Annotated in this window: 52 protein-coding genes and 1 pseudogene (1 of these 53 cut by a window edge); 36 read left to right on the forward strand and 17 right to left on the reverse strand. The window is 71.9% G+C overall.

Annotation, left to right across the window (positions count from 1 at the left end; genetic code table 11):
* The coding region (locus tag ABZX22_RS40485) for a hypothetical protein (protein WP_354920967.1) at positions 1–181 on the forward strand (181 nt) is incomplete at its 5' end.
* On the opposite strand, the gene ABZX22_RS40490 is transcribed toward ABZX22_RS40485, so the two are convergent.
* Complete coding sequence (locus tag ABZX22_RS40490) at positions 148–717, reverse strand: TIGR03086 family metal-binding protein (protein WP_354920970.1); 570 nt, start codon at positions 715–717, stop codon at positions 148–150. The genes ABZX22_RS40485 and ABZX22_RS40490 overlap by 34 nt on opposite strands.
* A gap of 70 nt (positions 718–787) precedes the next feature.
* On the opposite strand from ABZX22_RS40490, the gene ABZX22_RS40495 reads away from it, so the two are divergent.
* Positions 788–2,074 (forward strand): TIGR04013 family B12-binding domain/radical SAM domain-containing protein, encoded by a 1,287-nt coding sequence (locus ABZX22_RS40495; protein ID WP_354920973.1) that lies wholly within the window; start codon positions 788–790, stop codon positions 2,072–2,074.
* Positions 2,075–2,216: 142 nt separating this feature from the next.
* Here ABZX22_RS40495 and ABZX22_RS40500 read toward each other — a convergent pair whose 3' ends face one another.
* Complete coding sequence (locus tag ABZX22_RS40500; protein WP_354920976.1) at positions 2,217–3,125, reverse strand: TIGR03619 family F420-dependent LLM class oxidoreductase; 909 nt, start codon at positions 3,123–3,125, stop codon at positions 2,217–2,219.
* A 77-nt stretch (positions 3,126–3,202) separates the two neighbouring features.
* On the reverse strand, positions 3,203–5,791 hold the full coding sequence (locus ABZX22_RS40505) for a BTAD domain-containing putative transcriptional regulator (protein WP_354920979.1): 2,589 nt from the start codon (positions 5,789–5,791) through the stop codon (positions 3,203–3,205).
* Positions 5,792–5,892: 101 nt separating this feature from the next.
* Here ABZX22_RS40505 and ABZX22_RS40510 point away from each other — a divergent pair, with 101 nt between their 5' ends.
* From ABZX22_RS40510 to ABZX22_RS40520, 3 genes are read left to right on the forward strand one after another with little or no spacing between them, the layout of a single operon-like run.
* Complete coding sequence (locus ABZX22_RS40510; RefSeq protein WP_354920982.1) at positions 5,893–8,550, forward strand: AAA family ATPase; 2,658 nt, start codon at positions 5,893–5,895, stop codon at positions 8,548–8,550.
* Positions 8,551–8,552: 2 nt separating this feature from the next.
* Positions 8,553–9,440 carry an alpha/beta fold hydrolase gene (locus ABZX22_RS40515; RefSeq protein WP_354920985.1) on the forward strand — a complete coding sequence of 296 codons (888 nt, stop codon included), beginning with the start codon at positions 8,553–8,555 and terminating at the stop codon, positions 9,438–9,440.
* Positions 9,437–10,846 (forward strand): MFS transporter, encoded by a 1,410-nt coding sequence (locus ABZX22_RS40520; RefSeq protein ID WP_354920987.1) that lies wholly within the window; start codon positions 9,437–9,439, stop codon positions 10,844–10,846. Before ABZX22_RS40515 ends, ABZX22_RS40520 begins: the two co-directional genes overlap by 4 nt.
* Before the next feature lie 161 nt (positions 10,847–11,007).
* Here the strand turns inward: ABZX22_RS40520 and ABZX22_RS40525 are convergent, their stop codons facing one another.
* The gene (locus ABZX22_RS40525; RefSeq protein WP_354920990.1) at positions 11,008–11,178 is read right to left on the reverse strand and encodes a DUF3073 domain-containing protein; all 171 of its coding nucleotides are present in this window, start codon (positions 11,176–11,178) and stop codon (positions 11,008–11,010) included.
* Between the two features lie 76 nt (positions 11,179–11,254).
* Here ABZX22_RS40525 and ABZX22_RS40530 point away from each other — a divergent pair, with 76 nt between their 5' ends.
* Positions 11,255–11,596, forward strand: coding sequence for a metalloregulator ArsR/SmtB family transcription factor (locus tag ABZX22_RS40530; protein WP_354920993.1), 342 nt, complete (start codon positions 11,255–11,257; stop codon positions 11,594–11,596).
* On the opposite strand, the gene ABZX22_RS40535 is transcribed toward ABZX22_RS40530, so the two are convergent.
* Together ABZX22_RS40535 and ABZX22_RS40540 are read right to left on the reverse strand one after the other, a co-directional pair.
* Complete coding sequence (locus tag ABZX22_RS40535; protein ID WP_354920996.1) at positions 11,593–12,885, reverse strand: carotenoid oxygenase family protein; 1,293 nt, start codon at positions 12,883–12,885, stop codon at positions 11,593–11,595. The two genes, ABZX22_RS40530 and ABZX22_RS40535, sit on opposite strands and share 4 nt — an antisense overlap.
* Entirely contained in the window at positions 12,882–13,433 is a 552-nt protein-coding gene (locus ABZX22_RS40540; RefSeq protein ID WP_354920998.1) for a hypothetical protein, read from the reverse strand. Before ABZX22_RS40540 ends, ABZX22_RS40535 begins: the two co-directional genes overlap by 4 nt.
* A 67-nt stretch (positions 13,434–13,500) precedes the next feature.
* Between ABZX22_RS40540 and ABZX22_RS40545 the strand changes: the two genes are divergently transcribed.
* Together ABZX22_RS40545 and ABZX22_RS40550 are read left to right on the forward strand one after the other, a co-directional pair.
* Positions 13,501–14,013, forward strand: coding sequence for a PadR family transcriptional regulator (locus ABZX22_RS40545; protein ID WP_354921001.1), 513 nt, complete (start codon positions 13,501–13,503; stop codon positions 14,011–14,013).
* Between the two features lie 11 nt (positions 14,014–14,024).
* A complete protein-coding gene (locus tag ABZX22_RS40550; protein ID WP_354921004.1) occupies positions 14,025–14,903 on the forward strand; it encodes a 1,4-dihydroxy-2-naphthoyl-CoA synthase in 879 nt (292 codons plus the stop codon).
* Positions 14,904–15,112: 209 nt separating this feature from the next.
* Here the strand turns inward: ABZX22_RS40550 and ABZX22_RS40555 are convergent, their stop codons facing one another.
* Together ABZX22_RS40555 and ABZX22_RS40560 are read right to left on the reverse strand one after the other, a co-directional pair.
* Positions 15,113–15,583, reverse strand: a complete 471-nt coding sequence (locus ABZX22_RS40555; RefSeq protein ID WP_354921007.1) for a rhodanese-like domain-containing protein — start codon at positions 15,581–15,583, stop codon at positions 15,113–15,115.
* Positions 15,584–15,688: 105 nt separating this feature from the next.
* On the reverse strand, positions 15,689–16,594 hold the full coding sequence (locus tag ABZX22_RS40560) for an NADP-dependent oxidoreductase (RefSeq protein ID WP_354921010.1): 906 nt from the start codon (positions 16,592–16,594) through the stop codon (positions 15,689–15,691).
* 210 nt (positions 16,595–16,804) lie between these two features.
* On the opposite strand from ABZX22_RS40560, the gene ABZX22_RS40565 reads away from it, so the two are divergent.
* The 5 genes from ABZX22_RS40565 (at position 16,805) to ABZX22_RS40585 (ending at position 26,153) form a co-directional block, all read left to right on the forward strand.
* Positions 16,805–17,983, forward strand: coding sequence for a histidine kinase (locus ABZX22_RS40565; RefSeq protein WP_354921013.1), 1,179 nt, complete (start codon positions 16,805–16,807; stop codon positions 17,981–17,983).
* Positions 17,980–18,630, forward strand: coding sequence for a response regulator transcription factor (locus ABZX22_RS40570; RefSeq protein WP_354921016.1), 651 nt, complete (start codon positions 17,980–17,982; stop codon positions 18,628–18,630). The genes ABZX22_RS40565 and ABZX22_RS40570 overlap by 4 nt, the downstream gene beginning before the upstream one ends.
* A gap of 74 nt (positions 18,631–18,704) precedes the next feature.
* A complete protein-coding gene (locus ABZX22_RS40575; protein WP_354921018.1) occupies positions 18,705–19,250 on the forward strand; it encodes a hypothetical protein in 546 nt (181 codons plus the stop codon).
* Complete coding sequence (locus tag ABZX22_RS40580; protein WP_354921020.1) at positions 19,247–21,331, forward strand: SPFH domain-containing protein; 2,085 nt, start codon at positions 19,247–19,249, stop codon at positions 21,329–21,331. Before ABZX22_RS40575 ends, ABZX22_RS40580 begins: the two co-directional genes overlap by 4 nt.
* A gap of 1 nt (position 21,332) precedes the next feature.
* Positions 21,333–26,153, forward strand: a complete 4,821-nt coding sequence (locus tag ABZX22_RS40585) for a DNA repair ATPase (protein WP_354921024.1) — start codon at positions 21,333–21,335, stop codon at positions 26,151–26,153.
* Positions 26,154–26,257: 104 nt separating this feature from the next.
* On the opposite strand, the gene ABZX22_RS40590 is transcribed toward ABZX22_RS40585, so the two are convergent.
* Entirely contained in the window at positions 26,258–26,668 is a 411-nt protein-coding gene (locus ABZX22_RS40590) for a helix-turn-helix domain-containing protein (RefSeq protein ID WP_354921027.1), read from the reverse strand.
* 78 nt (positions 26,669–26,746) lie between these two features.
* On the opposite strand from ABZX22_RS40590, the gene ABZX22_RS40595 reads away from it, so the two are divergent.
* Positions 26,747–27,553, forward strand: coding sequence for an NAD(P)H-binding protein (locus ABZX22_RS40595; RefSeq protein WP_354921030.1), 807 nt, complete (start codon positions 26,747–26,749; stop codon positions 27,551–27,553).
* A 28-nt stretch (positions 27,554–27,581) separates the two neighbouring features.
* Here the strand turns inward: ABZX22_RS40595 and ABZX22_RS40600 are convergent, their stop codons facing one another.
* Together ABZX22_RS40600 and ABZX22_RS40605 are read right to left on the reverse strand one after the other, a co-directional pair.
* Entirely contained in the window at positions 27,582–28,025 is a 444-nt protein-coding gene (locus tag ABZX22_RS40600; RefSeq protein ID WP_354921033.1) for a MarR family transcriptional regulator, read from the reverse strand.
* On the reverse strand, positions 28,022–28,831 hold the full coding sequence (locus ABZX22_RS40605; protein ID WP_354921036.1) for a dihydrodipicolinate synthase family protein: 810 nt from the start codon (positions 28,829–28,831) through the stop codon (positions 28,022–28,024). Before ABZX22_RS40605 ends, ABZX22_RS40600 begins: the two co-directional genes overlap by 4 nt.
* A 72-nt stretch (positions 28,832–28,903) precedes the next feature.
* Here ABZX22_RS40605 and ABZX22_RS40610 point away from each other — a divergent pair, with 72 nt between their 5' ends.
* The 17 genes from ABZX22_RS40610 (at position 28,904) to ABZX22_RS40690 (ending at position 44,557) form a co-directional block, all read left to right on the forward strand.
* The gene (locus ABZX22_RS40610) at positions 28,904–29,788 is read left to right on the forward strand and encodes a LysR family transcriptional regulator (RefSeq protein ID WP_354921039.1); all 885 of its coding nucleotides are present in this window, start codon (positions 28,904–28,906) and stop codon (positions 29,786–29,788) included.
* A complete protein-coding gene (locus ABZX22_RS40615) occupies positions 29,781–30,743 on the forward strand; it encodes a polyprenyl synthetase family protein (protein ID WP_354921042.1) in 963 nt (320 codons plus the stop codon). Before ABZX22_RS40610 ends, ABZX22_RS40615 begins: the two co-directional genes overlap by 8 nt.
* A gap of 68 nt (positions 30,744–30,811) precedes the next feature.
* On the forward strand, positions 30,812–31,465 hold the full coding sequence (locus tag ABZX22_RS40620) for a hypothetical protein (protein WP_354921045.1): 654 nt from the start codon (positions 30,812–30,814) through the stop codon (positions 31,463–31,465).
* Positions 31,466–31,515: 50 nt separating this feature from the next.
* A complete protein-coding gene (locus ABZX22_RS40625; RefSeq protein ID WP_354921048.1) occupies positions 31,516–32,067 on the forward strand; it encodes a hypothetical protein in 552 nt (183 codons plus the stop codon).
* A 79-nt stretch (positions 32,068–32,146) separates the two neighbouring features.
* The gene (locus tag ABZX22_RS40630; protein WP_354921051.1) at positions 32,147–33,103 is read left to right on the forward strand and encodes a ketoacyl-ACP synthase III; all 957 of its coding nucleotides are present in this window, start codon (positions 32,147–32,149) and stop codon (positions 33,101–33,103) included.
* Positions 33,103–33,834 carry a glycosyltransferase gene (locus ABZX22_RS40635; RefSeq protein ID WP_354921053.1) on the forward strand — a complete coding sequence of 244 codons (732 nt, stop codon included), beginning with the start codon at positions 33,103–33,105 and terminating at the stop codon, positions 33,832–33,834. Before ABZX22_RS40630 ends, ABZX22_RS40635 begins: the two co-directional genes overlap by 1 nt.
* Entirely contained in the window at positions 33,831–34,973 is a 1,143-nt protein-coding gene (locus ABZX22_RS40640; protein ID WP_354921056.1) for a cytochrome P450, read from the forward strand. The genes ABZX22_RS40635 and ABZX22_RS40640 overlap by 4 nt, the downstream gene beginning before the upstream one ends.
* Entirely contained in the window at positions 34,970–36,481 is a 1,512-nt protein-coding gene (locus ABZX22_RS40645; RefSeq protein WP_354921058.1) for a class I adenylate-forming enzyme family protein, read from the forward strand. The genes ABZX22_RS40640 and ABZX22_RS40645 overlap by 4 nt, the downstream gene beginning before the upstream one ends.
* Positions 36,482–36,662: 181 nt before the next feature.
* Positions 36,663–37,562: an NAD-dependent epimerase/dehydratase family protein gene (locus ABZX22_RS40650; RefSeq protein WP_354921061.1), complete on the forward strand. Its 900-nt coding sequence runs from the start codon at positions 36,663–36,665 to the stop codon at positions 37,560–37,562.
* Between the two features lie 132 nt (positions 37,563–37,694).
* Positions 37,695–39,026: an LCP family protein gene (locus tag ABZX22_RS40655; RefSeq protein WP_354921064.1), complete on the forward strand. Its 1,332-nt coding sequence runs from the start codon at positions 37,695–37,697 to the stop codon at positions 39,024–39,026.
* 680 nt (positions 39,027–39,706) lie between these two features.
* A complete protein-coding gene (locus tag ABZX22_RS40660) occupies positions 39,707–39,934 on the forward strand; it encodes a hypothetical protein (protein ID WP_354921067.1) in 228 nt (75 codons plus the stop codon).
* A 93-nt stretch (positions 39,935–40,027) separates the two neighbouring features.
* Positions 40,028–41,059, forward strand: coding sequence for an ABC transporter substrate-binding protein (locus ABZX22_RS40665; protein ID WP_354921070.1), 1,032 nt, complete (start codon positions 40,028–40,030; stop codon positions 41,057–41,059).
* A 1-nt stretch (position 41,060) separates the two neighbouring features.
* Positions 41,061–41,861 carry an ABC transporter ATP-binding protein gene (locus ABZX22_RS40670; protein ID WP_354921074.1) on the forward strand — a complete coding sequence of 267 codons (801 nt, stop codon included), beginning with the start codon at positions 41,061–41,063 and terminating at the stop codon, positions 41,859–41,861.
* On the forward strand, positions 41,858–42,718 hold the full coding sequence (locus ABZX22_RS40675) for an ABC transporter permease (protein ID WP_354921077.1): 861 nt from the start codon (positions 41,858–41,860) through the stop codon (positions 42,716–42,718). The genes ABZX22_RS40670 and ABZX22_RS40675 overlap by 4 nt, the downstream gene beginning before the upstream one ends.
* Entirely contained in the window at positions 42,702–43,076 is a 375-nt protein-coding gene (locus ABZX22_RS40680) for an Rrf2 family transcriptional regulator (protein WP_354921079.1), read from the forward strand. Before ABZX22_RS40675 ends, ABZX22_RS40680 begins: the two co-directional genes overlap by 17 nt.
* An 88-nt stretch (positions 43,077–43,164) precedes the next feature.
* Positions 43,165–44,115 (forward strand): ATP-binding protein, encoded by a 951-nt coding sequence (locus tag ABZX22_RS40685; protein ID WP_354921082.1) that lies wholly within the window; start codon positions 43,165–43,167, stop codon positions 44,113–44,115.
* A 55-nt stretch (positions 44,116–44,170) separates the two neighbouring features.
* The gene (locus ABZX22_RS40690; protein ID WP_354921085.1) at positions 44,171–44,557 is read left to right on the forward strand and encodes an SCO5389 family protein; all 387 of its coding nucleotides are present in this window, start codon (positions 44,171–44,173) and stop codon (positions 44,555–44,557) included.
* Here ABZX22_RS40690 and ABZX22_RS40695 read toward each other — a convergent pair.
* The 3 genes from ABZX22_RS40695 to ABZX22_RS40705 are packed head-to-tail and all read right to left on the reverse strand — an operon-like array spanning position 44,526 to position 47,168.
* Positions 44,526–45,527, reverse strand: a complete 1,002-nt coding sequence (locus ABZX22_RS40695) for an LLM class flavin-dependent oxidoreductase (protein ID WP_354921088.1) — start codon at positions 45,525–45,527, stop codon at positions 44,526–44,528. The two genes, ABZX22_RS40690 and ABZX22_RS40695, sit on opposite strands and share 32 nt — an antisense overlap.
* Before the next feature lie 25 nt (positions 45,528–45,552).
* The gene (locus ABZX22_RS40700; RefSeq protein WP_354921091.1) at positions 45,553–46,221 is read right to left on the reverse strand and encodes a ribonuclease HII; all 669 of its coding nucleotides are present in this window, start codon (positions 46,219–46,221) and stop codon (positions 45,553–45,555) included.
* Positions 46,222–46,232: 11 nt separating this feature from the next.
* The gene (locus ABZX22_RS40705; protein WP_354921094.1) at positions 46,233–47,168 is read right to left on the reverse strand and encodes a LysR family transcriptional regulator; all 936 of its coding nucleotides are present in this window, start codon (positions 47,166–47,168) and stop codon (positions 46,233–46,235) included.
* Positions 47,169–47,247: 79 nt separating this feature from the next.
* Between ABZX22_RS40705 and ABZX22_RS40710 the strand changes: the two genes are divergently transcribed.
* The 4 genes and pseudogenes from ABZX22_RS40710 to ABZX22_RS40725 all read left to right on the forward strand — a co-directional run.
* Positions 47,248–48,534, forward strand: a complete 1,287-nt coding sequence (locus tag ABZX22_RS40710; RefSeq protein ID WP_354921097.1) for a pyridoxal phosphate-dependent aminotransferase — start codon at positions 47,248–47,250, stop codon at positions 48,532–48,534.
* A 152-nt stretch (positions 48,535–48,686) separates the two neighbouring features.
* A complete protein-coding gene (locus ABZX22_RS40715) occupies positions 48,687–49,331 on the forward strand; it encodes a GNAT family protein (protein ID WP_354921100.1) in 645 nt (214 codons plus the stop codon).
* A gap of 236 nt (positions 49,332–49,567) precedes the next feature.
* Positions 49,568–52,552, forward strand: coding sequence for a BTAD domain-containing putative transcriptional regulator (locus ABZX22_RS40720; protein WP_354921102.1), 2,985 nt, complete (start codon positions 49,568–49,570; stop codon positions 52,550–52,552).
* Between the two features lie 359 nt (positions 52,553–52,911).
* A pseudogene (locus ABZX22_RS40725) lies at positions 52,912–53,130 on the forward strand (sigma factor); the annotation flags it as partial.
* Between the two features lie 152 nt (positions 53,131–53,282).
* Here the strand turns inward: ABZX22_RS40725 and ABZX22_RS40730 are convergent.
* The gene (locus ABZX22_RS40730) at positions 53,283–54,680 is read right to left on the reverse strand and encodes a methyltransferase (protein ID WP_354921105.1); all 1,398 of its coding nucleotides are present in this window, start codon (positions 54,678–54,680) and stop codon (positions 53,283–53,285) included.
* A 93-nt stretch (positions 54,681–54,773) separates the two neighbouring features.
* Between ABZX22_RS40730 and ABZX22_RS40735 the strand changes: the two genes are divergently transcribed.
* A complete protein-coding gene (locus ABZX22_RS40735) occupies positions 54,774–55,061 on the forward strand; it encodes a hypothetical protein (RefSeq protein WP_354921108.1) in 288 nt (95 codons plus the stop codon).
* Here the strand turns inward: ABZX22_RS40735 and ABZX22_RS40740 are convergent.
* Both ABZX22_RS40740 and ABZX22_RS40745 read right to left on the reverse strand, forming a co-directional pair.
* Positions 55,051–56,022: an NAD(P)-dependent oxidoreductase gene (locus ABZX22_RS40740; protein ID WP_354921111.1), complete on the reverse strand. Its 972-nt coding sequence runs from the start codon at positions 56,020–56,022 to the stop codon at positions 55,051–55,053. The two genes, ABZX22_RS40735 and ABZX22_RS40740, sit on opposite strands and share 11 nt — an antisense overlap.
* 34 nt (positions 56,023–56,056) lie before the next feature.
* On the reverse strand, positions 56,057–56,296 hold the 3' portion of the coding sequence (locus ABZX22_RS40745) for a TetR/AcrR family transcriptional regulator (protein WP_354921113.1). 363 nt of this gene lie beyond the right edge of the window; the window shows 240 of its 603 coding nt (coding positions 364–603); its start codon lies beyond the right edge, outside the window — the gene reads right to left on this strand; its stop codon occupies positions 56,057–56,059.

Consider the following 56,296-nt stretch of genomic DNA (forward strand, 5'->3'; position numbering starts at 1 on the left):
GGCCTGGCGGTACGGCGACGCCGACACCCCGGACATCCCGGTGATCTCGCAGACGACGGGTGGCCAGGCCGCCCTGGTGCCGCAGGGGGCCCGGCTCCAACCGGTGCCCGGCGCGGGCCGGGGGGTGCCGGGGGCGCCTGGGGAAGGTCAGGCCGACCAGTGCGGGTCGCGGCCGAGGTAGCGCAGCAGGACGGCCACGTCGTCGTCGCCGTCCTCGGGCGAGAGGGCGGCGGCGTAGAAGCCGTACTGCCTGGGCGGCTCGACGTGCTGCTGGGCGATCGGCAGCAGCTCGCGCGCCATGGCCGGGGTGAGCGGCGAGGGCTGTCCCGTCGCCGTCGCGATGTCCCAGGCGTGCACGGCGGCGTCGAGCGCGCACGCCCCGATGCCGAGCGTGTAGGTCATGGTGTTCGGCGGCACGGGGACCGGCACCTCCTGGGCGTCGGGTGACACCGTCGCCCAGGCGTCGGCCGAGGCCTTCATGGCCTGCTCGGCCACCTCTTCGGCGGAGCCGGCGAGCCTGCCGGAGGGGGCGAAGGGGTTCTCCTCGGGCAGCGGACCGCCGGTGATGAACGCCGCGTAGCCGAGCTGGTCGCCGGCGGCGTGCTGGAGCACCTGGGTGACGTTCCACTCGGCGCAGGGGGTGGGCAGCTCCCAGCCGTCGGCGGGGACGTTACGGATGACGGTGCGGAGGGCTTCGTGCGCCTCGGTGAGGATCATGTCTCTACTATAGCAGAACGGAATAGTCCATTCCAATACGTGGCGAGCCCCGATTCGCTACTGTGACGCCGTGGGACTGGATGTCTGCGTGGTGGTCCGTTACCGCAAGGCGGTGACGTACGGCATGCACGCCCTGCTCGGCGCGCTGCAGGCGGCGCAGGTCGACTGCGAGGTGCGCTACGGCACCACGCCGGAGGAGACAGCCGCGCTGATCTCAGCCTCCGCGGCTGACCGGGTGCTGGTGCTGTGGTCGTTCTACTCCCCCGACGCCGAGGCGATGGCCGCTGAGCTGGCGGCCGTCCGCGCGGCCGGCGGCGGCGACGCCCTGCACATCGCCGGCGGGGTCCACGCCACCGCCGAGCCGCAGCACGTCCTCGACTCCGGCTGGGACCTGGCCGCGATCGGCGAGGGCGAGTCCACGATCGTCGCCCTCGTCACGGCGCTGCGCGAGGGCACACCGCTGACCCAGGTGCCCGGCCTGGCTCTCAAGGACGACGACGGCATCGCGCTGCGCACCAGGCCCGCGCCCCAGCTGCCCCTCGACGCCTTCCCTTCCTTCCCCGCCGAGCGCGGCCGGTTCGGCCCCATCGAGATCACCAGGGGTTGCCGCTACACCTGTCGGTTCTGCCAGACGCCGTTCATGTTCGGCGGGCAGTTCCGCCACCGGTCGGTGGGCAGCGTGCGCGCCCACGTCAGGGAGATGGTCGCCCACGGCCTGCGCGACGTCCGGTTCATCACCCCCACCTCCCTGTCGTACGGCTCGCCGGGCCCCGACCCCGACCTCGACGCGGTGGAGGAGCTGCTGGCCGGGGTGAAGGAGGAACTCCCTCCCCATGGCCGGGTGTTCTTCGGCAGCTTCCCCTCTGAGGTGCGCCCCGAGCACGTGACACCGGAGGCGATGCGCCTGCTCAAGCGGTACGTCGCCAACGACAACATCATCATCGGCGCGCAGTCCGGCTCCGACCGCGTCCTGGCCGCCTCCGGGCGCGGCCACGGCGCCGGCCCGGTGCGCGACGCCGTCAGGATCGCCGTCGAGCACGGCTTCCGGCCGAACGTCGACTTCATCTTCGGCATGCCCGGCGAGGACGGCACCGACCAGGCGGCCTCGCTGACGCTCGCGGCGGAGCTGGCGTCCCTGGGCGCGCGCATCCACACCCACACGTTCATGCCGCTGCCGGGCACCCCGTGGCGCGACGCCGAGCCCGCCTTCATCCCGCTCGAGACGATGCGCGAGCTGGACCGGCTGGCCCAGCGCGGCGACGCCTACGGCCACTGGCGCAAGCAGGCCGAGCACTCGGCGCGGCTGGCCGAGACCGCCAAGGCCTACCCGCGCAGGACCCGCAGGCGCCGGGCCTGACCCGCTCCCCAGACCCGCGACCCCGCGCTGACCGGCCGCGGCGAGGGGATCGCCGCCATCGCCACCGCGCTCGTCGTCGCGGACGTCGCCCGAAAGATGTCGGCGGCCGCCCGGGGGAATCCCGATCGCGGGCGCCCCGACCTCAGGTGTGGATGAGCTTGCGGAAGTCGCCGGCCACGGCGAGGTAGTCGGCGGGGTTCTCGGTCGAGTAGTGCAGGTCGATCAGCGGTTCGGCGTCCAGGGTGGTGACCGCCTCCGTGAGGTAGCCGGCGATCTGCTCGGGGGTGCCGCGACTTGGGACCTGCTCGTCCGGCACCGGTTCCGGCGTGATCCTGGGATTGACGCGCACGATCAGCCGCAGCTTCGCCGGGTCGCGGCCGATGGACTCCGCGTGCCGCTGGATGCCGCGCCAGGCGCGCGTCAGCATCGGCAGGGGCAGCGCGGCGGCCAGCCAGCCGTCCCCCCTTCGCCCGATCCGCTCCAGCGCCGCCGGCGAGAACCCGCCGAGCAGCACCGCGGGCCGCTGGACCGGCTTGGAGCCGATCACCGACTCGGGGATGGTCCAGAGCCTTCCTTCGTGGCGGATGACGTCGGACTCGCCCCACACCAGGTCGAGGATGTCGAGTGTCTCCTCCAGGCGCTCCCCTCGTCCGCGCCAGGGGATTCCGGTGGCCGCGTACTCGTCCGCCGACCAGCCGATTCCCAGCCCCACGTCCAGCCGTCCTTCGCTGAGCAGGCCGATCGTGGTCAGCGATCTGGCCAGGACGACGGGCGGCGTCCAGAAGGCGTTGAGGGTGCTGGTGCCCAGCCGTACCCGGGACGTGGCCGTGGCCACGGCGGTGAGGACCGTCAGCGGATCGAGGCACCTGCGGTGCTGCGGGGGGATGGTGCCGTCGCCGCCCGGATAGGGCGTCGTGGGCCGGGTGGGGTTCAGCAGCCGGTCACCCACCCACAAGCTGTCGTAGCCCATCTCCTCGGCGGCCTTCGCCACCTCGATCGACAGCCGGGGATCGGCGAGGACACCGAGTTGGGGTACGGCGAGGCCCAGCATTGCGTGATTCCCTTCACCAGCGCGTCATGGAAGGTCACATCATCTGGGGTGGCGATAAACGCCACGTTATCAACAGGTCATTCCATGAGCTGGTAGGGCAGAAGGACGGTGGCCGCCTCCGTGCGGCAGCGCCGCGCCTGCCGGGTGTCGCCGAGTTCCTCCCATGCCTGGCCCAGCCTTGCCAGGAGCATCCCGGCCAGCAGGGGGTCGTGCATCGCCTCGGCCATGGGGACCGCCTCCTCGCCGACGGCCACGGCGTCCTGCGGCCGTCCGGCGGCCAGGTGGACGAGCATCAGGCGGTTGGCGGGCCAGGCCGCTCTCAGCGGCAGGCCGCCCCTGCGGTAGGTCTCGGCGCTTGCCAGCAGATGCTCGGCGGCCTGGTCCAGCTCGCCCGCGCACAAGCACACGACTCCCTGCGCCATCTGGTTGACCCCGATACTGTGCGGGTCGCCCGCCAGCCTGCCGAGCTCCAGACCCCGCTCGGCGTGGCGCCGGGCGTCCGGGATCGAGCCGTCGTCGGCCAGCGCCATGGCGAGCATGGCGTGGATCATCGCGCTCAGCTTGGGATGGGCCTGGGCGTCGACCGGCGCGAGCGCCTCGGACAGCAGGTTGACCGCCTCGTCCGTCGCCGCCATGCGCTGCGCGCCCAAGCCCATCGCGAGCATGACGGAGGGCAGGAAGATGGCGTCGTCGACGTCGGCGAACCCGGTCACGTGGGCGAGCAGGGGCACCTCGCGCATGAGACCTTCGCGGCCGGAGCCCGCGATCGTGGCGGCCACGTTGGCCTGCTCGGCCCGCATCCAGGCGCGGGCGGCCGGTACCCCGGAGAAGCTCAGCTCGGGACGGCCGGTCCCGGCCGGGTGCACGAAGCCCGGCAGCGCGACGCGGCACACGCCACGGATGCCGGACAGGTAGTGCTCGAAGAGCCGCCGCGTCGCGGCCGTACGCTCCTCGTCGCCGACCAGGCCCCTGCCGTACAGCCGCAGCAGGTCGTGATAGCGGTAGCGGCCCGGGGCGGTGGACTCCAGGAGGCTCGCGTCGACCAGGGCCTCGCACAGGTCGTCGGCCTCGAAGGGGCCGACGCCGAGCATCGCGGCCACCGCCTCGACCGGCAGGTCCGGTCCCTCGGCCAGCGCCGGCAGCCGGAACGCCCTGGCCTGCTCCGGGGGCAGCTGCTCGTAGCCGAGCGCGAAGCAGGACGCCACCGTCTCCTGCCCGGCCTTGAGCTCGTTGATGCGGCGCTGGGCGTCGGCCAGCCGTACCGCCAGGGCCTCCAGCCGCAGGCCGGGCCGCGCGGCCAGTCTGGAGGCCACGATCCGCACCGCCAGCGGCAGCCGCCCGCACGCCTCGACCAGCTCGGCGGCGGCCCGCGGCTCGGCCGTCACCCGGGCCTGCCCGGCGACGCCTCCGAGCAGCTCCAGCCCCTCGTCGGCGGACAGCAGCCCGAGGGCCGTCAGCTGGGCACCGGGAATGCCGACCTGCCGGACGCGGCTGGTGACGATCACGGCGCAGGTCGCCGAGCCCGGCAGCAGCGGCTCGACCTGGCCGGAGCCGGCGACGTCGTCGAGCACGACCAGCACCCGCCGACCGGCGAGCATGGACCGCAACAGCGCCGCCCGCTCCGGCAGGGTGGGCGGAATCCGGCGGTCGGCGCAGCCCAGCGCCCTCAGGAAGCCGGCCAGCACGTCCTCGGGAGCCTGGTTTCCGCTGCGGAGGTTGGCGTACAGCTGACCGTCGGGAAAGCTCTCCCGTACGGCATGCGCCACGTGCAGCGCCAGCGTGCTCTTCCCGATCCCGCCCGGACCTGACACCCCCACGACGGGCATCGTGCTCGTACCCGCCGACTTCAGCCGTTCGACCAGGTCCCGCACGACGTCACGCCTGCCGGTGAAGTCGTGCACGCCCGCCGGCAGCTGTGCCGGCGCCGGCCGGACCCCGCCGGCTCTCACGGCGACGACCGGCTGGTCGGTGGCGATGATCTGCTGGTAGACGGCCGCCAGCTCGGCCGACGGGTCCACACCGAACTCCTCGGCCAGGAGCAGGCGGGTGTCGGTGTAGACGCCGATGGCCTCGGCCTGCCGTCCGGCGCGTTTGAGGGCCAGCATGAGCTGGCCGGACAGCCGCTCGCGGGTCGGGTGCTCGGCGTGCAGCGCGGTCAGCTCGCCGATCACCTCGGCGTGCCGCCCCAGCGCCAGGTCGGCGTCGATCCTGGACTCCAGGGCGACCAGGCGTGTCTCGGCCAGCCGGGCGCGCCGCGCCTGCGCCCAGGCGCCGGGCAGCCCGGCCAGCGGCTCGCCCCGCCAGCACTCCAGCGCCTGGTTCAGCAGCGTATGCGCCTGGTCCGCCGGGGCCTGCGCGGCCTTGCTCAGCAACCGGTGGAAGTCCGCCACGTCGGTGGCGGCGGCGCACCTGTATCCGCCCGCCACCGACTGGATCACCTCGGCGCCCACCGCCGCCCGCAGCCGCGACAGGTACTGCCGTACGACGTTCGCCGCAGTCCTGGGCGGCGCGTCGGCCCACAGGATGTCGATCAGCTGGTCCTGGCCGACCACGCGGCCCTCGGCCAGGAGCAGGGCGGCGAGGGTCAGCCGCTGCTGAGGGGAGCCCAGGTCGAGTTCCTGCTCGCCCCGCAGGCAACGTACCGGTCCCAGCAGCTCGAAACGCATTGGGGGATGATGCCACGCCCGGGCCCTCGCCGCCCTTCGAACCTCGTGCCTGACCCGCCCCCGCGGCACGCGGCCCCGCGCCTGCTCGTAGGCTCGGGCGGGTGCGCGAGACAGACAAGCGGATCCGCCAGACGGACACCCTGTACGGCAGAGCCGCCGAGCAGGCCGCCATCACCGCTCTGCTGGACGCGGCGGGCAAGGGCCAGGGCCAGGCGCTCGTCGTCCGCGGCGACGCCGGCATCGGCAAGTCGGCCCTCGTCGAGCACGCGGAACGCCAGGCGGGCCCGCTGAGGGTCCTCAAGGCCACCGGCACCGAGAGCGAGAGCGGGCTCGCCTTCGCCGCGCTCCACCAGCTCCTCCACCCCGTCACGGGCGATCTGGACGCCCTGCCCGAGCCGCAGCGCGACGCGGTGGCCGGGGCGCTCGGCCTGTCCGCCGCCGGCAGCGACGACCGGTTCCTCGTGGCGGCGGGCGTCGTGTCGCTGCTGATCGAGGCGGCGGTGCCCGACGGCCTGCTGGTCGTGGTCGACGACTTCCAGTGGATCGACCAGGCCTCGGCGGCGGCGCTGCTGTTCGCCGGCAGGCGGCTGGGCAGCGAGCGCATCGCGATGCTGCTGGCCGTACGAGGGGAGACGCGCACTCCTGGCGTGCCCGAGCTGCCGCTGGGCGGGCTCGACCAGGACAGCGCCGGCACGCTCCTCGCCGCGCGGGCCCGGCCGGCGAGGGAGGTGGTGGCGCGCCTGGTCGAGCTGACCGGCGGCAACCCGCTGGCCCTGCGCGAGACGGTCGAGCTGCTGACACCCGCGCAGCTGGCCGGCACCGCCCCGCTGCCCGAGCCGCTGCCGGTGGGCGCGGGCATCTTCGGGGAGCAGGTGCGGCGGCTGCCCGAGGACACCAGGCGGCTGCTCCTGTTCGCGGCGCTGGAAGGCAGGGGCGACCTCCAGGTGGTGCTGAAGGCCGCGGGCAGCGGGGAGCCGGCGCTGCGGGCCGCCGAGACCGCGGGGCTCGTCAGCGTCGACACGGCCATCAGGTTCAGGCATCCGCTGGTCAGATCGGCCGTCCACGCCGACGCCGATGCCGCGCTCCGGCGCGAGGTCCACCGGGCGCTTGCCGTACAGGTGGGTGATCCTGACCGGCGGGCCTGGCACCGGGCGGCGGCGACGGTCGGCCAGGACGAGGCGGTCGCCGCCGAGCTGGCCGCCGCGGCCGAGCGGGCGAGGGCTCGCGGCGGCTACGCCGACGCCGCCACGACGCTCGTGCGAGCCGCGGAGCTGACCCCCGATCCGGAACGGCGCGCCGTACGGCTGGCCGCCGCGGCCACCTCGGCCTGGCTCGGCGGCCGGCCAGGGCAGGCGGAAAGCTGCCTGGCCGAGGCCCGATCACTCGCCGACCGGCCAGAGTTCGCCCAGCTCAGGGGCCGGTTCGAGCTCAACTCCGGCAACGCGGCCGAGGCGCTTCGCATCCTGTCCGGCGGCGAGACCCTGGAGATGCTCGCCGACGCCTCCGAGGCCGCCTCCTACGTGGGCGACGTCGAGGCGATCGTCGCGCTCGGCCGCCGGGCCGAGTCCTTCCCCGAGGGTTTCGTGCGCGACGCGGTGGCAGGGATCGGCGCGACGCTCGCCGGCGACCGGGCCGCCGGGACGCTGATGCTGCGCAGGGCGCTGAGCCGAAGCGATGAGCTCGACGATGCCGCCCAGCTGCTGTGGGCCGCCGCCGCGGCCAGCTACCTGGGCGAGGCCGACGTCTCGACCGAGCTGGCCACCAGGGCGGGGCGCACCGCACGCGTGTCGGGCATGGTGGGTCAGCTGCCCGTGGTACTGGAGTTCGTGGCGACGGCCGAGCGCATCGAGGGCCGGTTCGCGCTGAGCGCGGCGATCGCCGAGGAGGGCCTGGAGCTGGCCCGCGAGGCGGGATACACCAACTCGGTCGCCGCCCACCTGGCCAACCTCGCGGCGGTCGCCGCCGTCCAGGGGCGGGAGGACGACTGCGCCCGCCTGGCCCACGAGGCGCTGGCGATCGCGATCCCGCACCGCCTGGGCATGCGGGCCAGCATCGCCCGCTACGCGCTCGGCCTGCTCGACCTGGGCCTGGGACGCCATGCGGCGGCCCACGACCGGTTCACCGGGCTGGTCGCGACCGGGCATCCCACGGCGGTGTGGCGTTCGACGCCCGACAGGGTCGAGGCCGCGGTCGGCTGCGGCGAGCTGGAGGCGGCCCGCGCGGCCTTCAGCGCCTACGAGCGCTGGGCGGCCGAGGCGCGCACGCCCTCGGCCAGGGCGCTGCTGGCCAGGTGCAGGGCGCTGCTCGGCGACGACGCCGCCTTCGACGAGGCCATGGGCCTGCACCCCGAGGGCTTCGAGCGGGCCAGGACCGCCCTGCTGTACGGCGAGCGGCTGCGCAGGCTGCAGCGCCCCGGAGAGGCGCGGGCCCACCTGCGCTACGCGATGGAGACGTTCGAGCGGGCCGGAGCCGACCCGTGGACGCGCAGGGCGGGCGACGAGCTGCGCGCGGCGGGCGAGACCCGGACCAGATCCGAGCCCGCGGCGCTCGCCGCGCTGACCCCGCAGGAGCTGCGCATCGCCAAGCTGGTGGCGGCGGGAGCCTCCAGCAAGGAGGTCGCCGCGCAGCTGTTCCTCAGCCCGCGCACCGTGGAGTACCACCTCTACAAGATCTATCCGAAGCTCGGTGTCAGCTCACGTACCGAACTGGCACTAGTAGTCCTACGGATGGCAGGCGAGTCGCCGGACGAGAAGCTTTAGCCATGCAAAACACGATCTGGACCGAAGAGTTCGGCGACACCGCCCACCCGCCCGTCCTGCTCATCGCGGGCTCCATGTCCCAGGGCCCGCAGAGCTGGCCCGACGCGTTCGTCGGCCGTCTGGCCGCCGGTGGCCGCAGGGTGATCCGCTACGACCACCGCGACACCGGCCGGTCGAGGACCGTCGACTTCGCGAGCGACCCCTACACCTGGCGTGACATCAAGGACGACGCGCTCGCCGTCCTCGACACGCACGGGATCGAGTCGGCGCACATCGTCGGGCACTCGGCGGGCGGCCTGCTCGCCCAGTGGATCGCCGTCGAGCACCCCGAGCGGGTGACCACGCTGACCGTGATCGGCTCCTCGCCGCTCGGACGGCAGGAGGGCATGACCATCATGCGCGCCCTCATGGGCGAGGAGCAGCCGGAGGGCAGCCTGCCGCCGCCCGCCCCCGCCTTCGTCGAGTTCTACCGGCAGATGATCACCACCGCGCCGCCCGCGACCAGGGCCGAGCAGATCGACTTCCAGATCGCCGAGGCCAGGGTCCTGTCGGGCGGCGGGCTGCCCTTCGACGAGGACGAGGAGCGCCGCCAGGCCGAGCGGCTCCACGACCGGGCGCTCGACCTGTCCGCCCTGGCCAATCACCGGCTCGCGGCGGCGGCGGACATGACCTTCGAACCGGCGGGTGTCCTGCACACGGTGAAGGCGCCCACGCTGGTCATCGAGGGCACCCACGAGCCGGCCAAGCCGGGCCACGGCGCGCTCATCGCCGCGGAGATCCCCGGTGCGGAGCTGCTGATGGTGGAGGGCATGGGGCACATGCTCGCCCCGCCGGTGCAAGGGACCCTGGCCGACGCGATCCTGGCGCACACGGTTACTGTGCGAAGGTGAGCTATCACCGCCGGATGCTGGTGCTGGCGATCTGCTGCATGAGCCTGCTGATCGTCAGCCTCGACAACACGGCGTTGAACGTGGCGCTGCCGTCCATGAGGCAGGAGTTCGACGCCTCGGTCTCCGACCTGCAGTGGACGGTCGACGCCTACACCCTGGTGCTGGCCTCGTTGCTCATGCTGTCGGGTTCCACCGCCGACAGGGTGGGCCGGCGCCGGGTGTTCCAGGCGGGACTGCTGCTGTTCACGCTCGGCTCGCTGCTGTGCAGCCTGGCGCCCGGCATGGGATGGCTGGTCGTCTTCAGGATGGTCCAGGCCACGGGCGGGTCGATGCTGAACCCGGTGGCGATGTCGATCATCACGAACGTCTTCACCGATCCGCGCGAGCGGGCCAGGGCCATCGGCGTCTGGGGTGGCGTGGCGGGCATCAGCATGGCGGCCGGGCCGCTGGCCGGCGGGTTGTTGACGGAGACGCTGGGCTGGCGCTCGATCTTCTGGCTCAACCTGCCGCTGGGCGTCGCGGCGATGATCCTGACCGCCCTGTTCGTGGCCGAGTCCAAGGCGCCGCGGGCGCGCAGGTTCGACCCGGTGGGGCAGCTGCTGGTGATCGTGCTGCTGGGCTCGCTCACGTTCGGGATCATCGAGGCCCCCGCGGAGGGCTGGACATCGCCGCTCATCCTCGGCTGCCTCGCGCTCGCCGCGCTCTCGCTGGCCGGGCTGGTGGCCTACGAGCGGCGCCGGGTGGAGCCGCTGATCGACCTGCGTTTCTTCCGCAGCGCGCCGTTCAGCGGGGCGACCGTCCTGGCGGTCAGCGCGTTCGCGGCCCTGGGCGGGTTCCTGTTCCTCAACACGCTGTACCTGCAGGAGGTCCGCGGCCTGGACGCCCTGCACGCGGGTCTCTACATGGTTCCCATGGCGTCGATGACGCTGGTGTCCGCGCCGCTGTCGGGTCGGATCGTGGCCGCCCGCGGCCCCCGGCTGCCGACGTTGCTGGCGGGCCTGACCATGGCATGCAGCGGCGTGCTGTTCGCCGGGTTCGGCGCCGCGCAGAGCGTCGCGCTGATGTTCACCGCGTTCGTCCTGTTCGGCATCGGCTTCGGCCTGGTCAACGCGCCCATCACGAACACCGCCGTGTCCGGCATGCCGCGCGAGCAGGCGGGCGTCGCCGCCGGCATCACCTCGACCAGCCGCCAGATCGGCATGTCACTGGGTGTCGCGGTCATCGGGTCGGTCATCGCCACGACGGGACCGGCCGACAACGACGTGGCCTGGTGGATCATCGCCGGCTGCGGCGCCGCCGTCCTGCTGGTCGGCTGCCTCACGACGGGCACGTGGGCCGCTGCCAGCGCCGACCGTACGGCGAAGCGCATCGCGGCCGAGGACCGGGTGCACGCCACACGCGCGTAGCGCGACCGGCCCCCGTGACCAGGACGGCGAGCGTCAGCGCGCCCGCCACCTGTGGTGATGCCCGTGTGCGGGCGACCACGCCTGATCGCCCGTCATCCGCCCGTCGCGGCGGTCGCACCTGGCCGATGCCCGGCCGACCGCCCGTTCTGCCGTGCCGAGACTCAGCCGGAGGAAGCCGCGGAGTCGTGCGACTGCTCCGTGGTCGCCGCGTCATCCCGCGGCGACTCGGCGCCGAGCTCTTCGCGCAGGCGCTCGTAGTCGATGTGGTGGTTGGTGTACTTCAGCTCGCGAGCGACCTTCGTCTGCTTCGCCTTGGCTCTGCCTCGCCCCATGGCTCCACTCCCTCGATGCCCGCCATCATCCTATCAAGTTGAAGAATTGTGCAACTCGCTATATTACGATAGTTGCATGCCCGTTCCGCTGTACCAGGCCAAGGCAGATTTCTTCCGCACGCTCGGGCATCCCGTGCGCATCCAGGTGCTAGAACTCCTCAGGCAGGGTCCCAGACCGGTCCGCGATCTGCTCACCGAGATCGAAGTCGAGGCATCGAGCCTCTCACAGCAGTTGGCAGTCCTCCGCAGAGCCGGGATCGTGAGCGCCACCCGTGACGGAGCGACCGTCGTCTACGCACTGTCCAGTCCAGACGTGGCCCATCTGCTCATCGACGCGCGGCGCATCCTCACCGACATGCTCGCCGACCAGGGGGAGCTGCTGGCGGAGCTGAGGGCGGAAGGCCGCGCGGTGGGCTAGGGCGAAGGCCGCGCGGCGGGCTGGTCGGCGATCCAGCTGCCGTGGAAGCCGGCGGGGACACGGCGCGGCAGCCGTACGGCGGCGACCTCGTGCAGGTCGGTCGCCTCGTGCACGAGGAGCCTGTCGTCCACGATGGACATCAGCCAGCCGTCGTCCTCGGCCCGGGCGTCCGCCCTCGGCACGAAGACCGCCTCGCCGGCGTGTCCGCCCACCGGGGTCACCGTGCCGGTGCCGCGCTCGAGGTCGTACTTGACCAGCTCACCGTCGGTGACCGCGTAGAGGTAGCGGCTGGCGCGGCCGAGCCGGTCCTCGTTGAAGGTGGGGAACTCCACGCTGCGGTCGTCCAGCTGCTCCTCCTTGACCGCGCCGGTGGCCGGGTCGAGCGTCCAGCGGTGCAGGAGCGCGACGCCGGCCCGCGGCGTGGGGTCGTCCTGGCCGCCGATGATCGTCCACGTCTTGGCGAAGCCCTCGCGGGAGTAGCGGACGCCGTCGAGGACGACCCTGCCCTGGGCGTCCTCGCGGGCGTTGCCGACGTGGAAGACGTAGCAGGGGTCCACCTCGAACCACCGGGTGCCGCCCGCCCTGTCCATCACGCCGAGGCGGGCGCCGTAGGCGTCGCTCCAGCTGAACGGCATGCCCCTGCCGAGCCGTTCCATGTCGAAGACGACGGGCAGGTCCAGCCAGACCACGTAGTGCTCGGTCACCGCGAAGTCGTGCATCATCGTCGGGCCCGGCACCTCGACGACCCTGCTCTCCACCAGCTCGCCCGCGCTGTCGAGGCGGTGGTAGGTGAGGTAGGGCGGCACGACGCCGTAGCCGAAGAAGTGCAGCTCGCCGTCCAGTTCCTTGGGGTGCGCGGTCATGCCGGTGGTCAGCCGGCCACCGAAGTCGCACGGCCCGACCGTGTCCAGCTCGCCGCTCATCTCGTACGGGAAGCCCGCCTCGACCAGCGCGAGGATCTTGCCGGCGTGGTGGATGACGTGGGTGTTGGCCTGGACCGCCGCCCGGTCGGGACCGCGCTCGGTGACGTAGGGCGCGTCGTGCGTGAACCTGCTGGTGCGGACCCAGCGGTTGCGGTACCACTCGGCGCGGCCGTCGCGCAGCCGTACCCCGTGGATCATGCCGTCGCCGGTGAACCAGCTGCCGGGGTCGACGCCCGGCTTCGGGTTGGGGCCGTTGCGGAAGTAGCGGCCGGCCAGCTCCTCGGGCAGCACGCCGGTGACCGGCAGGTCCGCGGCGTCGATCTCGTCGGGAACGGGAGCGAGGTGGCCTTCGAGGTAGGTGGTCATGAGTGGCGCGCCTCCACGATCTTCGGGTAGCGGACGGTGAACAGGGTCGGCAGGACGAAGGTCAGCGCCTTGATCGCGATGACCATGGCGGTGGCGTGCGGGTCGAGCGCCAGCACGACGGTCAACGCCACGGCCGCGATCGTGAAGAAGGCCGCCCACACCGCGGTGATGACGGCGTTGACCCGGTAGAAGACCGGCAGCGCGTGGACCTCGGGCGGCGCCATCGTCTTGGCGATGCCGAGCGTGAACGGCCTGCCGATGGCCAGCGAGCCCCAGGCGGTGCCCGCGAGCCACACGTTGACCAGGGCCGGGCCGTACTTCACCAGCTCGGTGTGCGGCCAGATGAACGAGATCGCGGTGATGAGCGCGAAGAAGACGGCCGCGCTGGTCTCGATCACGATCTCGTCCCACGCCCGTCCCGAGCGCCGGTCCCACAGCACCAGGACGACGGCGATCGCCAGCCCCGTGATGGCGCCGTAGCGCCACTGGTCGCCGGTGGCGATGACCGCGTAGACGATCCAGGGCAGGAATCCGATCAGGGCACGCATGTTTTGACCTTCCTATGTAGACAGGTCGAAGCTAGAACTTCCTCTCCCGATATGTCAACATAGGAATATGAGTTTGCGACACGCGGTGCTCGGGCTCCTGGCAGAGGGACCCGCGAGCGGATACGACCTGATGAAGCTGTTCGACATCTCCCTGGCCAACGTCTGGCCCGCCACGCAGAGCCAGCTGTACGGCGAGCTCGGCAAGCTGGCCGACACCGGCCTCATCACGGTCACCGCCGAAGGACCGCGCGGGCGCAAGGAGTACGCCATCACCGAGGAGGGCACGGCCGAGCTGCGCCATTGGATGACGGAGGTCCAGCCGACCCACGGCGGGCGCAGCGACCTGCTGCTGCGCGTCTTCTTCCTGGGACAGCTCTCCCCGGAGGAGGCCCGCGCCTTCGTCCGGGAGCAGGCCGCCGTCGCCGCCGCGCGGCAGGCGTCCCTCCAGGAGATCAGGGCGATGGTCGAGGCAGGCGACGACAACCTGTCGGTCTACGGCAGGATCGTGCTGGAGTGGGGCCTGCGGTTCACCGAGACCCAGCGCGAGTGGGCCGAGTGGGCCGAGCAGCAGATCCGTTAGGCTCTTGAGCCATGGTCTCCGAGCTGTTCGACCCCAAGGCCTGGCAGGTCGTCGAGGGTTTCGACTTCACCGACATCACCTACCATCGGGCCGTCGACCAGGGCACTGTCCGGATCGCCTTCAACCGGCCCGAGGTGCGCAACGCGTTCCGGCCGCAGACCGTCGACGAGCTCTACCGCGCCTTCGACCACGCCAGGCAGACCACCGACGTCGGCTGCGTGCTGCTCACCGGCAACGGCCCCTCGCCCAAGGACGGCGGCTGGGCGTTCTGCTCGGGCGGCGACCAGCGCATCAGGGGCAAGGACGGCTACCAGTACGCCGACGGCACCCCCTCGACGGGCCGCCTCCACATCCTCGAGGTGCAGCGGCTCATCCGCTTCATGCCGAAGATCGTTATCTGCGTGGTCCCCGGATGGGCGGCCGGCGGCGGCCACAGCCTCCACGTGGTGTCCGACCTCACGCTCGCCAGCGCCGAGCACGCGCGCTTCAAGCAGACCGACGCCGACGTGGCCAGCTTCGACGGCGGCTTCGGCTCGGCCTACCTGGCCCGCCAGGTAGGCCAGAAGTTCGCCCGCGAGATCTTCTTCCTCGGCGACACCTACTCCGCCGCCGACGCCCACCGGATGGGCATGGTCAACGCGGTCGTGCCGCACGCCGAGCTGGAGTCCACCGCGCTCGAATGGGCCCGCAAGATCAACGGCAAGTCGCCCACCGCGCAGCGCATGCTGAAGTACGCCTTCAACCTCATCGACGACGGCCTGGTCGGCCAGCAGGTCTTCGCGGGAGAGGCCACCCGCCTCGCGTACATGACCGACGAGGCCGCCGAGGGCCGCGACTCCTTCCTGCAGAAGCGCGAGCCCGACTGGTCACCGTTCCCCTGGCACTTCTGACGGCCCCCGGCACTGTTGATAATCGCTGACCCGCGACGGCGCCGCTGGTCCGGCAGGCGAAGCGCGCCCGGCGCGGGGCCGTTCGGGAAGGAGACACCGGCAACAGGTGATCTCGGTGGTTGACGCACGGCGGACGGGGTAGAACCATGATCGCCCCCGGCCGCCGTTCTTCCAGCCGGGGGCGCCAGACCGGTCCGGGTCCCCAGCCGTCAGCAGGCGCAGGCGATGCCGGACACCGGGGCGGTGAGCGGGTCGACGGGGTTCCTGGTCACACCGGCGGCGGTCGCCACGGGGAAGCCCTCGCGGGCCCAGTACTCGAAGCCGCCGATCATCTCCTTCACCCGGTAGCCGAGCTTCGCGAACTCCAGCGCCGCCCTGGTGGCGCCGTTGCAGCCGGGACCCCAGCAGTAGGTGACCACGGTGGCGTCCCTGGGCACCAGGTCGGCGGCCCTGGCGGCGATCTCGGCGGTCGGCAGGTGGACGGCCCCCTCGATGTGGCCCTGGTCCCAGCTCGCCTCGCTCCGCGAGTCGACGACCACGACGCCGGGGACCTGGCCCGCGAGGTCGGCCGCGACGTCGGACACGTCGGTCTCGAACGCGAGCCGTGCCGCGAAGTGGGCGAGGGCCGCGGCGTTGTCCGCGGCGTTGCCGATGGCGGGGACGGCGGGAACAACGGACATCGGGTGGTTCCTTTCTTCAATCGCTTGGTACGCACCCATGGTGGCCGCGGGCACCGCCCCTGAGACAGTGGCGGGAAAGCCGCCTATCGCTAAGATTCCGCCACCTCAGGGAATCTCGATGACCAGCTTCCCCCTGCCGTGCCCGGACTCGATCTCCCGGTGGGCGTCGGCCGCGCGGTCGAGGGGGAAGGTACGGCGTACCAGCCAGCTGAAACCGCCCTTCGCGATCAGCTCCGCGTACCTGCCCAGGCGCTCGGCCGTCCGGCCCGCCTTCACCAGCTGCACCCCGAGCTCGGCCGCCTTCCCGTGCTCCACCAGCGTGACGATCCTGGCGCGGTCCTTCACCAGCTCCAGGGACACCTCGAGCGCGTGGCCGCCGGCCCCGTCGAGCACCGCGTCCACCTGGCCGAGCGCCCTGACCCTGTCGGCCAGCCCCTCCCCGTAGGCGACGGGGATCGCGCCGAGCGAGCGGAGGTAGGCGTGGTTCTCCTCCCTGCCGGTGCCGATCACCGTCACACCACGCCGGCGGGCGATCTGCACGGCGGCCGTCCCGACCGAGCCCGACGCCCCGTGCACCAGCAGCGTCTCACCCTCCCGCAGGTCGAGGACGTCCAGGGCGAGCTCCGCCGTCTGCACGCCGGCCGTCAGGCTGCCCGCCACGGCCCACGGCACCTCCGCGGGCTTGTGCGCCACCTGGTCGGCACCCACCACGATGTACTCCGCGTAGCTGTTCAGCAGGGAGAAGCCGAGCACCTCGTCACCCTCGGCGAACCCGGTGACGTCCGCGCCCACCTGGTCGACGACGCCCGCGAACTCGTTGCCGGGGACGCGCGGCAGGTCGCCGGTCACACCGGGCGGGGTCCATCCGGCGCGCACCGCCGCGTCGTACGGCTGCACGCCCGCCGCCTTGACCCGCACCCTCACCTGGCCGGGACCCGCCTGGGGGGTCTCGATCTCCATCACCTGAAGCACCTCGGGCCCGCCGGGGGTCGCGAATGCCGCTGCCTTCATCGTCATCAACTCCTCGTGTTCAGTGAGATCACTGTGCAACCTCAACCAAACTTGAGGTCAACCCCATCCCCGGGATGGCGGAGCGCGCTGCCGCCGTACCGGATCCCTCTCGAGAGCGAGGGCGGACCGCTCCCACCGGCGATCCGCCCGCGCCCTCGCATGGCCGACCATGGCCTGCAGCACTCCCGGAACGGAGGAAGATTGGACACCGTGTCAGATCTGCCGCAAATCGCCCGCCTGAAGGCGCGTTTCCGCGCCCTTCCCCCGCTGCAGGTCGACCTCACGCTGGCCGCGTTCGTCCTGGCCGTCCAGCTCTCGCCGTTCTTCGGGGAGCGGTGGACGAGCGGGGCGTGGCACTGGTGGGGCTACGTGGTCGTCGTCGCGTCCGCGGTGCCGCTGGTCTGGCGGCGGCGGGCACCCGTCGCCACGCTGGTGCTGAGCATCTGCCCGGTCCCCTTCTACGACCTGGCCGACGCACTCCCCTCCCAGCCGATCTGGTACTCCTCCCTCGTCTGCCTCTACACCGTCGCCGCCTACAGCTCCCGCTGGCCCAGGGTGGCCATGCTGGTCTCCACCCTGGTCGGCGGCATCGCGCTGGTCGGCTCGTCGGAGACCGCGGTGCGCGGCACCGTGTGCGCCGTCGCCGCCTACGCGATCGGCAGGGCCACCGCCACCTCCCGCGCCTACGCCGCCGCGCTGGAGGAGCGTGCCGTACAGCTGGAAAGGGAGCGGACGCTGGAGGCCGAACGCGCGGCCGAGCGCGAGCGCGCCAGGATCGCCCGCGACATGCACGACATCCTCGCGCACGCGGTCAGCCTGATGGTCGTGCAGGCCGAGGCCGGGCCGGTCGTGGTCAGGAGCGACCCGGCCCGCGCCGAGGCCGCCTTCGACGCCATCGCCACCGCGGGCCGCGACGCGATGGCCCAGCTGCGCCGCATGCTCGGCGTGCTCAAGGAGGATGAGGGGCCGCGCGCCCCGCAGCCCACGATCGCCGACCTGCCCGCGCTGGTCGCGCAGGTGCCGCTGCCGGTCTCCCTCCAGGCGCACGGCACGCCGCGCCCGCTGCGGCCCGACGCCGAGGTGGCGGTCTACCGGATCGCGCAGGAGTCGCTCACCAACGTCGTCAAGCACGCCGGCGCCTCCCGCGCCGAGGTGACGCTCCGCTGGAGCGACGAGGCCCTCACGCTCGACGTCGCCGACGACGGCGCGGGCGCGGGCCTGGCGCTACCCTCGGGCGGCAACGGCCTCATCGGCATCCGCGAGCGCGCCGCCGCCTGCGGCGGCACCGTGAGCGCGGGCCCCCGCGCCGGCGGTCAGGGCTTCGAGGTCTCGGTACGGCTCCCGCTCACCCCCGATCGGGACCACGTCAGGCAAGGAGTGCGCCGATGAGCATCAGGGTAGTGGTGGCCGACGACCAGGAGCTCGTGCGCGGCGGGTTCAGCATGATCCTCGACGCCCAGCCCGACATCGAGGTGGTGGCCGAGGCGGGCGACGGCGTCGAGGCCGTCGCGCTGGTGCGCGAGCACCGGCCCGACGTCCTGCTGCTCGACATCCGGATGCCCAGGATGGACGGCATCGAGGCGGCCAGGCTGGTGGGCAAGGAGACCAGGGTCATCATGCTCACCACCTTCGACCTCGACGACTACGTCTACGACGCGCTGCGGGCGGGCGCCAGCGGGTTCCTGCTGAAGGACGTGCGCAGGGACGACCTGGTCAGCGCGGTCCGCGTGGTCGCCGCCGGGGAGTCGCTGCTGGCCCCCACCGTCACCAGCCGGCTGATCGCCGAGTTCACCTCGCGCCCGGCCGCGACGGCGGTCTCGCCGGAACGGCTCGCCGTCCTCACCACCAGGGAGCAGGAGACGCTCGCGCTGATCGCCCGCGGCCTGTCGAACGCCGAGATCGCCGCGGAGATGGTCGTCAGCGAGCACACCGTGAAGACGCACGTGAGCAACGTGCTCACCAAGCTCGGCCTGCGCGACCGGGTCCAGGCCGTCATCGTCGCCTACGAGACGGGGCTGGCCGTACCGGGACGTTAAGCGTTCTTCAAGCGGCCTGCAACCTCCCCGCCGATATATTCGCCCCATTACGGGCGCATGATCCGAGGGAGCCGATGCCCGCATTCGTCGACGCCGCGCTGGCCTTCCCAGCCGTGCTCTTCAGCTTCTTACTCGTCGTGGTCGTCGGTTACTGGCTCGTGGTGATGGTCATGGGCGGTGACGTCGACCTCGACGACGTGCAGCTTCCCCTCGGCCTCGGCGGCATCCCGGCGACCGTCGCCTTCTCCCTGTTCGTCGCCCTGGCCTGGTTCGTGAGCCTGGCGGGCGTGGTGCTCGTCGGCGGCGGGCCGCTCGTGCTCCCCGTCGCCCTCGCGGCCGGATGGGCGGGCACGAAACTCCTGATCATCCCCCTGCGCAGGCTCTTCCCCGACAGGAAGGAGCCTTCCCGCCACGACTTCGTCGGACAGCGGTGCGTGGTGCGCACCGGCCGGGCCGACGCCACCTTCGGCCAGGCCGAGGTCACCGCCCCCGACGGCGCGTCCGCCGTCGTCCAGGTCAGGACGACCGGCGGCGACATCCTCTCCCGCGGCCAGACCGCGTTGATCTTCGACTACGACGCGGAGGGCGAGTTCTTCTACGTCATGGAGGACCACACATGAGTGTCATCTCGACGGGTTTCGGCATCCTGCTGGCCGTCATCCTGATCGTCGCCATCGGCCTGCTCTTCGCCATCAGCCGGCTGTTCAGAAAGGTCGAGCAGGGCAAGGCGCTCATCGTCTCCAAGGTCCGCAGGGTCGACGTGACCTTCACCGGGGCCGTCGTGTTACCGGTGCTGCACAAGGCCGAGGTCATGGACATCTCGGTGAAGACCATCGAGATCGCCCGCACCGGCGGCGAAGGGCTGATCTGCCGCGACAACATCAGGGCCGACATCCGCATCACGTTCTTCGTGCGGGTGAACAAGACCGTCGAGGACGTCATCAAGGTCGCCCAGTCCATCGGCACCGAGCGGGCCAGCGACGAGACGACGCTCCAGGCGCTGTTCAACGCCAAGTTCTCCGAGGCGCTCAAGACCGTCGGCAAGCAGCTCGACTTCGTCGACCTCTACACCAAGCGCGAGGAGTTCCGCGACCGGATCATCCAGGTGATCGGCACCGACCTCAACGGCTACAGCCTGGAGGACGCCGCGATCGACTACCTGGAGCAGACGCCGATGGCCAAGCTGGACCCGGCCAACATCCTCGACGCCCAGGGCATCCGCAAGATCACCGAGCTGACCGCCACCGAGAACGTGCGCACCAACGAGTTCAGGCGCAGCGAGGAGAAGGAGATCACCCGCCAGAACGTCGACGCCGCCGAGGCCATCCTCGAGCTGAGGCGCCGCCAGGCGGACGCGGAGATCAAGCAGAAGCGCGAGATCGAGACGATGAAGGCGCGCGAGGAGGCGGAGATCGCCCGCGTGCAGGCCGAGGAGCGGCTCAAGGCGCAGGCCGCGCACATCAAGACCGACGAGCAGCTCGGTGTCCAGACCGAGAACCGCAACCGCGAGGTCGCCGTCGCCGAGAAGAACCGCGAGCGTGTCATCGCCATCGAGACCGAGCGGATCGAGAAGGACCGCATGCTGGAGGTCATCTCCCGCGAGCGGGAGACCGAGCTGTCGCGCATCGCCAAGGACAGGGAGGTCGAGACCGAGAAGCGGTCGATCGCCGAGGTCGTGCGCGAGCGGATCGCGGTGGAGAAGACGGTCGCCGAGCAGGAAGAGAACATCAAGAAGCTGCGCGCCGTCGAGGAGGCCGAGCGGCTGCGCCAGACCACGATCATCCAGGCCGAGGCCGAGGCGCAGGAGAGCCTGGTCAAGGACATCAAGGCCGCCGAGGCCGCCGAGGCGGCGGCCAAGCACAAGGCGCGCGAGGAGCTCACGCTGGCCGAGGCCAGGCAGCAGGCCGCCGAGCTCGACGCGCGGGCCAAGATCAGGCTGGCCGAGGGCCTGCAGGCGGAGGCCGCGGCCAAGGGCCTGGCCGACGTCCAGGTGAAGGAGCGCGGCGCCGACGCGATCGAGAAGGTCGGCCGCGCCGAGGCCCTGGCCACCGCGGAGAAGCTGCGGGCCGAGGCCGAGGGCGCCAAGGCGATGGCGCTGGTCGAGGGTGAGCGGCTCAAGGCGCAGGCCGAGGGCGAGCAGGCCATGGCGCTGGTGACGGGCGACCGGCTGAAGGCCGAGGCCGAGGGCCTCGTCGAGAAGGCCAGGGCGATGGCCGCCATGGACGAGGCGACCAGGGCGCACGAGGAGTACCGCCTGCGCCTCGAAGCCGACAAGGAGATCAGGCTCAAGCACATCGACGTGCAGCGGCAGGTCGCCGAGTCGCAGGCCAACGTCGTGGCGGCGGGCCTGGCCAAGGCCAACATCGACATCGTCGGCGGCGACAGCATGTTCTTCGACAGGGTGGTCGGGTCGATCACCGCGGCCAAGGCCGTCGACGGGTTCGTCGAGCACTCGTCGGTCACGCGGACGCTGGCCGAGCCGTACCTCAACGGGTCGGCGAGCCTCACCGAGGACCTGGCCAGGCTGGTCGGCGGGATCAGCACCGAGGACGTGAAGAACCTGACGGTCTCGGCGCTGCTCATGCGGCTCATCTCGCACGGCGGGCCGGAGACGGCGAGGCTGAACGAGCTTCTGGAGAGCGCGCGCAGGCTCGGCGTGGCCGAGTCGTCGGTGGCCGCGCTCACGGCGGTGAAGGGCTGACGTGACCACTGCGCGGGAGGCGGCCCTCGAGGCGGGCACCTACGAGGTGCTGCGCAACCGCCTGTCGGTCCAGGCCAGGGAGCTGGCCAGGGCGGCCGAGGCGGTCAACGAGGAGCGGCTCAAGGTCTTCGGCGGTGCCGAACTCCGCCTGATCGGCACCGAGCGGATCCGTACGGAGAACAACTGCGTCCCCCGCGACATCGTCTCGGTCGGCGACCTGATGCTCTTCGGCTACAACGTCTTCATCGGGCTGAAGCCGGAGACGGCTGTGGATGACGTGTTCTCCGTCCACAGGTTCAGCCGTGACGGCGACGCGTTCAGGTTCGACGCGGAACAGTTGGGGGCGCTCAGCGACCCGGCGTTCCGGAAGGACTTCGCGGAGTTGTACCGCTACTACAAGGAGACCAGGCTCCTGCAGCTGCGACGGCTGGAGGGCAAGCTGCTGGCCGTCTTCCAGACGGGGCCGACCGACCTGCGGGTGCTGCGCTGGGCCGTCGACATCCACGGGGCGACCGCCTACCTCGACAACAGGGGCGAGCGCGACCACGTCTTCCCGCCCTCGCACGACTTCGAGTGGACGCCGACCACGCGAGACGACCACGTGCTCGGCCGGCACCCGCACATCTCGATCGAGGACGAGGTGTTCGTCGAGACGGTCGGCGGCGACCTCACCATCAAGATCGAGAACAACACGGAGTCGGGCGAGGGCATCTACACCGAGCCCGTCGCCGAACCACTCCAGTCGCTGGCCGACGCCGAGGTCGACCACGCCAGGATCGGGCCGCTCATCCTGCTGCGCGTCAAGCCGTACAAGGAGACCGAGTGGCGGCACCTGGTCTTCAACACCCGCACCAAGTCCGTCACCAGGCTCGACGGCATCGCGCTCGCCTGCCAGCGGCTGCCCGAGGACCAGGGCATCATCTTCCCCGGCGGCTACTACCTGTCCACCGGCGTGTCCAAGACCTTCGACACCCAGGTGGCCGACCTGGAGTTCGAGCGGGTGATCCGCTCGCCCAACGGCGAGGACGTGCTCTACGTCTTCCACGCGCGAGCCGACGGCCGGTCGCTGCTGCTGCCGTACAACGTGATCAGGAAGGAGGTCGCCAACCCGCTGCCGTGCCACGGCTACTCGCTGTTCGACGACGGCACGCTGGTGGTCTTCAGGGCGACCTCGGAGGAGCCGACGCGCGTCCACCCCATGCAGGTGTGGCAGACGCCGTACGTCTCCGACACCTACGCCGCCGCCCAGCCCACGGGCACCGGACCGCTGGACCGCATCGGCAACGCCGAGCTGGTGCGCGGCATCTCCGACTGCCTGTCGGTGGCCCGCATGGTCGAGGAGATGGCGCCCTCCCAGGCGACCTTCGAGGCGCTGATCGCCGCCTGCACCCGGGCCTTCGACCACTACCACTGGCTGGGCGACCACGGGCTGCGCGGCCCGCTGGGCGATGTGCGCGCCACCGCCGAGCAGGTCCTCGACGAGTACGAGAACGTCGCCGAGCTCACCCGGCAGGCCGCCGCCACCATGGAGGCCGCCACCGCCGAGACCACCACCCTGGTACGGCAGGCCGGCGCCGAGACGCCGGCCTCGGCCGACGCCTGGGTCGCCCGCCTGGCCGAGCTGCGCCGGGCGCAGGGCCGCCTGGTGACGCTGCGCGAGGTCCGCTACATCGACCTGGCCGCCCTCGACAGGCTCGCCGCCACGCTCGCCGACGAGCTGGCGTCCACCGGCCGGCGGGCGGTGGCGTTCCTGGAGGGCGCCGACGCCTTCACCGGCTACCACGCCGCCGTCGCCCAGCTGGAGGCCGACGCCGCCGCCATCGCGACCGTCGCCGCCGCCGAGCCGGTCGCCGAGCGGCTCGTCGCCCAGGCCGAGGGGCTGGAGGTCGTCACCGAGGTGGTCGGCTCGCTCGACATCGCCGACGCCACGGTCCGCACCTCCATCCTCGAACGCATCGGCGAGGTGCTCGGCGGGGTCAACCGGGCCCGCGCCGTCCTCGACGGCCGCCGTACCCACCTGCTCGCCACCGAGGGACGGGCCGCGTTCGCCGCCGAGTTCGCCCTGCTCGGGCAGGCGGTCACGGGCGCGCTGGCGATGGCCGACACCCCCGAGCGCTGCGACGAGCAGCTCGGCCGCCTCATGCTCCAGCTCGAGACGCTGGAGTCACGCTTCGGCGAGTTCGACGACTTCGCCGCCCAGCTCACCGCCAAGCGCGAAGACGTCTACGAGGCCTTCTCGGCGCGCAAGCAGACCCAGCTCGACGAGCGGGCCCGGCGAGCCGACCGCATCACCGCCTCCACCGATCGCATCCTCGCGAGCGTCACCCGGCGGGTGTCGGCGCTGACGTCCCTCGACGAGATCAACACCTACTTCGCCACCGACCCCATGGTCGCCAAGCTCCGCTCCTCGGCGGGCGAGCTGCGGGCGCTCGGCGCCACCGTGCGCGCCGAGGAGCTCGACGGCCGCATCAAGGCCGCCCAGCAGGAGGCGGGCCGGGCGCTGCGTGACCGTCTCGACCTGTTCTCCGCCGACGGCGAGACGCTCCGGCTGGGCCGCCACGCCTTCGCCGTCAACACCCAGCCGATCGACCTGACCCTGGTGCCGCACGACGGCGCCATGCACTTCTCCATCACCGGCACCGACTACCGCTCCCCCGTCCCCGGCTCCTTCGCCGACACACAGCCCTTCTGGTCCCAGCTGCTCGTCTCCGAAACCGCGGACGTCTACCGCGCCGAACACCTGGCCGCCTCGCTGCTGCCCACCGTCGCCCCGGGCGCCGACCTCGCCGCCGCGGTACGGCTGGCCGCCGAGGAGCGCTACGACGAGGGCTACGAGCGCGGGGTCCACGACCACGACGCGACCTCGATCCTCGCCGCGCTGCAACGGCTCCAGGAGGGCGCGGGCCTGCTGCGCTACCCTCCGGCGGCGCGGGCGGCGGCCCAGCTCTACTGGGCGTTCGGCCTGGATGATGTTTCACGTAAAACATTGGCCACGCGGGCCGCGTCACTGGTGCGAGCCCGTGCCGCCTTCGGCCGGGTGGAGGCGCTCGACACCCTGGCGGCGGAGCTCTCCACCGCCGTCTCCGCCTTCGTCGCGCCCCACGTCCTCGGCGCCGCGGACCCGGCCGCGGTGGCGCTCGCCGGCGAATACCTCATCGAGGAGCTCGCCGGCCGGCCCGCGGGCTTCGTCACCAGCGCCGCCGCCAGGAGCATCCTCGACCGGTTCCGGCAGTCGCTCGGACCCGCCCGCGTCCGCGAGTTCGAGGAGGACCTGCGGGCGCTCGACCTGCCCGAACGCATCCAGCTCGCCGGCGCGTGGCTGAGCGCCTTCGACCGGTCCGACGACCTGCCGGAGGCGCTGGCCGTCCAGCTGTGTGAGCTGCCGCGCCACGACTCCAGCGCCACGCTCACCGCCACGGTCGAGGGGCTGCTCGGCACCCACGCCAGGATCACCGACCGGACGCTCACCCTGCGCCTCGACGAGACGCTGGCCAGGACACGCGCGTTCCGCACCGAACGCGTCCCCGCCTACCGCGCCTACCAGAAGCGCCGCGGCGAGCTCGTCGCCCAGGAGCGCGACCGGCTCCGGCTGGACGAGTACAAACCCAAGGTGATGAGCGCCTTCGTCCGCAACCGGCTGCTCGACGAGGTCTACCTGCCGCTGATCGGCGACAACCTCGCCAAGCAGCTCGGCGCCGCGGGCGAGGGCAAGCGCACCGACCAGATGGGCCTGCTCCTGCTCATCTCCCCACCCGGGTACGGCAAGACGACGCTCATGGAATACGTCGCCAGCCGCCTCGGGCTGCTCTTCGTCAAGGTCAACGGGCCCGCGCTCGGCCACGAGGTCACCTCGCTCGACCCGGCCGACGCGCCCGACGCCACCGCCCGGCAGGAAGTGGAGAAGATCTCCTTCGCCCTGGAGGCGGGCACCAACGCCCTGCTCTACCTCGACGACATCCAGCACACCTCACCGGAGCTGCTGCAGAAGTTCATCTCGCTGTGTGACGCCCAGCGGCGCATCGAGGGCGTGTGGAACGGCCGCACCCGCACCTACGACCTGCGCGGCAAGCGCTTCGCCGTCTGCATGGCGGGCAACCCGTACACCGAGTCGGGGCAGCGCTTCCGCATCCCCGACATGCTCGCCAACCGCGCCGACGTCTGGAACCTCGGCGACGTGCTGTCCGGCAAGGACGACCTGTTCGCGCTCAGCTACATCGACAACGCCCTCACCTCCAACCCGGTGCTGGCCCCGCTGTCCACCCGCGACCGGGGCGACGTCGAGCTGCTGGTCCGCATCGCGCGCGGCGAGGAGGGCGTGCGCACCGACCAGCTCAGCCACCCCTACACCAAGGTCGAGCTCGACCAGATCCTCAGCGTGCTGCGCAAGCTGGTCAGGGTGCAGGAGGTGGTGCTGGCCAACAACCAGGCCTACATCGCCTCGGCCGCCCAGTCCGACGACTCGCGCACCGAGCCGCCGTACCGGCTGCAGGGCTCCTACCGCAACATGAACAAGCTGGCCGAGCGGATCGTGCCGGTGATGAACGACGCCGAGCTGGAGCAGGTGATCGACGACCATTACCTCGGGGAGGCGCAGACGCTCACCAGCGGCGCGGAGGCGAACCTGCTGAAGCTGGCCGAGCTGCGCGGGCGGCTCACTCCCGAGCAGGCGGCGAGGTGGGCGGACATCAAGGCGGCCTACCTGCGGACCAAGGCGCTGGGCGGGGCCGAGGACGACCCGGTGACCCGCGCGGTCGGCGCCATCGGCCTGCTGGCCGACCGGGTGGGCGACATCGGCCAAGCCCTCCGCCACCCCGACCGCTGACCCACCGGCGGCGCGGGCCGGGTTCTCCCCCGGCCCTCCGCCGCCCCGACCGCTGACCCACCGGCGGCGCCGAGCCGGATCGGCGGTCGGCCCAGCGCGCGGGGTCAGCGGATGGTGGAGTCCGGGTGGTCGGCGTCCCAGCGCCGGCGGGACTCGGCGATGGCCTCGCGGTGTTCGGCCGACCATGCGGTCATCGCCCTGAGCAGGTGGGTCAGGCTGTGCCCCATGTCCGTCAGCGCGTACTCCACCTGCGGCGGCACCGTCGGATACACCGTGCGGGACACCAGCCCGTCCCGTTCCAGCCGCCGCACGGTCAGGGTGAGCATGCGCTGCGAGATCCCGTCGACCGCCCGCTGCAGTTCCCTGAACCGCCGGACCCCGTGCGCCAGCTCCACCACGACCAGCACCGACCACTTGTCGCCGATGCGGTCGAGCACCTCCCTGATCCCGCAGTCCTCGGCGCAGGAGACGTGAGGCTCGCCCGAGGTGGTTACCCCGGTGTGAGTGGCTGACATGAATGTGCCTCCTTATGGCGGACGACCCCCGTCACGATACTGGTTACCAAAGAGAACCATCTGGCAAGGAGGCTGTTCATGATTCTGGTCACCGGCGGCTCAGGAGGGCTCGGCCAACTGATCGTCAAGCGTCTGGCGGGGCGGGACGACGTGGTCGTCGGCAGCCGCACCCCCGAGCACGGTCAGCGCCTCGTGGACTTCGACCAGCCGGCCACGCTGGTGGAGGGCTTCCGGGGGGTCGCCACCCTGCTGCTGATCTCCGCGGGATACGGCGAGGACGACGTGGTCATCGCCCGGCACGAGGCCGCCATCAGCGCCGCCGAGCAGGCGGGGGTGGGTCACATCGTCTACACCAGCCTGAGCGGCGACGGCGACCACCTGACCTACGCGCTTCCCCACCGCTGGACCGAACGCAGGCTCCGGCGCGGCACCACCGCGTGGACCGTCCTGCGCAACGGCCTGTACGCCGAGTTCTTCGCCGGTCTCACCGTCCCCGACGCCGAGGGCAGGATCACCGCCCCGCTCGCCGACGGCCGCCTGTCCGCCGTGGCCAGGGAGGACCTGGCCGACGTCGCGGCGAACGTCACGCCGGAGGCCGCCGCGCACGCCGGCCGTACCTATGAACTGGTCGGTGAGGAGGCGATCGGCGGCGCCGACGTGGCCGCGGCGCTGGGGGCGTCCTACGAGCCGGTCCCGCTGGCCGAGGCCCGGTCGGTGCTCCCGCTCCTGGGCCTGCGGGCCTTCCAGGAGCCGATGATCATGAGCACGTACTCGTCGATCGCCCATGGCTTCATGTCCGGTACGGCGGGCGACCTGCGCGCGCTGCTCGGCGGGACCCCCCGCAGGGCCCTCGACGTCATCACCGCGGGCCGACCGGCCGCCTGAGCGGGGTGGGCGGCTTACCCGCGCCGTTCTATTCGAGCCGTGCCAGGACGGTCCGCGCCACCTGGGCGATGGCGCGCAGTTCGTCCTCGGTGAGCAGGTCGATGAAGTGCCTGCGCACGGAGGCCACGTGTCCGGGGGCGGCCTCCTTGATCGTGCTGAGCCCCTTGGACGTGAGGACGATGGCAGCGCCCCGCGCGTCGTGGGCGACCTCTTCCCTGCTGACCAGCCCGCGCTCGGCCATGCGGGTGATGTGGTGGGAGAGCCTGCTCTTCGACCACCGCATGTGGACGGCGAGCTCGGTCAGCCGCATGCGGTGCTCCGGGGCCTCCGACAGGTTCGACAGGACGTCGTAGTCGGGCTCGGACAGTCCCGACTCGCGCATCAGGTCGCGCTGGATCTCCAGATCGAGGAGCAGCCGCATCCGCCGGTAGCCGATCCAGGCGGCGTACTCTGTCTCGTTCAGCCAGTTCACGCGCCCCAATCTAGGGCTCGGGCCACCGATTCCGCCGTCGCGGGTACCAGCGGGAGCCGTACGTCGGGCGTGGGGATGAGGCCGTGCGCGTGCAGCACGCCCTTGATCACGGTCGGGTTCGGCTCGGCGAACAGCTGCGCCGACAGGGCGGCCAGCCAGTGCCCGAGCGCCCGGTCCCACGAGGCGGCCATGGACACGAACGAGGCGGTGTGCAGGTGCGCGGAGGCCAGGATGCCGCCGGTGGCGCCGAGCGCGAGCATGGGCGACAGGTAGGTGTCGTCGCCGGTCAGCACGGAGAAGTCCGGCGGCAGGTCGCCGAGCAGCGCGACGGCGTCCTGGTCGACGGCGCCCGTGGCGTACTTGACCCCGGCGATCATCGGGTGCTCGCCGAGCCGCCGCAGGGTGGCGGCGGTCAGCGGCTGTCCTGTCCGGTAGGGGATGTGGTAGATCACCAGCGGCACCGGGGTGCGCTCGGCGAGCCGTTCGAAGTGCGCCAGGACGCCGCGTTCGCCCGGCCGGACGAACGCCGGCACGGTCACGAGGGCGGCCGTGGCGCCTTCGGCCAGTTCCACGTCGCCGACGATCAGCTGCGTGCCGTACGCGGCGGTCACGTCGCGGCAGATCCGCACCACCTGATGGCGCTCGGCGGGCGTCAGCGAGGAGGGCTCGCCCGTCGTCCCGAGGGCGACCAGCCCCGCGGCGCCCTGGTCGAGCGCGCCGGCGGCGAGCTTCTCCAGCGCGTCGTAGGCCACCTCCCCCGAGGCGGTGAACGGCGTGATCAGCGGTACGTAGATTCCGGAAAGCATGCCTTTCACCCTGGCGGACGGACCACCATCACCACCAGTTCACGTTTCTACGCCGCACCGTAAGGTTTTCTTATGCTCGATCCGAGGAAGCTCCGCCTCCTGCGCGAACTGTCGAGAAGGGGCACGATCGCCGCCGTCGCCGACGCGCTCACCTTCACCGCTTCGGCCGTCTCCCAGCAGCTCAGCGCGCTCGAACGCGAGGCCGGCCTGCCGCTGCTGGAACGGACGGGCCGCACGGTCGTGCTGACGCCTGCCGGGCGGGTGCTGGTGGAGCACGCGGAAACCGTCCTGGAGAGCCTGGAGCGGGCCGAGGCCGCGCTGGCCGCCACGCGCACCGGCCCGGCGGGGCCGCTGCGGATCGGCGCGTTCCCGACGGCGGCCCGCGCGCTGCTGCCCGGCGCGCTGGCCGTCCTGCGGAACGATCATCCGGCGCTGGAGCCGATGATCTCCGAGATCGACCCGGCCGACGTCGCCGCCGCGCTGCGGGCGGGCGAGCTCGACGTCGCGCTGGTCCACGACTACGACTTCGTGCCCCCGGTGGTCGACGAGGGCATCGAGACCATGCCGCTGCTCACCGAGCCGATGTACCTCACGACCAGGCGCACCCTCGCCGAGGCCCGCGACGACGCGTGGATCGTCAGCACGCCCGGCACCCTGTGCCACACCATGGCGGTGCGCGCCTGCCACGCCGCCGGGTTCGAGCCGCGTGTCGTTCATCACATCGACGACTTCGACACCGTCCTGCTGCTGGCGGCGGCCGGCCACGGCGTCGCCCTCGTCCCCCTGCTCGCCGCGGCGAATCCGCCGGTAGGCGTCATGTTGACCGCGCTGCCGATCGAGCGGCGCACGCTGATCGCCTTCCGCCGCGGATACGGCACGCATCCCGCGCTGAGCCCGCTCACAGCCGCTCTCAGGCAATCCACAGCAAGGGCGACCCAGGCTGGAGGGCATGGATGAGTTGCTGAACACCCCCGCGATCACCCACGGGCTGCGCAAGGTGGAGAACAGGATGAGGCGGCTGGCCGGCTCCTCCGCGCTGCCCGGCATCAACGCGGGTGCCGACAGGATCATCACCGCGGGCGGCAAGCGCCTGCGTCCCGCGCTGACGCTGGCCACCTGCCTGGCCCTGGGGAAGACCCCCGACCGACGGGTGATCACCGCTGCCGCGTGCGTGGAGCTGATCCACGCGGGCTCCCTCGTCCACGACGACCTCATGGACGGCGCCGCGCAGCGCCGGGGCGCCCGCACGCTCAACGCCGAACTGGGCGAAGGCAAGGCGCTGGTCATCGGCGACTTCATGCTGGCCAGAGCGGGTCTGGCCGCGATCACCTCGGTGTCCAGGCCGGTCGCCGAGGTGCTGGCCGCGACGGTCGTCGAACTGGCCGAGGGCCAGTTCATGGAGACGGCCGACCAGTTCGACCCTGGCAGGACAGTCGAGAGCGCGCTGCGCTCGATCACCGGCAAGACCGCGGCGCTGTTCCGCGCCGCCTGCCTGGTCGCCGCCATCTGCGCGCACGCCTCGGACGAGGAGAAGGCCAGGATGGCGCTGTACGGCGAGCGGTTCGGCCTGATCTTCCAGATCCTCGACGACCTGCTCGACCTCACCGCGCCGGCCGAGCGGCTCGGCAAGCCGTCGGGCAACGACCTGCGCCAGGGCGTCTACACCTTTCCCATGCTGCGCGCGATGGCCAAGGACCCCTCGGTGCTGCGCGACGACGTCGCCGCCACCCTCGCCGCGCTCAGGGAGACCACGATCGTCGGCGACACCCTCGAGTACTGCCGCGGCCTGGCCGCCGACGCCGTCTCCGCGCTGCCCGTGATCCACGACAGCGAGATGGCCGCGATCATGTACGGCCTGCCGACCGCCTACATCGACCACGCGGAGCGGCAAACTTTGACCCGAGCAAGTTGAGATTTGTTGGTACAAAACTCAGGACGGCCGCTCATACTGGAGGCATCTGGCATTCCAGGAGCACGCTCATGCGGAAACCCCCGACGCCGCTCGAAGCGACGCAGTTCCTCCAACTGGCCGCCGTGGATTTCAACGGGATCTACGCGGTTCATCTGGCTGCCAAGGAGGAGCGGCTCAAGATGACCCGGTTAGCGATGAGCCTGCTGTCGGCGCCGTTCGCCGCCGCGATCGCGCTGACCAGCACCAAGGTGGTCGACCCCGCCAGCCTGACCAGGTGGGACACCGTGCCGTGGTACCTCTACGCGCTGGTGGCGGCCTTCGGCCTGCTGGGCGTGCTGCCCTTCCTGCGCCTGATCGAGGCGGTGAACGCGCACGCCAGGACGGCGAGGGCGCTCAACAACTTCCGGCTGCTCTACGTCACCCGCCTCAAGGACGAGTTCGACTGGTCGCCGAACCTGCCGGTCGACCCCCGCTACCCGGAGACCTACGCGCCGCTGGCATGGCCAGGGGTCAACGTGATGATGCTGGCCCTGGTGAACTCCGCCTACCTGACGGTCGGCGTCACCGGGCTCAGCGGCGGCGAGCTCAACCCGCCGTTGCTGCTGCTGAGCATCCTGCTGGTGGCGCTGGTGCATTACTCGGTCTACTACGTGCGCTGCAACGTGACCAGGCGGCGCCGCCTGCCCCACAACCCCTACAACTTCCCGAACGTGGAGACCTGATGGCAGAGCCCACGAGGTGGGCGTCGTGTGGGGAGGCGTGGATATGGCTGATGCGGCACGTGCAGGCGTCCGGCGTGCCCGCCGACGACGACCGCGGCCCGGTCATCGAGGGCGCGGCGGTCCTGTTCGAGATCGGCGACGTGCGGTGGGACGACGATCCGATCCTCAGGCGGTACGGCGACGCCGCCAAGCACGCCCTCTACACCCGTAAGTTCACCGAGGGCGACGTCATCCCGCCGTTCAAGTACAGCTACGGGCAGCGCCTGACGCCCCAGCTGGAGTGGGCGACCACGCTGCTGCGGGCCAGGCCGTACAGCAAGAGCGCGTGGGTGTCGCTGACCAGGCCGGGCGAGCCGTACGACGCCGTGCCGTGCCTGGCCGCGGTGGCGGTCAGGATCAGGGAGGGCGCGCTGGTGATGACGGCGTCGTTCCGCTCGCAGAACGCCTACACCTGCTACCTGAACTACGTGCCGCTCAGAGACGTCCAGGCCGAGATCGCGCGGGATCTCGGCCTGGGCTGCGGTCCCCTGCGGGTGTTCGTGGACGTCCCGCACCTCTACCTGGCCGATCTCACTCAGGTCCAGCGGATCGCACAGTCCTGAGCGGAGCGACCCCGGCAGGTATAGGGCCGCCCACCGCCCCGTCAAGTGTTCTGCAAGTCAGTTGACTAGCCTGCTTCGCGTGAAGGCGCGCATCGTGGACATAGCGACGTACCTCCCCGGCCTGACGCGGACGAGCGGTGAGGTCGAGGAGCGGATCGAGGGATTCAGGGCACCCAGCGGGCTCATAGAACGCCTGACGGGCATCAGGCGCAGGCATGTGGCGGCGGGCGACCAGCAGGCATCCGACCTGGCAGCCGAGGCCGCCAGGCAGCTCGACACCGACGTCGACCTGCTGGTCTTCGCCTCCGCGTCGCAGGACATGGTCGAGCCGGCGACCGCGCACATCGTGGCCGCGAAACTGGGCCTGTCGTGTCCGGTGTTCGATGTGAAGAACGCCTGCAACAGCCTGCTCAACGGGATCCAGGTGGCCGAGGCGCTGATCGTGTCCGGCGCGTACCGCAGGGTGCTGGTGTGCTCCGGCGAGACGCCGAGCCGGGCGATCAGATGGCAGGTGGAGGATCGCCGGCAGTTCGTCGAGTCCTTCGCCGGCTACACGCTGTCCGACGCGGGAGCCGCGGTGCTGGTCGCCGCCGACCCGCGACGCGGCATCTTCTACCGCGACTTCTCCGCCGACAGCACCGCGTGGGACGTCGGCACGCTGCCCGGCGGCGGCTCCGCGCATCCCCGCGACCCCGAGCACTCCTACTTCCGCGGCGACGGCCGCCGGTTGAAGGAGGCGTTCGAGAAGGTCGGGCCCGACATCTTCCTCAACGCCCTCAAGCGGACGGGGCTGTCGTGGACGGACTTCTCGATCGTCGCGGTGCACCAGGTGGCGCTGCCGTACCTGCGCTTCCTGGCCGACACGCTGGGCATCCCCGAGGACAGGCTGGTCGTCAGCCTGCCCGAGCACGGCAACTGCGCCTCGGCCACGCTCCCGTTGCAACTCCAGCTGGGCGGCTGGGCACCGGGCGACCGGGTGGCGATGCTCGGCCTCGGCGGCGGCATCAGCATGGGCGTCATGCTGGCGGAGATGTGATGCGCCTCTGGGTCGTCGTGCCCGCCTACAACGAGGCGGCGAGCATCGGGGCGACGCTGCGCGCCCTGCGCGAGCAGCACGACCGCGACTTCACCCTGCTGGTCGTCGACAACGCCAGCACCGACGGCACCGCCGAGGTGGCCCGGTCGTTCGGCGCCGAGGTCGTCCACGAGACGCGCAAGGGCACCGGCGCCGCCTCCGACACCGGCATGCGCCACGCGATCGCCAACGGCGCCACCCACCTGGCGCGCACCGACGCCGACTGCCTGCCGCGCGCCGACTGGACGGCGAACATCCGCCGCGCCTTCGACGACGGCCTCGAACTGGTCGGCGGCAAGCTGCGGGCGCGCACCGACGAGTTCCCGCTGAGACTCTGGGAGCGCCGCCTCATCCCCGCCGTGGTCGAGACCGCCGCCTTCTTCGGCAAGGTACGGCCGAGCAACCGCTCGCCCGAGTACCGCGGGCCGTACGTGATGATGCCCGGCGCCACCCTGGCGATCACCGCGGACCTCTACGAGCGCTCCGGCGGCTTCCCCCGCACCGCGATCGAGGAGATGCACGAGGACCGCGAGCTGGTCAACCGCGTGCGCAGGCTCACCGGCGCGTACGGCTCCCGCCGCGACGTCGTGGTGTTCGGCTCGGTGCGCCGCCTGCGCGCCTACGGCCTGGTCCGCACCCTCGCCTGGTACATCGACCACCACTACCGGCCAGACACGATCGATATCCGATGACCCCTGAGACCAGGCTCTACCTGGCCGCGCACCCCTTCGCCTATCCCCTGGTCCGCCTGCTGGCGCGCATGGGACCCGTGGTCCGTGTCCCCGGGCTCGGCGTTGTCGTCAACGACGCCGCCACCGCCCGCCGGGTGCTCATGGACCCGCGCTTCCGCAAGGACGGACCCGGCTCGCCGGGCGAGCTGTGGACACCGGTGCTCGGCCCGTCCGTGCTGCTCAACATGGAGGGCGCCGGCCACGCCGCGCTACGCGGCAAGCTCGCGCCGCTCTTCACTCCCTCGTCCGTCTCGGCGCTCGTCGCCGACGTGCTCGACCTGCCGTTGAAGCAGCTGTCCGCCCGGCTCGACCAGGGCGAGCGGGTGGACCTCGTGGACGCCATGCGGCTGATGGCCGGCTCGGTGATCTGCAGGGTGATCGGGCTCGGCGAGGTGTCCGCCGAACGGGCGCGGGCGCTGTTCGCCGACGGGGAACGCGTGGCCGCCATGGTGTCGCTGCGCACCCGCAGGTTGTCGGACCGCCAGGTCGTGGCCGCCCGCGAGGTCCTCGACCGGATCGGCGACATCGCCTCCGCCGCCTACCTCGCCGGCGACCCGTCCACCGTCATGGGCAGGATGCGCTCGCTCGGACTGTCCGAAGCCGAGGCCAGGGGCGCGGCGGGCGCGTTCTTCCTGACCGGCACCGAGACCGTGGCCACCTTCGTCCCCCGCCTCGTCGCGCTGCTGCACGACCACGGGCACCTCGGCGGCGACCGGCGGATCGCGGACGCCGACCTCGACCGCGCCGTCGAGGAGGCCATGCGGGTGACCACCCCCACCCCGGTGATGCTGCGCTCGGTCGCCGAACCCGCCACCGTCGGCACGATCCCGGTACGGCCGGGCGACCGCGTGCTCATCGCCACCCACAACTGCGCCCGCGCGCACGGCCCCTTCGACCTCTCCCGGCCGCACCCGCCCGAGCTGCGCAGGCTGTGGTTCGGCGCGGGGCCGCACTTCTGCATCGGATACCCGCTCGCGCTGGCCGAGATCCGCGCCGTCGCCGCCACCCTGCTCCAGCACGACCTGCGCGTCGTGGGCAGGCGGGCGGCGCGCGGCGTCCTCATCCCGACCTACGCGCACCTCTGGGTCAGGAAAGCATGATCGACATCATTTCCGGCGTGCTCGCCACCGCTGACAGCACGCCAGGCAGGACCGCGCTGATCGCACCCGACGGGGCCTCCGTCACCTACGGCGCGCTCCGCGACCGCCTCCTCACCGTCGCCCACGCCCTGCACGACACGGACGACTTCGGGGTCCTGTTCGCCGTCCGGCCGGGGCCCGACGCCGTCGCGCTGGCACTCGGCGCGGTCGCCGCGGGCGGGACGCTCGTGCTGGCCGACCCCGGGCTCGCGCCCGAGGTGTTCGCGGGGCGGATGGCGCACACCCGCCCCCGGTGGGTGCTGGCCGAATCGCTGCTGTACCTGCTCAGCGGGCCGCTGAAAGGAGTGGCCAGGCGCAGGGGGCTGGTGCTGCCGAACCTGCGCGAGCCGTTCCCCGGAGCCCGCCACCTCTACACCGGGCCGTGGCTGCCCGGCGTCCCCCGGGGCGCGCTCAGGCTGGACGGGCTGCCCGCCGTACCGGGCGGGCCCTTGGCGGGTGGGCTGCCCGCCGTACCGGGCGGGCCTGGGGTGGGCGGCCGGGTGACGTCGGACCAGGCGGCTGTGGTGGCCTTCACGTCCGGGACGACGGAGCGGCCCAAGGGAGTCGTGCACACCAGGCGGTCGCTGGCCGCGGGGCTGCGCCTGTTCACCGAGGCGGTGCCGCTGGGGCCGGGCGACGTCGTGCACACCGACCAGTTCATCCTCGGTCTGCCCGCGCTCATCGCGGGCGCCACCTGGTCGATGCCGGGCCGCGGCGACTACGCGAGCGAGCTGGCCAGGCGCGGAGCCACCCACGCCTTCTCCGTTCCGGTACGGCTGCACGCGCTGCTGGAGCGCACTCCCAGGCTGCCCGCGACCCTGCGCTGCCTGCTGCTCGGGGCCGCGCCCGCGCCGCCCGCCGTTCTCCGGAGGGCGCGGCAGGCGGCGCCCGCCGCCGACATCCTGTCGGTGTACGCGATGACCGAAGCGCTGCCGATCGCCGTCGCCTCCGCCGAGGACAAGCTGGCCGCGACGGGCGGCGACCTGCTCGGCGCCCCGCTGCCGGGCGTGGGCGTGCGGGTCGCCGACGACGGCGAGCTGTTCGTGAACGGGCCGCACCTCGCCCGCGGCTACCTCGGCGACCCGCCGCTCACCGAGGTGGCCACCGGCGACCTGGTCCGCCTCGACGCCGACGGCAGGCTGGTGCTGCTCGGCAGGAAGAAGGACATGATCCTCAGGGACGGCGTCAACATCTATCCCGGCGTCTACGAACCCGCCATCGCCGCGCTGCCGGGCGTCGGCGAAGCGGCGGTCGTCGGCCTGCCCGATCCCGACACCGGCGACGAGGAGGTCGTCCTGGCGCTGACCGCGACGGCGGGCTACGACGAGAAGCTGGTGCGCAAGGCGCTGCCCGACCTCATGGACGCCCCCGCGCTCCCCGACCGCATCGTCACGCTCGCCGAACTGCCCCGCAAGGGCCGCAGCGACAAGCTCGACAGGGCCGCGATCAGACGGCTGGTGGCCCGATGACCCCCGCCTGCGGACACGCTCCCGGCCCGGCCTTCCAGGCCGTCGGGGCCACCTCCCGTTCGATGCCCCTCGCCTGCGGACACGCTCCCGGCCCGGCCTGCCTGGGCATCGGGAGCACCTCCCGACCGATCGTGCGACAGACCTCTCACGGCAGCCTCCGTGGGCTCGGGTGGGGCCTGTCATGAGGGTCGCGGTCACCGGGGCGTCCGGCTTCGTGGGCGGCGCCGTCTGCAGGGCCGCCGCCGCCCGGGGCTGGGAGGTGCTGGCGTACGGCCGGCGTCCCCACGCCGACCTGGGCACCGTCCCCTACACCTCGTGGGACCTGGTCCACGGACGACCCCCGGACGAGCGGGTCGACGCGGTGATCCATTGCGCCGGCAGCGTCACGGACTGGGGTCCGCCGCGGGAGATCTGGCAGGCCAACGTCACGGGCACGCGCAACGCGATGGCCGCCTTCCCCGGCGCCCGCTTCGTCCACGTCAGCACGGCGAGCGTCTACGACCCGTTCCGCCCGACCGTCATGGCGAAGGAGGACGAGGCCCCGGTCAGACGCTACGCCAACGCCTACGGCGCGGCCAAGGCCACCGCGGAGAACACCGTCATGGGCGCGGCGGTGATCCTGCGCCCGCACGCGATCTACGGCAGGGGCGACACCACGCTCCTGCCCCGCCTGCTGCGCTCGGTCAGGGCGGGCCGACTGCTCGCCGTCGGCAGCGGCGCGACCAGGCTCAGCCTCACCTCCGTGGACAACCTCGCCCAGGCCTGCCTGCTGGCCGTCGCGGCCCCGATCGGCGTCTACAACGTCACCGACAGCCACCCGGTCACCCTGGAGACCGCGCTCCGCGAGGTGCTGCGCGAACGCCGCATCGCCGCAGAACCGCTCTACGTCGGCGCGGGCCCCGCCATGCGGATGGCCGCCCTCTCCGAGATCGTCGCCGGGCTCACCGGCCGCCCACCCAGGCTGACCAGGTACGCCGTGGGCCACCTGGCCGTCGAGCGTACGCTGGACATCAGCCGGGCTCGCGAGCTGCTGGGATACACCCCGGCACCCACCTCGTTCGCCGGAGCGGCCTCTTGGTGAAAGCTTGGACCGACGCGTTCCGTAACCTGGCCGATCGATCCGCAACCGTTACTAATCTGTGATGGATCTGCTGATAGCTGAGGTTGGGGCGGGATGGCTGGCAAAGGTCGCGAATTCGGCCCAGGTACGGGTGTGAGCCTGACGATCGGCTCGGCGCTGCTGTGGGGCGTGGCCCACATCGCCACGGGACGGCATCGCACCGGTTTCCTGCTCATGACGGTCTACCTGGTGCTCGTCGGGTTGATCGTGACCATGGCCACGGCCTTCCGCGGCCAGTTGCTGTCGCTGGCCGTCCAGCCCGCCTGGCTCGCCGCGCTCACGGTCGCCATCGCGACGGTCGGCGTCACCTGGTCGGTCGTGATCCTCTGGTCCTTCTGGCTCGTCCGGCCCAAGGGCGCGGGCCACAACCTGAACCTCGCCGTCGCGGGCGCGCTGTGCATGCTGGTCATCGCGCCGAGCGCGTGGGCCGGCCGCGTGGCCTACCTCTCCCACGACGTGGTGACCACCGTGTTCTCCGCCACCAGCACCAGCCCGGTGATCGCCAGGGACCCGTGGAAGGGCGCGACCCGCGTCAACATCCTGCTCGTGGGCGCCGACGCCGCCCCCAACCGGCCCGGCGTACGCACCGACAGCATGACCGTCGCCAGCATCGACACCGCCACGGGCGCCACGACGCTCTTCAGCCTGCCGCGCAACCTGCAGCAGGTACAGCTGCCCGACGGCCCGGCCCGCGACCGCTTCCCCTACGGCTTCACCGGCGAGCCGCCCGCCACCCCCGGCCTGCTCAACGAGGTCTTCCAGTACGCCGAGGACTACCCCGAGATGGTGCCGGGCGTGAAGAACGGCCACCGCGGCCCGACCCTGCTCAAGCAGACGATCAGTGACATCCTCGGCATCCCCGTCACCTACTACGCCATGGTCGACATGGCGGGCTTCGCGCAGATCATCGACGCGATGGGCGGGGTCAGGATCACCATCAGGGAGCCGATCACCTACGGCAAGTACAACGAGGGCCTGCTGCCCGCCGGCACCCGCAAGCTGTCCGGCGAGGAGGCGCTGTGGTTCGGCCGCTCACGCACCTACAGCGACGACTACGTGCGCATGGGCCGCCAGAAGTGCCTGCTCAACGCCGTCGCCCAGCAGGCCGACCCGGTGACGCTGCTCAACAGCTTCGAGAACCTGGCCGCCGCCACCAAGCGGGCCATCTCCACCGACATCCCGGCCGACCTGCTGCCGGCGCTGGTCGACCTCGGGCAGAAGGTGAAGGGCACCCACATCAAGAGCCTCCAGTTCGTGCCCCCGTTGATCAACACGGCCTACCCGGACTGGCACCTGATCAAGCGCAAGGTGTCCGAGGCGCTGAAGGACAGGTCCGGCGCCCCGCGGCGCACCGTGTCGACCCCGTCCCCGTCGCCCACCCCTTCCTCCTCGGAGCGGGCGATCTCGCTGGACGAGGTCTGCTAGCGGCCCGCTCGACCGGCAGGACCGCCGCCCCCCGGCACGAAGGGCGGGACGACGGCGGCAGCCAGCACGAGGGTCGCCACGGCGGGCAGGGCTCGGGGGGGCTTGAGGGGTGGATCCGTGCCCAGCCACGGGGCCGTGAACCGGACCGGCCCGGCGCCTGAGTGGGGATGGATGGTGTGGACGCCGAACCGGCCCGGGGCCGGTGCGGGCACGCGCCGTGGGCACGAGCCGTGGGCACGTAGCTGTGGACAAAGCCGTGGGCACGAGCTGTGGGCACGAGCTGTGGGCACGAGCTGCGCGTACAGGGCGGGACACCGCCGGGCCGGCCCGGAGCCATGTGGGGCGTGGGGTGGGGCGGCGCCGGGCCGGAGACGGGGCGGTGTCGGCTACCGGGTCACGGTTGGCGGCACTGGACCGGCCTGGGCTGGAGTGACGGACAGGAGCAGGCCACAGGCGGCGGGTAAGCGGGCGGGACGACGCATGGAACCTCCTGCGTGCGGTGACTGAAGGCGACCGTTTGATTACTTAGAGTAGTGGATCAGTCACGGGGAGTGCTAGAGGGATTCACGCCTCCGCCATGTGTGGGCAGGTAGGCCTCACCTCGAGGTACAGCACGGCTCACGGTGCCGCCACCCGCACTCCCACAACCCCGCCATCCACCGGCACGCGCGACACCGAGCATGCGCGTCACGTGTTACGCCTCCTTCGAGGAGATGTTCGCCGCCGAAGGTCCGGAGCGGGTCAACCCGGACAGCCCGCTGGCGGAGCAGCTGGCCGACGTCCGGCGCATCTACGGACCCGAGAAGGAGGCGCTCGGCGTCCTGGCCATCGAGATCGAGCTCGTCGGCCCCACCGGGTGGCCCGACAGCGCCGCCCCCTCCCGGCCGGGAGCTGACGGATCTCCCTGACAAAGGGTCTCGTAATTCCGACTTGACTAGAAGGGAATGAAGGGTTTTGATGTGCACATAGCCGACTTATTAAGTAGGAAATAGGGAGTTGCGATGAAGAGGCTAGCCGCCGCCGTCGCCATACTGGCCATGACCTCGCTCGCGGCCGCGTGCGGGTCCTCCTCGTCGGGCGCGCCGGCTGCGGCCGCCAAGGAGGTGCGCCTCGGGTACTTCCCGAACATCACGCACTCCACCGCCCTCTACGGCGTCGAGAAGGGCATCTACGCCAAGTCTCTCGGCGTCCCCCTCAAGACCAGCACGTTCAACGCGGGTCCGGCCGCCATCGAGGCGGTCTTCTCCGGCGCCGTCGACGCCACCTACATCGGCCCCAACCCGGCCATCAACGCCTGGGAGAAGTCCAAGGGCAAGGCCATCAACATCGTGGCGGGCGCGGCCTCCGGCGGCGTCTACCTCGTCGTCAAGCCCGAGATCAACTCGGTGGAGGACCTCAAGGGCAAGAAGATCGCCACTCCGCAGCTCGGCAACACGCAGGACGTCGCCCTGCGCTACTGGCTCCAGGAGAAGGGCCTCAAGACCGACACCAAGGGCGGCGGCGACGTCAGCATCGTCCCGCAGGAGAACTCGCAGACCCTGCAGACGTTCGCCACGGGTGACATCGACGGCGCATGGGTGCCCGAGCCGTTCGCCAGCAGGCTGGTCATCGAGAGCAAGGGCAAGATCCTGCAGGACGAGCGCGAGCTCTGGCCGGACAAGCAGTTCGTGATCACTCACCTGATCGTCCGGCAGGAGTGGGCCAAGGCCAACCCCGACCTGCTCAAGAAGCTCATCGAGGCGCACGTCCAGTCGACCGAGGAGATCAACGCCGACCCCGACGCCGCGGCGAAGGTGGTCAACGCCTCGGTCGAGAAGCTGACGGGCAAGCCGCTCAAGCCCGAGGTGCTGGCCAGCGCGTTCAAGAACATCACGTTCACCAACGACCCGATCGCCGCTTCGCTGACCGGCAGCGCCGACCACGCCGTGAAGGTCGGGCTGCTGAAGCCGGTGGACCTCAACGGCATCTACGACCTGAAGGTCCTCAACGAGGTCCTGGCCGCCAAGGGCCAGCAGTCGATCAAGGACAAGTGACATGACCGTCCAGGTGGACCGCCAGGTCGCGGTCAGGCTCGAAGGGGTCTCCAAGCTCTACGGCGACCTGCTCGCCCTCGACAAGGTCTCGCTCGGCGTGGCGCCCGGCGAGTTCGTCTGCCTCCTCGGCGCGTCGGGATGCGGCAAGAGCACGCTGCTCTCGCTGGTGGCAGGGCTCGACCGGCCGTCCGGCGGCACGATCACCACGACCGGCCGCAGGGTCGCGATGATGTTCCAGGAACCCGCGCTGTTCCCCTGGCTCACCGTCGCGGCCAACGTCGAGATGGCCATGCGGGCGCTGCCCAGGCGGGAACGGCGGGCCAGGGCCGAGGAGTTCCTCGAGATGGTCCACCTGGGCGGCTTCGGCCCCAAGCGGCCGCACCAGCTGTCGGGCGGCATGCGCCAGCGCGTGGCGCTGGCCCGCTCGCTGGCCCAGGACGCCGACGTGCTGCTCATGGACGAGCCGTTCGGCGCGCTCGACGCCATGACCCGCGACCTGCTCCACGACGAGCTGGAGCGGATCTGGCGCGAGCGGCAGCTGTCGGTGCTGTTCGTCACCCACAACGTCCGCGAGGCGGTACGGCTCGGCGACCGGGTCGTGCTGCTGAGCAGCAGGCCGGGCAAGGTCGTCGAGGAGTTCCCCGTGGAGCTCGCCCGGCCGCGCCGTACGGACTCGGCCGAGGTGGCGGGGCTGGCGGCGCGCATCACCGACCAGCTCAAGCAGGAGGTGGCCCGCCACGCCGGCGGCTCGCGTGAGCCAGGGCCCGCGGGCGGAGGCGGCCGCGAGGGAGGAACGCCGTGACCACTGACACTCACGCCGCCCAGATCGCCGGCCTCGACGCCCTGGAGATCACCGAGAAGCGGCGCGGCGCCCTGGCCGGCCGCCTCTGGGCGCGGGTCTGGCCGATCACGCTGGCGGTCGGCATCGTGCTGATCATCTGGCAGGGCGTGGTCTGGGCGGGGTTCTGGGAGCCCTGGGTCTTCGCGGGCCCGTCCGAGGTCTTCCCCGTGCTGTTCGACCGCCTGGCCACCGCCGAGTTCTGGCAGGCCGTCGGGGTGACCATGCGCAGGGCGGTGACCGGCTTCGCCGCCGCCGTGCTGATCGGCCTGATCGTCGGCGCGCTGGTCTCCAGGGTCAGGGTGCTGCGGGCGGCCTTCGGCTCGCTCATCACGGGCCTGCAGACCATGCCGTCGATCGCCTGGTTCCCGCTGGCGATCCTGCTGTTCAAGCTGAGCGAGAGCGCCATCACCTTCGTGGTGATCCTCGGCGCCGCGCCCTCCATCGCCAACGGCCTGATCACCGGCGTCGACTACACGCCGCCGCTGCTGCTGCGCGCGGGGCACGTGCTCGGCTTCCGCCGGCTCCAGCTCTACTGGCACGTGATCCTGCCGGCTTCGCTCCCGTCGTTCCTGGCGGGCCTCAAGCAGGGCTGGGCCTTCGCGTGGCGGTCGCTGATGGCGGGCGAGATCGTGGTCATCATCGCCAACCAGCCCTCGCTCGGCGAGCAGCTCCACTACGCCAGGGAGCTGGCCGACTCGGCGGGCCTGCTCGCCACCATGATCGTCGTGTTGCTGATCGGCATCGTCATCGACGTGCTCTTCGAGCTCGGTGACAACGCTCTTCGCCGCCGCTGGGGCCTTCGTGCGGATCTCCGCTAGGACGCAGTACGCGCTGCGGGCGGTCACCGAGCTGGCCGCGGCGCCGGAGGGCCCGGTGCCCGCCGAGCGGATCGCCGCGGCGCAGGGCATCCCCCGCAGGTTCCTGGACAACATCCTGTTGCAGCTGCGCAGGGCCGGGCTGATCCGCAGCCAGCGCGGCCCTGAGGGCGGCTACTGGCTGGCTCGCGACGCCGCCGCGATCACGCTGGCCGACGTGATCGCGGTCGTCGAGGGGTGGCCGTCACCCGACGAGTATCCGGGGGTGGCCGAGCCGCTCGCCGACGTGTGGGCCGCCCTGCGCGAGCACGAGGAGAGGCTGCTGACCGAGATCACGTTCGCCCAGATCGTTTCACTCTGACCAGCGTTTCGGCAAAATCACGCCGCCTCGCGTCCCCTTGTGCCATGCTGAATCGGTAACGGTTTTCATCGTCAGATGGGGCTTCAGCGTGAGAGTGGCGTTCGTTGGCAAGGGCGGCAGCGGCAAGACCACCGTGTCCGCACTGTTCTCGAGGTACGTGGCCGGTCAGGGCAGGCCGGTGGTGGCCGTCGACGCCGACATCAACCAGCACCTGGCGCTGGTCCTCGGCGTGGACGAGGAGCCCGAGCCGCTCGGCGGGCGCCTCACCGAGATCAAGGAGCTGCTGCGCGGCTCCAATCCGCTGATCCCCTCCGCCGCCGCGATGGTCAAGACGACCCCGCCGGGGCGCGGCTCGCGGATCCTGCGCTTCGCCGACCTGCCGTACACGGTGGCGACGCCGGAAGGGCCGCGCCTCATGGCCACCGGGCCCTTCAGCGAGGACGACCTCGGCGTCGCCTGCTACCACTCCAAGGTCGGCGCGGTCGAGCTGCTGCTCAACCACCTGGTCGACGGCCACGACGAGTACGTCGTCGTCGACATGACGGCGGGGGCCGACTCCTTCGCCTCCGGCCTGTTCACCCGGTTCGACGTGACCTTCCTGGTGGCCGAGCCGACCCGGCAGGGGGTGAGCGTCTACCGGCAGTACAAGGACTACGCCGCCGACCACGACGTGCCCGTCGCGGTGGTGGGCAACAAGGTCCACGGGCCCGCCGACGTGGAGTTCCTGCACGACCAGGTCGGCGACGACCTGCTGACCTGGCTGGAGCACTCCACCGCGGTCCGCGCCATGGAGCAGGGCAGGCGGTTCACCCTCGACGACCTCGAACCGGCCAACGCCGAGGCCCTGTCGGTGCTGCTCAAGCACGTCGACGCGCAGGAGAAGGACTGGGAGAGGTTCGGCAGGCAGGCCGCGGAGTTCCACCTGCGCAACGCCCGCGCGTGGGCCAACGAGCGCACCGGGCGCGACCTCGCCGAGCAGATCGACCCCGGCTTCGTGTACGGCCAGGCGTCACTCGACTGTCGCCCTCAGGCCATCTAGAGCATGCCCACGACCACACCTAGCGTCGAGTGGGCCCCCTTCGAGAGGAGAAAGCATGTCGCTGACCGTTCCTAACGATCTTCTCGAGCAGGCGAGACAGGGTGAGATCGACGACGCGGCGTTCGTCGCCTGCGTCCGCGATTCCCTCCCCTACGCCTGGTCGATGATCAGCGAGCTGGTCAAGCAGCGTGAACATTCAGGAGCCGAGTTCGCCGACAACCACACCCCGCCCCCGGACGAGGAGGCTCGCGGCCAGCTCCTGCGCTGCCTGGCCAGCGACGCGATGCGCGGTGCCCTCGAGCGCCACTTCGATGTACGGCTCGCCTTCCAGAACTGTCACAGGGTCGCGGTGTTCGACCCGGCCGCGACCGGCGCGCTCCGCGACTTCGTGACGCCGCGGGCGCAGATCCTCAACCAGCGGCCGGAGCTCGTCGACTGCTGATCCTGGGCAGCACCTCGGCACCGAGGCGCCGGATGTTCTCGAGGGTGCGGGCCCTGGTACCCGCACCCTCGACCATCAGGATCAGGTGCTCGATCCCGGTCACGGCGCGCGTGCGCTCGATGGCCGCCACGCAGTGACCGGCGTCGCCCACCGGGTGGGCGCCGGTCAGGAACTCCACGTAGCCGCGAATGTCGCGTGAGGGGCGGGCCCGTCCGTCCACGGGCACGTACCCGGCCAGTCCCGGCTCCAGCCACCGCGGCATCGCCTCCCTGAGCGTCCTGACGGCCTCGCCGGTCGTGTCGGCGACGTGGCCGACCGCCGCCGCCACGTGGGGCGCCCGAGGGCCGCCCGCCGCCTCGTAGGCCGCGACTGCCGCCGCCTTCTCCTGGTCGCCGACGTGCATCCCGAGCAGCATGGGCAGGCCCCTGCGGGCCGCGAGCCGCATGCTGTCCGCCGAGGTGCAGGCGACCACGGGCGTCATCCGCGCCGACGGCACCATCGCCACCTCCCTGAAGGAGAAGAACTCGCCGTCCGCGGCGACCGTGTCGCGCGAGAGCGCGGCGCACAGCACGTCGAGCGACTCGGCGAACCCGCGCTCGAACCGGGGCAGGCCCGTCCCGAACACCTCCAGGTCCACCCAGGGGCCACCCCTGCCCACGCCCAGCGTGAAGCGCCCGCCCGACAGGTGGTGGAGCATGGCCGCCTCCTCGGCCAGCGCCACGGGATGCCGGGTGGACAGCACGCTCACCGCGGTGCCGACGCCGATCCGCCTGGTCCTGCCCAGCGCCAGCGCCGCGAACGCGACGGCGGAGGGGCAGACGCCGTAGGACATGAAGTGGTGCTCGGCGATCCACACATCGTCGAAGCCCGCCTCCTCGGCCGCCTCGACGGCGGCGAGCGCGTCGCCGAGCACCCGCGCGGGCTCCTGCCCGGGGAAGGCAGCCGCGACGAGGAAGACGCCGATCCGCATTCCCCGATTGTGCGTCGCCGGGGGCTCAGCCGAACAGGGAGATCTGCCCCTCGCCGACCGCCGCGTCCCTGTGCTTCTTGAGATGGCGCCATCGCGGCAGGTCGTCCAGGTAGGACCAGGACAGGCGGTGGTGCGGCGTGGGGCCGTGCTCGGCCAGCGCGGCCTGGTGGACGGGCGAGGGGTAGCCCGCGTTCTCCGCGAAGCCGTACTCGTCGCAGCCGAGGTCCGCCATGAGGGTGTCGCGCCGAACCTTGGCCAGCACCGAGGCGGCGGCCACCGAGATGCTCGCCTGGTCGCCCTTGACCTCCAGGCGGACCGGCCACGGCGCGCCGATGTAGTCGTGGGAGCCGTCGAGGATCACCACGTCGGGCCGCACCGGAAGGGCATCGAGAGCCTGCCGGGCCGCCCTGCGCAGCGCCTCCGTCATGCCCAGGGCGTCGATCTCCTCGTGGGAGGCCGTGCCGTACGCGATGCCCTTCGCCCACCGCTCCAGCTCGGGCACGAGCGCGGTGCGCCGGGCGGCCGACAGCTGCTTGGAGTCGGTCAGCCCGCCGGGCGGCTCGGACAGGTCGGTGACGACCGCGCAGACCATGACGGGGCCGGCCCACGCGCCACGGCCGACCTCGTCGACGCCCGCGACGATCTTTCCGCGGGCGCCCGCGAGCAGGGTCTCGATCTCGTACGTCGGAGCCACGGCACCGAAGGCTACCGGTGCGCCAGCCTGACGGGCTCCAGATCGGCGGCGAGATAGCGGGCGGCGACGTGGATCGCCCGCAGCGTCACCGACACCGAGGGCCGGTGGACGCTGGAGCGACGGGCGACGGCCAGCACGTCACGGCCTCCGGCGGAGCCGGGGAACTGGCGCACCGCGATGCCCCGCACGCCCGCGGCCAGGGCCAGGGCGGGGACGGCGGCGATGCCGATGCCCTTGGCCACCAGGGACAGGATGGTGCCGAGGCCCTCGAACTCCCACGGCGTCGGCCGCGCGCCGCCCACGTCGGCGAAGAGCCTGTCCACGGCCAGGCGGGACGGCTCGCCGTCAGGGGTGGCCATCCACGGCTCGTCGCGCAGCTCTCGCAGGTCGATCGGCACCTCGGGGTCGGCCAGGCGGTGTCTGCGCGGCACCACGAGGACCAGCGGGTCGTGCAGGAGGGGGAAGACCCGCAGCGACTCGCTGTCGTGCGCCCTGCCGTACCAGTCGTCGACGAGCGCGATGTCGACCTCGCCCGACTGCACCTCGCGCATGCCCCGCCCGGAGCGCGACTGTCCCAGCCTGATCGTCAGCTCCGTGTGGCGGCGCAGCGAGCGCGCCAGCACCGGCGCGAAGGCGACCGCCGCCGTGGGGAAGGCGGTGAGCACGACGCGGCCCGCGGGCGTGCCCGCCTGCGCCGACAGGTCGGACTCCGCCTCCTCGACCATGGTCAGGATGCGCTCGGCGTGCGCCACCAGGCGGCGGCCCGCGTCGGTCAGCTCGGCGCTGCGCGCGGTGCGGTCGAGCAGCGCGGTGCCGGCCTCCCGCTCCAGCGCGGCCAGTTGCTGCGAGACCGCCGAGGGACTGTACCCCAGCGACTCGGCGGTGGCGGCGATACTGCCCCGCCGGGCGAACTCGCAGATCACCATAAGACGCCGCAAATCGAGCATCGGACTTCCTTATGCCTACCCATGAAAAGCCTCGCTTGTGCTGATGCCTTCATACAACCAGGCTGGGAACGTGACAAACATGAACGTGACGCTTTCCGCCACCCTGGCGGCGAACGAGGACATCGAACGAAGACGGCGCGCCGGGGAACGCGTGTTGCACCTGGCCTTCGGCGAGGCAGGGCTGCCCGTGCACCCGGCGCTGCTGGACAGGCTGGTAGCCGCCGCCGACCGCAACGGCTACGGGCCGGTCGCGGGCGCCATGGAACTGCGCGAGGCGGCGGCGGGTTACTGGACCCGACGGGGACTCGTCACCGAACCCGACCAGGTCGTCTGCGCGCCGGGCAGCAAGCCCCTGCTGTACGGCCTGCAGCTCGCCATCGGCGGCGACATCGTGCTGCCCAAGCCGAGCTGGGTCAGCTACGCGGCGCAGGCCGACCTGGTCGGCGCCGAGCCGATCATGGTGCCGACGCCTCCCGGCGAGGGCGGGGCGCCCGACCCCGACCTGGTCGCCGCCGCCGTCCTGCGGGCCCGCGCGCAGGGCAGGACCGTGCGCTCCGTGCTCGTCACGCTGCCCGACAACCCCACGGGACGGCTCGCCTCGCCGCGGACCATGGGCCGCCTGGTCCAGGTCGCCCGCGAGCTCGACCTCATGATCATATCCGACGAGATCTACCGCGACCTCGTCCACGACCTCGCCACCCCGTTCCTGTCGCCGGCCGACCTGGCGCCGGAACGCACGGTCATCACCACCGGGCTGAGCAAGAGCCTCGCGCTCGGCGGCTGGCGCATCGGCGTCGCCAGGCTGCCCCACGGCGCGCGCGGACTGCTCGACAAGGTCCTGGCGATCGCCAGCGAGATCTGGTCGGCGCCGGCCGCTCCCGTCCAGCAGGCGGCCGCCTACGCCTTCACCGAACCCGTGGAGCTGGTCGAACGCGTGGCGCGCAGCCGGCGGCTGCACGCGGTGGTCGCGAACGCCGTGCACGCCGCGTTCGTCGAGGCGGGGGCGAGCGTCCCGGCCCCGCAGGGCGGCTTCTACCTCTACCCCGACCTCGGACACCTGGGGGTGGGCGGCTCGGCAGAAATCACCAAACTGCTGATCGAGGATCACGGCATCGCCGTACTGCCCGGACACGCCTTCGGCGACGACCCTTCGGCCGCCAGGGTGCGGGTGGCCACCAGCCTCCTGTACGGCGAGAGCCAGGAGGAGCGCATGACCGCGCTGACCTCCTCGGACCCCCTGTCGCTGCCGTGGATCTCGGCCAACCTGGCCCACCTCTCGAGAGGTTTGCACGACCTGTCCACCCGGCAGCAGGCGGCGGGGAGAACCCCACGCCGCACCATGGCCGCAACGCCCGCGCACGGCTAGGCATCGGTTTGGCAAACTTTGCCCCGCGGGCCGCTCGCCACCCCCTACGATCAGCCTGCTGACCTGGGAAAACGCGACCATTGCAGAAACCTGCAAAAGATAGCGCGTGAGTCCTGGTATCTCCTGCGGCGTGCAAGCCCCATCATGTGCTCATGCCCGCTTTTGTCACCCTGTCCGGGCGCCTCGTGCGCCTGGAACCTCTCAGCCTCGCGGTGGTCGATGACCTCGTCGCCGCGGCGTGTGAAGACCGTTCCACGTACGCCTTCACTCGTGTTCCCGATGGGCGGGAAGAGATGGTCTCCTATGTGGAGGCCGCTTTGGCTGAGCAGGCGGAAGGCCGGACGTTGCCTTTCGCCATCCGGTGGCTGCACACCGACCGCGTGGTCGGTGCCACCCGTCTCATGCACCTGGAGTACTGGCAGGGCCCGATGCCCTGGCCTCCGGGTACACGTGGCGCGGTGGGCGAGATCCCGTCCGTGGCCGACATCGGTTACACCTGGCTCTCCGCTTCGGCGCAGGGCACCGGTGTGAACCGGGAGAGCAAGTTCCTGATGCTCTCGCTGGCCTTCGACACCTGGGGCGTCCACCGCATCACCCTCAAAGCCGATGTACGCAACACGCGATCCCGGGCCGCCATCGAGGCTCTCGGCGCACACCTTGACGGCGTGCGACGGGCAGACAGCCGAGGCGCCGACGACACGGTCCGAGATACCGCGTACTACTCGATCCTGGGCTCGGAATGGCCGGTGGTTCGAGAACGGATGGCTCAGAGACTCGGTCTCGTCGAAGCCGCCTAAGCACGTTCCTACGAAAAACTCGGACACGACGGCCCTGCCCGCACCGCCGGGCAGGGCCTGGTGTTGTTTCGAACCGGTAAGGCATGACCGCCCCCGTTGAACTGGGCCATGCCTTTGCGAGTTTCAGCATCCCTCGACCCGCTTAACGCCGGATCAAAGCGCAATCAATGAAACGGCCACCTCTGGGCAACTAGTATTTGGTAGCAAAATGGCCCATTGCGTTGGAGACTGTGAGCATGGCTGGTGAGGGGCTGCGGTTCGCCGTGCTCGGTCCCGTCCGCGCGTGGCGCGATGGCGACGAACTCGATCTCGGCACACCGCTTCAGCGGTCGATCCTCGCGATGCTGCTCCTCAGGGAAGGCCGGGCGATCACCCCCGGCGAGATGATCGACGCGGTATGGGGAGAGGAAGCCCCGCCCAGAGCGCTCGGCGCGCTGCGCACCTACGTCTCGCGGCTGCGCACGGTGCTGGAGCCCGACCGCTCGCCCCGCTCCCGCCCCGAGCTGCTCACCTCGGTCGGCAAGGGCTACGCCCTGCGCACCGGATCCCTCGACCTGACGCTCTTCGAGCGCGGCATGCAGGAGGCCGAGGCGCTGCGCCGGGCCGGCAGAACGGACGAGGCCGCCGAGAGCGTGCGCGCCGCCCTCGCGCTGTGGGAGGGCGAGCCGCTGGCCGGAGCCGTCGGCCCCTACGCCGAGCACCAGCGCGACCGGCTGGCCGAGCGCCACATCACCGCCATCGAGGAGCTCATGGACCTCGACCTGGCCCTCGGCAGGCACGCCGCGGTCGTCTCCGAACTGATCGCGCTCACCGCCGACCACCCGCTGCGCGAGCGGCTGCGCGCCCAGCTCATGCTGGCCTACTACCGGTGCGGGCGGCAGGGCGACGCGCTCGCCGTCTTCACCGACACCCGCGACGCGCTCGTCGAGGAGTTAGGCATCGAGCCGGGCCCCGAGCTGACCGCGCTGCACCACAAGATCCTCGCCGCCGATCCCAGCCTGATGACGCCGCCCAGCCCGTCCCCCGCCTCCACCGCCGACGGCCCGGCCGGGGCCGACGTCGTCGAGGGCGCCGACGAGCACGAGCTGCCCCGCCCCGCCCAGCTCCCCGCCGCCGTCAGCGACTTCACCGGCCGCCGCCCGATCGTGGCCAGGCTGCGCACGCTGCTGTCCGCGCAGACGGCCGAGGGCGTGCCCGTCGCGGCCATCTGCGGCATCGGCGGCGTCGGCAAGACGGCGCTGGCCGTCCACGTCGCGCACGCCTGCGACGACCTGTTCCCCGACGGGCAGCTCTACGCCGACCTGCGCGGCTTCACCGACGAGGCCACCGCGCCGGAATCCACGCTGGGAGCGTTCCTGCGCGCGCTCGGCATCCCGCCCGACGTCATCCCCGAGGGGCTGCAGGAGCGGGCCGCGCTCTACCGGTCGCTGCTGGCCGACCGGCGCATCCTCGTGCTGCTGGACAACGCGCACGACACCCGTCAGGTCAGCCAGCTGCTGCCCGGCTCGCCGGGTTGCGCGGCGATCGTCACCAGCCGGGTGAAGCTGGCCGACCTGCCCTCGGCCAAGCTGATCGACCTCGACGTGATGGAGCCGGACGAGGCGCTGTCGCTGTTCACCGCCGTGGCGGGGCCCGAACGGGTCGCCGCCGAGCGCGGCGCGGCGATGGACGTCGTGGCGGCCTGCGGGTTCCTGCCGCTGGCCGTACGGATCGTGGCCGCCCGGCTGGCGGCGCGGCCCTCGTGGACGGTCGCCTCCCTGGTGCCCCGCCTGGCCGACGAGCAGCGCCGCCTCGACGAGCTGCGGGTCGGCGACCTGGCGGTGGAGGCCACCTTCGCCCTCGGGTACGGCCAGCTCGACCCCGCCCAGGCGAGGGCGTTCCGGCTGCTGAGCCTGCCGAACGGACCCGACATCTCGGTCGGCGCCGCGGCCGCCGTCCTGTCGGCCCCGACGCTGGAGACCGAGGACCTGCTGGAGTCGCTGGTGGACGCCAGCCTCCTGGAGGCGCCCGCGCCGGGACGCTACCGCTTCCACGACCTGCTCAAGCTCTTCGCGCGGCGCGTCCTCGACAAGACCGAGCGCCCGCAGGCCAGGACGCTGGCGCTGCGCCGGCTGCTCGGCTTCTACCTCGCCTCGGCCCAGGCGGCGCACCGGCTCGCCTACGAGGGCAGCATGATCGCCGACAATCTCGTCGTGGTCGGCAGCGGGCGCGCGTTCGCCTCGGCCGACGACGCCGTCGCCTGGCTCGTCTCGGAGGGCGACTGCCTGTTCGCGGTGATCGGCCAGGCCGCCGAGTCCTGCCGTACGGGCGAGCAACTGCTGCCCGCCGCCGACCTCCTCGTCGCGATGGAGCCGCTGCTGGAGTCGGGCACCCACGCCCGCGAGTTCGACCTGGCCACCAGGGCCGTGCTCGCCACGGCACGGACGATCGGCGACCCTGCGGGGGAGCTGCGCTCCCGCTACGTCCTCGGCCGCGTGCTGTTCGGCGCCAACCGGCTCGCCGAGGCCGAGGAGCAGTTCAGGCTCGTGCTCGACCTGTCGACCGCCGGCGACGAGCGCGTCGTCATGGGCGAGGTGCTCAACGCCCTCGCCGTCGTCTCCGGCCGCCGGCGCCGCCACCACGAGGCGCTCGGCTGGTTCGCCTCCGCCACCGCGTTCTACCGGGAGAACGGCGTGGCGGCCGGCGAGGCGCTGGTGCTCAGCTACTCCGCCCGCGACCACCTCGGCCTGGGCAACCCCGAGGACGCGATCGCCGCGGCCGAGCAGGGGCTGGCCATCTTCACCGAGATCGGCAGCGGCGCCGGCACCGCCCGCGCCCGCTACCACCTCGGCATCGTGCTGTCGCGCGTGGGCCGCCTCAACGAGGCCGTCCACCACCACGCCGAGTGCCTGGCCTTCTTCAGGGCCAGCAGGCAGCGCGTGTGGGAGCAGCGGGTGTGCGTCAGGCTGGCCGAGACGTTCATCGCCGCCCAGCGCTTCTCCGACGCGGTGCGTCACGCGGAGCAGGCGCTGGCGGTCAGCCGCGAGATCGGCCACCCGTACGGTGAGGGGCTCTCGCTCACGGTGCTGGGCAGGGCGCTGCACGGCCTGGGCGGCACCGCGAGGAGCGTCGACTGCCTACGCCAGGCGTTCGACATCTTCACCCGCCTCGGCGCCCCGGAGGCGGGTGACCTCAAGGCGCTCCTCGACGGTGTCGACTCCGTCGCCGTCGTCGAGCCCTGAGTACAGCTCGTCGTCCAGACGTGTCATCCACACATGGTTGATCAAGGCTGGTCTCTTTCCGGGGTGCGGTGTGTGTGGGCCCGACCAGCCGTCTGACCGTCACGTTTCGCCAGGGGGCCCGGTGTCCGGATGCTCCACGTGACAGCTAGCCGCCTCACAACGACGGCCGGTCGGGCGACACGCCCCGCTTCTGTCGAACCCCCCGGGGCGTGTCCACGCTCCGAGGGTGCGCCGGTACGCATGCAAACCAATCAACGCCCGATCAACCGGCTCGCCACCGCCGGTTCCGGCGCGCCGTGATTGGCTGTCCTCCATCGTGTCGTCCGGGACGCGCGACGACGAACCGTGAAGAAGGAACGATGGACGCAGACGAGCAGCTGGCCGGCCGGTTCGAGGAGTACCGCGCCCACCTGAAGGCGGTGGCCTACCGGATGCTGGGCTCGCTGAGCGAGGCTGACGACGCCGTCCAGGAGGCATGGCTACGGCTCAGCCGTACCGACGTGAGCGATGTGGACAACCTCGGCGGGTGGCTGACCACCGTCGTGGGACGGGTGTGCCTGGGCATGCTGCGGGCGCGGGAGCGGCGCGCGCCGGAGTGGTCACCGTGGTGCACGGCAGGCCGTTCTCGGTCATGAGCTTCACGGTCGTGGACGGGCGGATCGTCGAGATCTACTCCGTCTCTGGCCCCGAGCGCCTGGAACGGCTCGGCATCACGATGTGACCGCTTCGCCTACACGTGGAAGTAGCCCTCGGCGATCAGCGGGCGGAGGGTGTCGGCGAGCAGCTGCTCGCCGTCGCCCACCAGCTCGGCGATCACGTTGAGCAGCGGGCCGAGGGCGAGCTGCCCGTCGCAGACCCCGGCCAGCGCCGCCTCCACCGTGCCGACGTCGGTACTGCGGAGCAGGCCGCGGGTCTGGCGCAGCACGATGCGGGCGGGATCCTCCGCGCCGGGGGCGCCGATGCGCTCGTCGAGGAGGCCCTCGGCGACCCGCAGCCTGGCCTGTTCGAGATCGCGGGTCCGGTGGGCGGCGGCGATCGAGTCGAGGACGTCCTCGACGTAGTCGCCGACCGGCAGGGAGACCCGGTGGGTCAGCCGCTCCACCCTGACCACCGGGTCGAGGGCGCCCGCGTTGCGCAGCGTGATCCAGCCGAAGCCGATCCCCTCCACCTTGTTCGCCTCGAACCACGACAGCCACTCGTCGTAGCGGGAGGTGTAGGCGGGCGTGCCCTGCTCGGCCGCGTCGCGCAGCCACAGCTCGACGTACCCGGCCGGGTCCTGCACGTCGCGCTCGACCACCCAGCCGTCGCAGCCGGTCGCGCCGACCCAGCCGCCGACCCTGTCGCGCCAGTCCTCCCCCTCCACGTGCAGCCAGTTGGCCAGGAAGTGGGCGTGGCCGTCCTGGGCGAGGTGGGCCGGTGCCCGCAGGACGAGGTCGCGGCAGAAGTCGTCGCCCGCCGCACCGGTCTCGCGGTAGGTCAGGCCACCGCCGGGGGCGATCACGAAGGGCGGGTTGGAGACCACGAGGTCGAACAGCTCGTCCTCGACCGGCTCGAACATGGAGCCCACGCGGGCGTCGACGCCCGTGATGCCGGACAGCCGCCAGCTCAGGCGGGCCAGCTCCACCGCCCGCGGGTTGACGTCGGTGGCGACGATCCGGGACGCCCGGTCGGCCAGGTGCAGCACCTGGACGCCGCAGCCGGTGCCGAGGTCGAGGGCGCGCTCGACGGGCCTGCGGGTGACCAGCTGGGCCAGGTTCGCCGAGGCGCCGCCCGCGCCGACGACGTGGTCGGGGCGCAGCGCGGGGTCGCCGGGGCGCACCTTGCGGTCGGAGACGACGTAGCCGTGCTCGTCCCACGGCTGGAGGTGGACGGTCGCGCGGACGCTGTCGCCGTCGAACTCGACCAGGCCCGACTCCATCACCTCGAACGGCAGCTCGGCCGCCGGCACGGGCACGCCCAGCCACCACAGCCTGATCGACGCGTCGAGCGGGTCGCCACTCCTGGTGGCGCGAAGGGCCGGGACCAGCTCCTCCCTGGCGAGCGCCGAGGCCGCCATGTCCCCGAGCCGATCGCGGACGCCGTCGATCGTGTAGCCGGTCTTCAGGAGATGGTCGCGCAGTCGTTCCACCCGGCCATCCTAGATCCGAAACTCACGGTAATCGTACAGTTACGTCTGTCATACTCCTTCTGCCCCACCCGTGTGCCAAGAGGAACGGAACCGATGCTGCTTCCCTGCCTCGCCTGCGAGTCCCGGTTCAGGCCTGACGACTACTTCAGCGCCTGCTCCGACTACGACCGCCGCCTCGACCGCGTCATCTGGACCTGCCCGACCTGCGGCAACCGCGATGACCTGCGCGTCTTCACCGGTGAGCTCGGCTTCGGCGCGGCCAGGCACGGCCGGTTCGACGTCCACGACCGGGTACGCGTCCCCGGTCTGCGCCGCCACCGGCGCGAGGTGGCGCTCTACATCTCCCTCGACCGCTGCCACTGGCACGTTCCTAGGCGATGATCCACGCCTCCACCGGCGTGCACGCGTGCACGGGCTGCTCCCCGCGCACCAGCCTCACGATGTCGTCGACGACCGACGCCGCGCGCTCCCCGGCCGTCTCGCCCGTGGCCTGACCGAGGCGCGGCGTGAGCACCACGTTGGGCAGCCGGGTCAGCGGATGCGAGCGGTCGAGCCACTCGCCCTCGAAGTGGTCGAGGCCGGCCCCGCCGAGCCGTCCCCAGCGCAGCGCCTCGACCAGGGCGGTCAGGTCGTGCAGGGCGCCGCGCGAGGTGTTGAGGAAGATGGCCCCCTCGCGCATGGCGGCCAGTTCGGTCGGGCCGACGAACCCCCGCGTCTCGGCGGTCAGCGGCACGTGCAGCGACACCACGTCCGCCTCGGCGAGCAACGCGAACAGCGAGTGGGTGGCCTCGGGCACGTAGGGGTCGCACGCGATCACCCGCATGCCCAGCCCCTCCGCCCGCCACTGCACGGCCCTGCCCACGCGGCCCAGCCCGACGATGCCGAACGTACGGCCGGACAGCCGCGAGCCGCGATGGCGCTCGGCGGCCGGCACCCGCTTGCGGCTGACCGTGCCCCGCCGTACCTCCCGGTCGGCGGCGACGATGTTCCTGCTGACCGCGAACAGCAGCGCCAGCGTGAGCTCGGCGACCGCGTCGGCGTCCTGGCCGCCGTCGTGGAGCACCGTCACGCCGCGCTCGGCGGCCAGCGCGACGTCGATCGCGGTGAGGTCGCCCGTACAGGCGACGACGTCGACGGGCAGGTCGAGGACGGAGGTGCGAACCTGGTCGTGGTGGGTGAGGAGCACACCGGCGCCGGTCTCGATGACCAGGTCGGCCAACTGTTCGTCGGAGAAGCCGAGAGGTGGCCGGTCGGCCACCTCGACGACGTCGGCCACCTCGCGGAGCCGCGCGAGAGCGGGCTCCGGCAGGCCGGTCAGGAGGAGCACGCGCGGTCGTCTCACAATCGCGACAATAACACCACAGAGGGTGCCGGGATCATTGCTCCCTGTCGCTCTGCCGCAGACTCTGCCAGGCCGCCTGACCCAGCCCCTTGATCTCGTCCTCGGTGGGGGTGTGGGCGCCGGCGAACCACAGGCGGCACATCTCCTGCGCGGGGCCGAGCCACAGCACGTAGCACATGGTCGGGGCGACCGGCTGGAGCAGGCCGTTCTTCATGTGCGGGCGCCACCACTCGGCGACCTGGCGGAAGAAGGCGCGCCGTGCCTCGGCCGCCTC

It is taken from the genome of Nonomuraea sp. NPDC003804 (assembly GCF_040610675.1).
In the GTDB taxonomy this organism is placed as follows: Bacteria; Actinomycetota; Actinomycetes; order Streptosporangiales; family Streptosporangiaceae; genus Nonomuraea.

Excerpts from the sequence above, each read along its gene's own strand:
- ABZX22_RS40530 (WP_354920993.1), top strand. The coding sequence starts at position 11,255 with ATGCCCGTTCCGCTGTACCAGGCCAAGGCAGATTTCTTCCGCACGCTC.
- ABZX22_RS40715 (WP_354921100.1), top strand. The coding sequence starts at position 48,687 with ATGCCCGCTTTTGTCACCCTGTCCGGGCGCCTCGTGCGCCTGGAACCT.
- ABZX22_RS40635 (WP_354921053.1), top strand. The coding sequence starts at position 33,103 with ATGCGCCTCTGGGTCGTCGTGCCCGCCTACAACGAGGCGGCGAGCATC.
- ABZX22_RS40545 (WP_354921001.1), top strand. The coding sequence starts at position 13,501 with ATGAGTTTGCGACACGCGGTGCTCGGGCTCCTGGCAGAGGGACCCGCG.
- ABZX22_RS40705 (WP_354921094.1), bottom strand. The coding sequence starts at position 47,168 with ATGCTCGATTTGCGGCGTCTTATGGTGATCTGCGAGTTCGCCCGGCGG.
- ABZX22_RS40665 (WP_354921070.1), top strand. The coding sequence starts at position 40,028 with ATGAAGAGGCTAGCCGCCGCCGTCGCCATACTGGCCATGACCTCGCTC.
- ABZX22_RS40540 (WP_354920998.1), bottom strand. The coding sequence starts at position 13,433 with ATGCGTGCCCTGATCGGATTCCTGCCCTGGATCGTCTACGCGGTCATC.
- ABZX22_RS40620 (WP_354921045.1), top strand. The coding sequence starts at position 30,812 with ATGCGGAAACCCCCGACGCCGCTCGAAGCGACGCAGTTCCTCCAACTG.
- ABZX22_RS40650 (WP_354921061.1), top strand. The coding sequence starts at position 36,663 with ATGAGGGTCGCGGTCACCGGGGCGTCCGGCTTCGTGGGCGGCGCCGTC.
- ABZX22_RS40615 (WP_354921042.1), top strand. The coding sequence starts at position 29,781 with ATGGATGAGTTGCTGAACACCCCCGCGATCACCCACGGGCTGCGCAAG.
- ABZX22_RS40525 (WP_354920990.1), bottom strand. The coding sequence starts at position 11,178 with ATGGGGCGAGGCAGAGCCAAGGCGAAGCAGACGAAGGTCGCTCGCGAG.
- ABZX22_RS40570 (WP_354921016.1), top strand. The coding sequence starts at position 17,980 with ATGAGCATCAGGGTAGTGGTGGCCGACGACCAGGAGCTCGTGCGCGGC.
- ABZX22_RS40505 (WP_354920979.1), bottom strand. The coding sequence starts at position 5,791 with ATGCGTTTCGAGCTGCTGGGACCGGTACGTTGCCTGCGGGGCGAGCAG.
- ABZX22_RS40720 (WP_354921102.1), top strand. The coding sequence starts at position 49,568 with ATGGCTGGTGAGGGGCTGCGGTTCGCCGTGCTCGGTCCCGTCCGCGCG.
- ABZX22_RS40610 (WP_354921039.1), top strand. The coding sequence starts at position 28,904 with ATGCTCGATCCGAGGAAGCTCCGCCTCCTGCGCGAACTGTCGAGAAGG.
- ABZX22_RS40605 (WP_354921036.1), bottom strand. The coding sequence starts at position 28,831 with ATGCTTTCCGGAATCTACGTACCGCTGATCACGCCGTTCACCGCCTCG.
- ABZX22_RS40670 (WP_354921074.1), top strand. The coding sequence starts at position 41,061 with ATGACCGTCCAGGTGGACCGCCAGGTCGCGGTCAGGCTCGAAGGGGTC.
- ABZX22_RS40500 (WP_354920976.1), bottom strand. The coding sequence starts at position 3,125 with ATGCTGGGCCTCGCCGTACCCCAACTCGGTGTCCTCGCCGATCCCCGG.
- ABZX22_RS40580 (WP_354921020.1), top strand. The coding sequence starts at position 19,247 with ATGAGTGTCATCTCGACGGGTTTCGGCATCCTGCTGGCCGTCATCCTG.
- ABZX22_RS40690 (WP_354921085.1), top strand. The coding sequence starts at position 44,171 with ATGTCGCTGACCGTTCCTAACGATCTTCTCGAGCAGGCGAGACAGGGT.
- ABZX22_RS40590 (WP_354921027.1), bottom strand. The coding sequence starts at position 26,668 with ATGTCAGCCACTCACACCGGGGTAACCACCTCGGGCGAGCCTCACGTC.
- ABZX22_RS40710 (WP_354921097.1), top strand. The coding sequence starts at position 47,248 with ATGAACGTGACGCTTTCCGCCACCCTGGCGGCGAACGAGGACATCGAA.
- ABZX22_RS40555 (WP_354921007.1), bottom strand. The coding sequence starts at position 15,583 with ATGTCCGTTGTTCCCGCCGTCCCCGCCATCGGCAACGCCGCGGACAAC.
- ABZX22_RS40640 (WP_354921056.1), top strand. The coding sequence starts at position 33,831 with ATGACCCCTGAGACCAGGCTCTACCTGGCCGCGCACCCCTTCGCCTAT.
- ABZX22_RS40695 (WP_354921088.1), bottom strand. The coding sequence starts at position 45,527 with ATGCGGATCGGCGTCTTCCTCGTCGCGGCTGCCTTCCCCGGGCAGGAG.
- ABZX22_RS40490 (WP_354920970.1), bottom strand. The coding sequence starts at position 717 with ATGATCCTCACCGAGGCGCACGAAGCCCTCCGCACCGTCATCCGTAAC.
- ABZX22_RS40575 (WP_354921018.1), top strand. The coding sequence starts at position 18,705 with ATGCCCGCATTCGTCGACGCCGCGCTGGCCTTCCCAGCCGTGCTCTTC.
- ABZX22_RS40735 (WP_354921108.1), top strand. The coding sequence starts at position 54,774 with ATGCTGCTTCCCTGCCTCGCCTGCGAGTCCCGGTTCAGGCCTGACGAC.
- ABZX22_RS40660 (WP_354921067.1), top strand. The coding sequence starts at position 39,707 with ATGCGCGTCACGTGTTACGCCTCCTTCGAGGAGATGTTCGCCGCCGAA.
- ABZX22_RS40560 (WP_354921010.1), bottom strand. The coding sequence starts at position 16,594 with ATGAAGGCAGCGGCATTCGCGACCCCCGGCGGGCCCGAGGTGCTTCAG.
- ABZX22_RS40515 (WP_354920985.1), top strand. The coding sequence starts at position 8,553 with ATGCAAAACACGATCTGGACCGAAGAGTTCGGCGACACCGCCCACCCG.
- ABZX22_RS40535 (WP_354920996.1), bottom strand. The coding sequence starts at position 12,885 with ATGACCACCTACCTCGAAGGCCACCTCGCTCCCGTTCCCGACGAGATC.
- ABZX22_RS40595 (WP_354921030.1), top strand. The coding sequence starts at position 26,747 with ATGATTCTGGTCACCGGCGGCTCAGGAGGGCTCGGCCAACTGATCGTC.
- ABZX22_RS40625 (WP_354921048.1), top strand. The coding sequence starts at position 31,516 with ATGCGGCACGTGCAGGCGTCCGGCGTGCCCGCCGACGACGACCGCGGC.
- ABZX22_RS40645 (WP_354921058.1), top strand. The coding sequence starts at position 34,970 with ATGATCGACATCATTTCCGGCGTGCTCGCCACCGCTGACAGCACGCCA.
- ABZX22_RS40550 (WP_354921004.1), top strand. The coding sequence starts at position 14,025 with ATGGTCTCCGAGCTGTTCGACCCCAAGGCCTGGCAGGTCGTCGAGGGT.